This window comes from Proteus hauseri ATCC 700826, from assembly GCF_001654965.1.
Taxonomy (GTDB): Bacteria; Pseudomonadota; Gammaproteobacteria; order Enterobacterales; family Enterobacteriaceae; genus Proteus; species Proteus hauseri.
In genome coordinates, this window is sequence record NZ_LXEV01000014.1 from 1 (window position 1) to 57,671 (window position 57,671).

62 protein-coding genes are annotated in these 57,671 nt (G+C 38.9%); 35 read left to right on the plus strand and 27 right to left on the minus strand.

Features of this window, described 5'->3' with window-relative positions; all coding sequences use genetic code 11:
- Positions 1-22: 22 nt before the first annotated feature.
- Both panM and M997_RS03975 read right to left on the minus strand, forming a co-directional pair.
- Complete coding sequence (panM, locus tag M997_RS03970; RefSeq protein WP_064718821.1) at positions 23-451, minus strand: aspartate 1-decarboxylase autocleavage activator PanM; 429 nt, start codon at positions 449-451, stop codon at positions 23-25.
- An 11-nt stretch (positions 452-462) separates the two neighbouring features.
- Positions 463-1,650, minus strand: a complete 1,188-nt coding sequence (locus tag M997_RS03975) for an MFS transporter (protein ID WP_064718822.1) — start codon at positions 1,648-1,650, stop codon at positions 463-465.
- 114 nt (positions 1,651-1,764) lie between these two features.
- Between M997_RS03975 and M997_RS03980 the strand changes: the two genes are divergently transcribed.
- Positions 1,765-2,229, plus strand: a complete 465-nt coding sequence (locus M997_RS03980) for a MarR family transcriptional regulator (RefSeq protein WP_064718823.1) — start codon at positions 1,765-1,767, stop codon at positions 2,227-2,229.
- 49 nt (positions 2,230-2,278) lie between these two features.
- On the opposite strand, the gene loiP is transcribed toward M997_RS03980, so the two are convergent.
- From loiP to ugpB, 5 genes are all read right to left on the minus strand, one after another.
- Positions 2,279-3,031 (minus strand): metalloprotease LoiP, encoded by a 753-nt coding sequence (gene loiP, locus M997_RS03985; RefSeq protein ID WP_064718824.1) that lies wholly within the window; start codon positions 3,029-3,031, stop codon positions 2,279-2,281.
- 485 nt (positions 3,032-3,516) lie between these two features.
- Positions 3,517-4,617 carry a sn-glycerol-3-phosphate ABC transporter ATP-binding protein UgpC gene (ugpC, locus tag M997_RS03990; RefSeq protein ID WP_064718825.1) on the minus strand — a complete coding sequence of 367 codons (1,101 nt, stop codon included), beginning with the start codon at positions 4,615-4,617 and terminating at the stop codon, positions 3,517-3,519.
- 1 nt (position 4,618) lies between these two features.
- Positions 4,619-5,467, minus strand: a complete 849-nt coding sequence (ugpE, locus tag M997_RS03995) for a sn-glycerol-3-phosphate ABC transporter permease UgpE (protein WP_064718826.1) — start codon at positions 5,465-5,467, stop codon at positions 4,619-4,621.
- A complete protein-coding gene (ugpA, locus tag M997_RS04000) occupies positions 5,467-6,351 on the minus strand; it encodes a sn-glycerol-3-phosphate ABC transporter permease UgpA (RefSeq protein ID WP_064718827.1) in 885 nt (294 codons plus the stop codon). The genes ugpE and ugpA overlap by 1 nt, the downstream gene beginning before the upstream one ends.
- A gap of 61 nt (positions 6,352-6,412) precedes the next feature.
- Positions 6,413-7,717 (minus strand): sn-glycerol-3-phosphate ABC transporter substrate-binding protein UgpB, encoded by a 1,305-nt coding sequence (ugpB, locus tag M997_RS04005; RefSeq protein WP_064718828.1) that lies wholly within the window; start codon positions 7,715-7,717, stop codon positions 6,413-6,415.
- Between the two features lie 177 nt (positions 7,718-7,894).
- On the opposite strand from ugpB, the gene M997_RS04010 reads away from it, so the two are divergent.
- Both M997_RS04010 and M997_RS04015 read left to right on the plus strand, forming a co-directional pair.
- Positions 7,895-8,620 (plus strand): glycerophosphodiester phosphodiesterase family protein, encoded by a 726-nt coding sequence (locus M997_RS04010; protein WP_064718829.1) that lies wholly within the window; start codon positions 7,895-7,897, stop codon positions 8,618-8,620.
- A gap of 444 nt (positions 8,621-9,064) precedes the next feature.
- Entirely contained in the window at positions 9,065-10,012 is a 948-nt protein-coding gene (locus M997_RS04015) for a carbamate kinase family protein (RefSeq protein ID WP_064718830.1), read from the plus strand.
- Between the two features lie 97 nt (positions 10,013-10,109).
- On the opposite strand, the gene M997_RS04020 is transcribed toward M997_RS04015, so the two are convergent.
- The 3 genes from M997_RS04020 to M997_RS04030 form a co-directional block, all read right to left on the minus strand.
- A complete protein-coding gene (locus M997_RS04020) occupies positions 10,110-11,309 on the minus strand; it encodes a cyanate transporter (RefSeq protein ID WP_064718831.1) in 1,200 nt (399 codons plus the stop codon).
- An 86-nt stretch (positions 11,310-11,395) separates the two neighbouring features.
- Complete coding sequence (locus M997_RS04025; protein ID WP_064718832.1) at positions 11,396-12,133, minus strand: hypothetical protein; 738 nt, start codon at positions 12,131-12,133, stop codon at positions 11,396-11,398.
- Positions 12,134-12,268: 135 nt separating this feature from the next.
- A complete protein-coding gene (locus M997_RS04030; protein ID WP_064718833.1) occupies positions 12,269-12,805 on the minus strand; it encodes an SMI1/KNR4 family protein in 537 nt (178 codons plus the stop codon).
- A 412-nt stretch (positions 12,806-13,217) separates the two neighbouring features.
- Between M997_RS04030 and M997_RS04035 the strand changes: the two genes are divergently transcribed.
- The 4 genes from M997_RS04035 to M997_RS04050 all read left to right on the plus strand — a co-directional run bounded on the left by M997_RS04035 (position 13,218) and on the right by M997_RS04050 (position 16,683).
- The gene (locus tag M997_RS04035) at positions 13,218-14,447 is read left to right on the plus strand and encodes a tyrosine-type recombinase/integrase (protein ID WP_064718834.1); all 1,230 of its coding nucleotides are present in this window, start codon (positions 13,218-13,220) and stop codon (positions 14,445-14,447) included.
- A complete protein-coding gene (locus M997_RS04040) occupies positions 14,444-15,100 on the plus strand; it encodes a hypothetical protein (protein WP_064718835.1) in 657 nt (218 codons plus the stop codon). Before M997_RS04035 ends, M997_RS04040 begins: the two co-directional genes overlap by 4 nt.
- 578 nt (positions 15,101-15,678) lie before the next feature.
- A complete protein-coding gene (locus M997_RS04045; protein WP_064718836.1) occupies positions 15,679-15,960 on the plus strand; it encodes a helix-turn-helix transcriptional regulator in 282 nt (93 codons plus the stop codon).
- 126 nt (positions 15,961-16,086) lie between these two features.
- Entirely contained in the window at positions 16,087-16,683 is a 597-nt protein-coding gene (locus M997_RS04050) for a BRO-N domain-containing protein (RefSeq protein WP_064718837.1), read from the plus strand.
- 280 nt (positions 16,684-16,963) lie between these two features.
- Here the strand turns inward: M997_RS04050 and M997_RS17420 are convergent, their stop codons facing one another.
- Entirely contained in the window at positions 16,964-17,140 is a 177-nt protein-coding gene (locus M997_RS17420) for a YlcI/YnfO family protein (RefSeq protein WP_420874841.1), read from the minus strand.
- Positions 17,141-17,333: 193 nt separating this feature from the next.
- Between M997_RS17420 and M997_RS04055 the strand changes: the two genes are divergently transcribed.
- From M997_RS04055 to M997_RS04125, 15 genes are all read left to right on the plus strand, one after another.
- Positions 17,334-17,510, plus strand: a complete 177-nt coding sequence (locus M997_RS04055; RefSeq protein ID WP_109406124.1) for a host cell division inhibitor Icd-like protein — start codon at positions 17,334-17,336, stop codon at positions 17,508-17,510.
- Positions 17,503-17,691 carry a hypothetical protein gene (locus M997_RS04060; RefSeq protein ID WP_064718838.1) on the plus strand — a complete coding sequence of 63 codons (189 nt, stop codon included), beginning with the start codon at positions 17,503-17,505 and terminating at the stop codon, positions 17,689-17,691. The genes M997_RS04055 and M997_RS04060 overlap by 8 nt, the downstream gene beginning before the upstream one ends.
- Positions 17,688-17,882 (plus strand): hypothetical protein, encoded by a 195-nt coding sequence (locus M997_RS04065; protein WP_064718839.1) that lies wholly within the window; start codon positions 17,688-17,690, stop codon positions 17,880-17,882. The genes M997_RS04060 and M997_RS04065 overlap by 4 nt, the downstream gene beginning before the upstream one ends.
- A gap of 37 nt (positions 17,883-17,919) precedes the next feature.
- Complete coding sequence (locus tag M997_RS04070) at positions 17,920-18,195, plus strand: hypothetical protein (RefSeq protein WP_156510805.1); 276 nt, start codon at positions 17,920-17,922, stop codon at positions 18,193-18,195.
- Positions 18,188-20,515 (plus strand): primase-like DNA-binding domain-containing protein, encoded by a 2,328-nt coding sequence (locus M997_RS04075; protein WP_064718841.1) that lies wholly within the window; start codon positions 18,188-18,190, stop codon positions 20,513-20,515. The genes M997_RS04070 and M997_RS04075 overlap by 8 nt, the downstream gene beginning before the upstream one ends.
- A 230-nt stretch (positions 20,516-20,745) precedes the next feature.
- Positions 20,746-21,006: a hypothetical protein gene (locus tag M997_RS04080; RefSeq protein WP_064718842.1), complete on the plus strand. Its 261-nt coding sequence runs from the start codon at positions 20,746-20,748 to the stop codon at positions 21,004-21,006.
- 20 nt (positions 21,007-21,026) lie between these two features.
- The gene (locus M997_RS04085; protein WP_064718843.1) at positions 21,027-21,656 is read left to right on the plus strand and encodes a hypothetical protein; all 630 of its coding nucleotides are present in this window, start codon (positions 21,027-21,029) and stop codon (positions 21,654-21,656) included.
- Positions 21,657-21,907: 251 nt separating this feature from the next.
- Positions 21,908-23,062: a phage major capsid protein gene (locus tag M997_RS04090; protein WP_064718844.1), complete on the plus strand. Its 1,155-nt coding sequence runs from the start codon at positions 21,908-21,910 to the stop codon at positions 23,060-23,062.
- Between the two features lie 54 nt (positions 23,063-23,116).
- The gene (locus tag M997_RS04095; protein WP_064718845.1) at positions 23,117-23,671 is read left to right on the plus strand and encodes an HK97 family phage prohead protease; all 555 of its coding nucleotides are present in this window, start codon (positions 23,117-23,119) and stop codon (positions 23,669-23,671) included.
- Complete coding sequence (locus M997_RS04100; RefSeq protein ID WP_064718846.1) at positions 23,671-24,891, plus strand: phage portal protein; 1,221 nt, start codon at positions 23,671-23,673, stop codon at positions 24,889-24,891. The genes M997_RS04095 and M997_RS04100 overlap by 1 nt, the downstream gene beginning before the upstream one ends.
- Positions 24,888-25,223 (plus strand): phage head closure protein, encoded by a 336-nt coding sequence (locus M997_RS04105; RefSeq protein ID WP_064718847.1) that lies wholly within the window; start codon positions 24,888-24,890, stop codon positions 25,221-25,223. The genes M997_RS04100 and M997_RS04105 overlap by 4 nt, the downstream gene beginning before the upstream one ends.
- Entirely contained in the window at positions 25,216-25,512 is a 297-nt protein-coding gene (locus tag M997_RS04110; RefSeq protein WP_004245347.1) for a head-tail connector protein, read from the plus strand. Before M997_RS04105 ends, M997_RS04110 begins: the two co-directional genes overlap by 8 nt.
- Positions 25,513-25,959: an HNH endonuclease gene (locus tag M997_RS04115; protein ID WP_004245346.1), complete on the plus strand. Its 447-nt coding sequence runs from the start codon at positions 25,513-25,515 to the stop codon at positions 25,957-25,959.
- 273 nt (positions 25,960-26,232) lie between these two features.
- Positions 26,233-26,586 carry a phage terminase small subunit P27 family gene (locus M997_RS04120; protein WP_004245345.1) on the plus strand — a complete coding sequence of 118 codons (354 nt, stop codon included), beginning with the start codon at positions 26,233-26,235 and terminating at the stop codon, positions 26,584-26,586.
- Positions 26,583-28,244: a terminase large subunit gene (locus M997_RS04125; protein WP_064718848.1), complete on the plus strand. Its 1,662-nt coding sequence runs from the start codon at positions 26,583-26,585 to the stop codon at positions 28,242-28,244. The genes M997_RS04120 and M997_RS04125 overlap by 4 nt, the downstream gene beginning before the upstream one ends.
- Positions 28,245-28,974: 730 nt before the next feature.
- Here M997_RS04125 and fis read toward each other — a convergent pair.
- The 7 genes from fis to M997_RS04160 all read right to left on the minus strand — a co-directional run bounded on the left by fis (position 28,975) and on the right by M997_RS04160 (position 36,117).
- A complete protein-coding gene (gene fis / locus M997_RS04130; RefSeq protein WP_004245342.1) occupies positions 28,975-29,271 on the minus strand; it encodes a DNA-binding transcriptional regulator Fis in 297 nt (98 codons plus the stop codon).
- Between the two features lie 20 nt (positions 29,272-29,291).
- Positions 29,292-30,263 (minus strand): tRNA dihydrouridine synthase DusB, encoded by a 972-nt coding sequence (gene dusB, locus M997_RS04135; protein WP_064718849.1) that lies wholly within the window; start codon positions 30,261-30,263, stop codon positions 29,292-29,294.
- A 321-nt stretch (positions 30,264-30,584) separates the two neighbouring features.
- Positions 30,585-31,466 carry a 50S ribosomal protein L11 methyltransferase gene (gene prmA / locus M997_RS04140; protein WP_064718850.1) on the minus strand — a complete coding sequence of 294 codons (882 nt, stop codon included), beginning with the start codon at positions 31,464-31,466 and terminating at the stop codon, positions 30,585-30,587.
- A gap of 26 nt (positions 31,467-31,492) precedes the next feature.
- Positions 31,493-32,938 carry a sodium/pantothenate symporter gene (panF, locus tag M997_RS04145; protein WP_064718895.1) on the minus strand — a complete coding sequence of 482 codons (1,446 nt, stop codon included), beginning with the start codon at positions 32,936-32,938 and terminating at the stop codon, positions 31,493-31,495.
- A complete protein-coding gene (locus tag M997_RS04150; RefSeq protein ID WP_064718851.1) occupies positions 32,928-33,176 on the minus strand; it encodes a YhdT family protein in 249 nt (82 codons plus the stop codon). Before M997_RS04150 ends, panF begins: the two co-directional genes overlap by 11 nt.
- Before the next feature lie 402 nt (positions 33,177-33,578).
- The gene (locus M997_RS04155) at positions 33,579-34,781 is read right to left on the minus strand and encodes a MalY/PatB family protein (protein WP_064718852.1); all 1,203 of its coding nucleotides are present in this window, start codon (positions 34,779-34,781) and stop codon (positions 33,579-33,581) included.
- Between the two features lie 28 nt (positions 34,782-34,809).
- Positions 34,810-36,117: an SLC5/6 family protein gene (locus M997_RS04160; RefSeq protein WP_064718853.1), complete on the minus strand. Its 1,308-nt coding sequence runs from the start codon at positions 36,115-36,117 to the stop codon at positions 34,810-34,812.
- A gap of 252 nt (positions 36,118-36,369) precedes the next feature.
- Between M997_RS04160 and M997_RS04165 the strand changes: the two genes are divergently transcribed.
- Positions 36,370-36,831 carry an Lrp/AsnC family transcriptional regulator gene (locus tag M997_RS04165; RefSeq protein ID WP_082918384.1) on the plus strand — a complete coding sequence of 154 codons (462 nt, stop codon included), beginning with the start codon at positions 36,370-36,372 and terminating at the stop codon, positions 36,829-36,831.
- A gap of 56 nt (positions 36,832-36,887) precedes the next feature.
- On the opposite strand, the gene accC is transcribed toward M997_RS04165, so the two are convergent.
- The 4 genes from accC to acuI all read right to left on the minus strand — a co-directional run bounded on the left by accC (position 36,888) and on the right by acuI (position 40,605).
- Positions 36,888-38,237, minus strand: coding sequence for an acetyl-CoA carboxylase biotin carboxylase subunit (gene accC, locus M997_RS04170; protein WP_064718854.1), 1,350 nt, complete (start codon positions 38,235-38,237; stop codon positions 36,888-36,890).
- 12 nt (positions 38,238-38,249) lie between these two features.
- Positions 38,250-38,720, minus strand: coding sequence for an acetyl-CoA carboxylase biotin carboxyl carrier protein (gene accB, locus M997_RS04175; protein WP_064718855.1), 471 nt, complete (start codon positions 38,718-38,720; stop codon positions 38,250-38,252).
- 33 nt (positions 38,721-38,753) lie between these two features.
- Positions 38,754-39,197: a type II 3-dehydroquinate dehydratase gene (gene aroQ / locus M997_RS04180; RefSeq protein WP_064718856.1), complete on the minus strand. Its 444-nt coding sequence runs from the start codon at positions 39,195-39,197 to the stop codon at positions 38,754-38,756.
- Positions 39,198-39,627: 430 nt separating this feature from the next.
- Positions 39,628-40,605: an acrylyl-CoA reductase (NADPH) gene (gene acuI, locus M997_RS04185; protein ID WP_064718857.1), complete on the minus strand. Its 978-nt coding sequence runs from the start codon at positions 40,603-40,605 to the stop codon at positions 39,628-39,630.
- Positions 40,606-41,292: 687 nt separating this feature from the next.
- Here acuI and mreB point away from each other — a divergent pair.
- From mreB to M997_RS04235, 11 genes are all read left to right on the plus strand, one after another.
- Complete coding sequence (gene mreB, locus M997_RS04190; protein ID WP_023582893.1) at positions 41,293-42,336, plus strand: rod shape-determining protein MreB; 1,044 nt, start codon at positions 41,293-41,295, stop codon at positions 42,334-42,336.
- A 91-nt stretch (positions 42,337-42,427) separates the two neighbouring features.
- Positions 42,428-43,474 (plus strand): rod shape-determining protein MreC, encoded by a 1,047-nt coding sequence (gene mreC, locus M997_RS04195; RefSeq protein ID WP_064718858.1) that lies wholly within the window; start codon positions 42,428-42,430, stop codon positions 43,472-43,474.
- 5 nt (positions 43,475-43,479) lie between these two features.
- Positions 43,480-43,968: a rod shape-determining protein MreD gene (gene mreD / locus M997_RS04200; RefSeq protein ID WP_064718897.1), complete on the plus strand. Its 489-nt coding sequence runs from the start codon at positions 43,480-43,482 to the stop codon at positions 43,966-43,968.
- A 53-nt stretch (positions 43,969-44,021) separates the two neighbouring features.
- Positions 44,022-44,609, plus strand: a complete 588-nt coding sequence (locus tag M997_RS04205; protein ID WP_064718859.1) for a Maf family protein — start codon at positions 44,022-44,024, stop codon at positions 44,607-44,609.
- Entirely contained in the window at positions 44,606-46,075 is a 1,470-nt protein-coding gene (rng, locus tag M997_RS04210) for a ribonuclease G (protein ID WP_064718860.1), read from the plus strand. Before M997_RS04205 ends, rng begins: the two co-directional genes overlap by 4 nt.
- A gap of 45 nt (positions 46,076-46,120) precedes the next feature.
- Positions 46,121-46,675: a YhdP family protein gene (locus M997_RS17690; RefSeq protein WP_239994683.1), complete on the plus strand. Its 555-nt coding sequence runs from the start codon at positions 46,121-46,123 to the stop codon at positions 46,673-46,675.
- A complete protein-coding gene (yhdP, locus tag M997_RS04215) occupies positions 46,635-49,922 on the plus strand; it encodes an AsmA2 domain-containing protein YhdP (RefSeq protein WP_239994682.1) in 3,288 nt (1,095 codons plus the stop codon). The genes M997_RS17690 and yhdP overlap by 41 nt, the downstream gene beginning before the upstream one ends.
- Positions 49,919-50,779, plus strand: a complete 861-nt coding sequence (gene nit1 / locus M997_RS04220) for a deaminated glutathione amidase (RefSeq protein WP_064718861.1) — start codon at positions 49,919-49,921, stop codon at positions 50,777-50,779. The genes yhdP and nit1 overlap by 4 nt, the downstream gene beginning before the upstream one ends.
- Positions 50,776-52,221 carry a metalloprotease TldD gene (gene tldD / locus M997_RS04225; protein ID WP_064718862.1) on the plus strand — a complete coding sequence of 482 codons (1,446 nt, stop codon included), beginning with the start codon at positions 50,776-50,778 and terminating at the stop codon, positions 52,219-52,221. The genes nit1 and tldD overlap by 4 nt, the downstream gene beginning before the upstream one ends.
- A 93-nt stretch (positions 52,222-52,314) precedes the next feature.
- A complete protein-coding gene (locus M997_RS04230; RefSeq protein ID WP_064718863.1) occupies positions 52,315-52,815 on the plus strand; it encodes a ribonuclease in 501 nt (166 codons plus the stop codon).
- Positions 52,815-53,084: a barstar family protein gene (locus M997_RS04235; RefSeq protein WP_064718864.1), complete on the plus strand. Its 270-nt coding sequence runs from the start codon at positions 52,815-52,817 to the stop codon at positions 53,082-53,084. The genes M997_RS04230 and M997_RS04235 overlap by 1 nt, the downstream gene beginning before the upstream one ends.
- Positions 53,085-53,173: 89 nt before the next feature.
- Here the strand turns inward: M997_RS04235 and yjgA are convergent, their stop codons facing one another.
- Complete coding sequence (gene yjgA / locus M997_RS04240; protein ID WP_064718898.1) at positions 53,174-53,734, minus strand: ribosome biogenesis factor YjgA; 561 nt, start codon at positions 53,732-53,734, stop codon at positions 53,174-53,176.
- A 187-nt stretch (positions 53,735-53,921) separates the two neighbouring features.
- Between yjgA and pmbA the strand changes: the two genes are divergently transcribed.
- Positions 53,922-55,250 carry a metalloprotease PmbA gene (gene pmbA, locus M997_RS04245; RefSeq protein ID WP_064718865.1) on the plus strand — a complete coding sequence of 443 codons (1,329 nt, stop codon included), beginning with the start codon at positions 53,922-53,924 and terminating at the stop codon, positions 55,248-55,250.
- Between the two features lie 118 nt (positions 55,251-55,368).
- On the opposite strand, the gene rnk is transcribed toward pmbA, so the two are convergent.
- The 4 genes from rnk to ptsN all read right to left on the minus strand — a co-directional run bounded on the left by rnk (position 55,369) and on the right by ptsN (position 57,625).
- Positions 55,369-55,779: a nucleoside diphosphate kinase regulator gene (gene rnk, locus M997_RS04250; protein ID WP_064718866.1), complete on the minus strand. Its 411-nt coding sequence runs from the start codon at positions 55,777-55,779 to the stop codon at positions 55,369-55,371.
- Between the two features lie 174 nt (positions 55,780-55,953).
- Complete coding sequence (gene npr, locus M997_RS04255; protein ID WP_064718867.1) at positions 55,954-56,226, minus strand: PTS phosphocarrier protein NPr; 273 nt, start codon at positions 56,224-56,226, stop codon at positions 55,954-55,956.
- Positions 56,223-57,077, minus strand: coding sequence for an RNase adapter RapZ (gene rapZ, locus M997_RS04260; RefSeq protein ID WP_064718868.1), 855 nt, complete (start codon positions 57,075-57,077; stop codon positions 56,223-56,225). Before rapZ ends, npr begins: the two co-directional genes overlap by 4 nt.
- A gap of 80 nt (positions 57,078-57,157) precedes the next feature.
- Entirely contained in the window at positions 57,158-57,625 is a 468-nt protein-coding gene (gene ptsN, locus M997_RS04265; RefSeq protein ID WP_064718869.1) for a PTS IIA-like nitrogen regulatory protein PtsN, read from the minus strand.
- Positions 57,626-57,671: the final 46 nt, after the last annotated feature.

Consider the following 57,671-nt stretch of genomic DNA (forward strand, 5'->3'; position numbering starts at 1 on the left):
ATACTAATGTATGTTCCTCAAATTATTTAGAGTAAGAATATTCTTGATTATTTAGAATATAAATATGATTTTGTGATGATGGCTCAAATTGGTGATGAGATAAAAAAGCATGCGCCACATCATATTCCGTTTCATCTATTGGCAAGCTCAATGCCTGCCAATGATTGATATAAGGATAAGCGCTCAAACATTGCGTTAATAAATAATGCCCAACACCACGACGACGCGTCACCTCTCTTACCATAAAATCGGTTATCAGCGCTTGTTCACCTGATAAATCTATACGACAGGCGGCTAACAGTCGTTCATTAAAACGAGCAACAAATAGCGGTTTTGTATCAGTTATTGGGGTGGTTAGTGCTGTTTGATAACGCGTATCTTGCCAAATTTTAGCTAAATCAATCTGGTCTTGTGCTGAAAGCTGTGGCAGTTTCTCTATCGTTAATTTCATCAATTTTTCCGTCAGTTTGCAGTTTGTCTTTTTTCTATTAATGATGACTTTAAGGTTCTTATAGTGAAAAACAATGCCAAAGTTGTGAATATTACACAAGAATAAAAGACATACTCATAGTTTCCATCTACGACAAACAGTGCAGCAACCATTGGCCCTGCTGCCATTCCACAATAACGAATAAAATTATACATGCCCATTGCGGTTGCTCGGTTTTGGCTAAAAGTGTTAGCTAATAAAGTTGTATGTGTTGGCATCGTTAAACCAAGAGAAAGACCATAAAAAATAGTTAATACCAACATAATAGGTAATGAAAGCTGCCAAAATAGAGCAAATAACCCCAAAGCAACAAGATTTATAATAGAAGTTATAATGACACCTTGTTCAGCATTAAATCGATGACAAACCTTACGATACAAATAACTCCCTAAAATAAGAGCGATAGACATTGGAACATATAATCCACCAATTTCTGTGCTATTTAGCCGATAAAGATAAAATGCAATTAATGGTAAAAAGACTAACAGGCAAAAATAGTTATAAAACACCATAAAGCTAATAACAAAAATAGAACGGCCTGTAGGTGATAAAAAAACCTGCCGCATGGCGATTAGGCTTTTAAATTTTATATTTTGCTGAGGACGAGTTTCGGGTAGAAAAAGTAAATGGATGATAAGTAAAACCACACCCGTTAAAGCGAGAAAAGCAAAAATACCTTGGTAATGATAATGCTGTGCTAAATATCCACCTAATAAAGGGCCACAAGCAGGTGCCAATGCTAATAACATTTGGTAGCTTCCCATTGCTTTAGCACGTTGATTACCTTGATAAAGATCACCTAAAATTGTGACGGCAACGACAGGAATAGCCGCAATACCAATAGCTTGTATCACACGCCAAAAAATCAATAAACCGATTGAATAAGAGTAAAAACAGCCTAAAGCACCAATAATAGAGATGAATAAACCGCATAATAAAACCGGTTTTCTTCCCCATTTATCAATCAACGAGCCATAAAAAAGCTGCATAATTGCCATAGTAAAAGTAAATGCTGAAACTGTCAGATTAATAAGTGGCAATGTTGTATTAAACTGTTGTTGAATCAATGGAATAACAGGTGTGTAAATATTTTGAGCTAGAGAGCCTAATAGGGCACTAAAGCAAATGAGGTAAAATAGATTACGTATCGAGAGTTTCATTTTTTTCGCCTTGTATTTTTGTTTCCATGGAAACAATATAGATAATAGCGATATTTTGATTGTTGTAAATGCTTTTGATAATATTTTAAAAAATATTTTTTCCAAGGAAACAAAATGGCGGGTGATAAAGTAGATACTCAACGTTTGCTTAAGGGGCTAAGTCAATTACTTGAGCTTAAAGATAAACGCTACGATGATGAGCACAAAAAAGTATTAGAAGAGAAAGGGTTAGATAATTATTCGTTGACTGAATTACATGTCATTCACTGTATTGGTGAAGAGAGTATGCGAAATCTCACCACTATTAGTGAATATATGGCGATGACACGCGGTGCTATTTCTAAAATTTGCCATCGGCTACAGAAAAAAGGCGCCATTGAAAAAATGAAAATGGCAGATAATCAAAAAGAGGTCTTTTTTATTCTGACTTCAGAAGGTCAGCGGCTTTTTAAAGCGCATGAGGTGTTACATCAACAGTCACAAACTCAATGGGCGGCTTTATTTGATAAGTATAATGGAGCCGAAAAGCAGGTTATTCAGCGCTTTTTTGACGATGTAATAACGCATTTACGTTGTTAATTACAATAAAAAGAATACCCCCATATCATGGGATACAGGGGCAGAGTGATTATTTTTTATCTTCAGCGATACGATTACGGATATTGTCAGCACGCTCTTTTGATGGTGGGTGAGAATCAAACATACTTGAATCACCACCGCCTAATTTCGCTAGTTTATCAAAACCAGTGACTAAGCCTGCGGGGCTTACACCACGTTTTTTCAGCAGATCATAAGAGAAGTTATCTGCTTCTGATTCTTGGTGTTGCGAGAACTGTGCATTAACCAGTTTTTCTCCCATTTCAGCTAATTGAGAGCTACTTAATTGAGCTGCAACACCACCAGCAGATGAAGCAGCTGTACGTGCTGCAACCGTCGCATGAGCAACTTGGATTGCTTTACGCGTATGACCTAGTGCAACGTGACCCATTTCATGACCTAATACGCCTTCAACTTCGTTGTCGGTCATTAAATCCATTAAACCGCTATAAACACGAACGCAGCCATTTGCCATTGCCCAAGCATTAACATCTTTTGTCATGTAAACTTTATAGTTTACTGGGGTACCATTAACTTCATTACCTAATGCTTTAGAAATATTATTTAAGCGTTTAGTGTAGGTACTGTTTGCTGGAGCAACTTTGTTTTGAGCATCCATCTCTTTACAAGCATCATTAGTCAGCGCTTTTATATCGTCATCGCTTAATGTTGCCGCTTGGAAAAGTTGGGTGCCTGATTTTGTCAGCATAGCCGTATCAAGGTTTTGACAACCAGAGAGTAATGCTGTTGAAACCATCACTATCGCAAGTAATTTTATTTTCATGGTGAGTTAAGTCCTTTTCTGCCTAGCAGTTTAATGTAATTGCAGGTTAAATTCGTGCGAAAGAATAGCAGCGCTTATCTAGGTGTGCAATATATTCATTCTTGGAAAATATAAGTGGTTATTTATATATTTATAAGAATTATTTTATAAATATAATATTATTTACTATTAGGTAATGATAAAGGTACGTTTATAATATTAAGAAAAACAATAGGATTTTCTTAATTTTTAAGATAGCGAGTAATATATTAACCTTATGAATTTACAAGTTTATACTCATTACTAGATTAATTTAGATATAAAGTATTTTTTAGGATTTTCGCTATATAATATAAAAAACATATTATAATAATCATCTATTTAACAATATAAAACTAAATATATTTAAATAGGCGGTATTTATTGCTTAAGCAATAAAAATAACGATGCAAAATACATCGTTATTAAGATTAAACTGAAAATACATTGAATAGATAAAACGTGATTTAAGAAACCATTGATTTATTTATTAAGACAAAAGGACGAGCTATTCGAACGCCTGTTTGTGCATCAAAAAAATGTAAATATTCAGGGTGAATGGTTAAACCAATTTTATTACCGATTTCTACACCATGATCGTTAGGTGCTCGAATAACTATCGGTTGTTTTTGTTTGTCACATGTTGTGGCATAAATTAAAACATCGGCACCTAATGCTTCAATAAATTCTACCTCAGCATGAAAAATAGGGTGCTGATTATCGATAATTAAATGTTCAGGGCGTAAACCTAATTTGATGGTATTGAAATGCCACTGTTGCGTTGATATAGCAATATAACCATCAGCAATTTCAATAACACCATGATTAATGGGTGTTTCTAAAATATTCATTGCAGGTGATCCCATAAAAGTAGCAACAAATACAGAAGCTGGGCTTTGGTAAATATCTAACGGAGTACCCACCTGCTCGATATGGCCCTGATTAAGCACAACTAATTTATCTGCCAATGTCATTGCTTCAACTTGGTCATGAGTAACGTAAATCGATGTTGTGGAGAGTTTTCGCTGTAATTTTTTGATCTCCAGACGCATTTGTACGCGTAATTTTGCATCAAGATTTGATAATGGCTCATCAAATAAAAATACTTTAGGTTTTCGGACGATAGCTCTACCCATTGCAACACGTTGGCGTTGCCCACCTGAAAGTTCTTTTGGTTTTCTCTCTAATAAATGGCTGATTTCTAGCATTTCGGCTGCGCTATTAACCAATTCTTCAATTTTTGCTTTTGGTGTTTTACGATTGCGCAGGCCATAAGCCATATTGTTATAAACCGACATATGGGGATAAAGTGCATAATTTTGAAATACCATAGCGATATCGCGCTCACTGGGTTCATGTTCATTGACACGCAAATTATCAATCAATAAATCACCTTCAGTAATAGTTTCTAACCCTGCGATCATTCGCAATAGTGTCGATTTTCCACAACCACTCGGCCCGACTAAAACGACCATTTCTCCTTGTTCAATAGAAAGACTTAAACTTGAAATGGCATTGTGTCCATTGGGATAACGTTTTGCTAAATGAGTTAGCGTTACGGTAGTCATATTATTTCTCCGTATCAATAAAGCCTTTTACAAAGGCTTTTTGCATCAAAATGACGATCAGTACTGGCGGCAACATAGCAATTAAGGTGGTTGCCATAATTTTATTCCATTCAATAACACCATCCGAAACCGCGACCATCTGTTTAATTCCCATCACAATGGTGTAGTAGTTAGTATCTGTTGTGATAAGCATTGGCCAAAGATATTGGTTCCACCCATAAATAAATGTAATAACAAAAAGGGCAGCAATATTGGTTCGTGATAACGGCAGCAAGATAGTGAAAAAGAATCTAATCGGCCCTGCGCCATCTATTTTGGCAGCCTCAATTAATTCAGGGGTGATGGTGAGAAAAAATTGGCGAAACAAAAATGTTGCTGTTGCACTGGCAATAAGAGGAATGGTTAAACCTGAATAAGCGTTGAGCATGTTAAGGTTCGTGACAACTTCAAATGTTGGCATAATACGAACTTCAACCGGTAGCATCAGGGTAAAAAAGATGGTCCAAAATGCAAGTGTTCGGCAGGGAAAGCGAAAAAAAACCACAGCATATGCCGATAAAATAGAAATAGTTAATTTTCCTATGGTGATGATTAAAGCCATTACCAAAGAGTTAAATAACATACGATTAATGGAAATTGCACTATTTTGCGTGGTACCCGCTTGCGATAAGATCTCTTTAAATACGCTAAATCCTTGTGATCCAAACCAAATCGGAGAGCCTGTAGCAAATTCAGCGTTTGAATGTGTTGTTGCCACTAACGCAATCCACACAGGGAAAGCCACTGAGAGAATGCCCGCAATCAAAATAAAGTGGCAAAATAAGTGAAATAAAGGTCTGCGCTCAACCATTAGTAAGCCACCTTTTTTTCAATATAACGAAATTGAATTACCGTCAGTACAGCGACAATGAGCATCAAAATAACGGATTGTGCTGCCGAAGAACCTAAATCTAATCCGACAAAACCATCGTTATAAACTTTATAAACCAAGGTTGATGTGCTGCTTCCTGGTCCACCTTGCGTCATGGCATGAATAATGGCAAAAGTATCAAAAAAGGCGTAAGCAAAATTCACCACTAACAAGAAGAAAGTGGTGGGCGAAATTAATGGAAAACTAATGGTGATAAAGCGCTTAATCGGACCACTACCATCAATTGCCGCCGCTTCTAATAGCGATTTAGGAACAGATTGCAGCGCTGCAAGGAAAAATAAAAAGTTATAGCTTATTTGCTTCCATGCCGCAGTTAAAATCACCATCCACATTGCATGATGGGTATTAAGAACCGGATCCCAATTAACCCCTACCTTTTTTAATAAATGACTTATTATTCCAATGGTTGGGTCTAGCATAAACAGCCATAAAAAACCGGCAATAACCGGAGCAATGGCGTAAGGTGCAATTAAAACTGTACGATAAAATAATTTTCCACGTAAAATTTGCTCTGCAATACCAGCAAGAATAAGTGCAGAAAGCATGGATAAAAACACCACACAAGTGCTAAAAACTAATGTGGTGATTAAGCTATCAAAGTAATAAGTATTACTAAAAAGACGCTGAAAGTTTTCAAATCCAACAAATTCTCGACTAAGACCAAATGCATCTTCTAATTGAAATGATTGAAAAAGTGCTTGTCCAGCAGGCCAAATAAAAAAGATTAAGGTGATTGCTAGCTGGGGGAAAATAAGCGCAGCAGGTAACCATTTTTGTTTGAAGTGGATAGATTGAGAAGCCATATGTTATCCAATAAATCTTAAAAAATAAGCGAGCCTAAAAGACTCGCTTAAAGATAAATTACTACTGAGTGCGTTCAAAACGGCGTAATTGCTCATTTCCACGTGTCACTGCGTTATCTAATGCAGTTTGTGCGTTCTGTTTTCCCGACCATACTTTTTCTAATTCTTCATCAACAATTTCACGTGTTTGTAGGAAGTTACCAAAACGTAATCCCTTAGAATTTTCAGTTGATTCTGAAACGGTCATTTGCAATATTGCCGTTTCAGTACCCGGATTTTGTTGATAAAAACCTTGCTGCTGAGTTAGCGCATAAGCGGCTTTAGTGACAGGTAAATAACCTGTTGCTTGATGCCAATCAGCTTGTACTTCGGGGCTAGAAAGATAAGTGAAAAACTTGGCTACACCGTTATATTCTGCATCTGGACGGCCAGACATTACCCATAAAGATGCACCACCAATAATGGTATTAGCGGGTTTTTGTACTAACGTGTCGTCATAAGGTAATTGGCTAACGCCGATATCGACACCTTTCATATTCTCTTTAATTCCCGCAAAACCGGCGGATGATTCCATCACCATCGCACACTCTTGAGTATAAAATAGTGGCATTGCATCAGATTGACGGCCACCATATTTGAATATGCCAGATTTAGACCAGTCCGCCATTTGTTGGATATGATTAACAAAAGGGGGGGTATTAAAAAGAAATATTGCATCGGTACCATCAAACCCATTGTTTTTAGTGGCAATAGGTAAGTTATTGCGAGCACCAAAGTTTTCTATTTGCGTCCATGATTGCCATGTGGTGGTAAAGCCGCATTTCACACCCGAATCGAGCAGCTTTTTAGAGATTGCTTCCATCTCTTTCCATGTTGCAGGGGGCTGTTCAATTCCGGCTTTTTTAAAGAGCGCTTTATTGTAATAAAGTACAGGTGTTGAACTATTAAATGGTAGCGACATCATTTTGCCATCACTGGTAGTGTAATAGCCGGTAACGGTAGATAAATAACTATTAGGATCAAAGGGTTCTTTGGTTTTTTCCATCAATTGATAAACCGGGAAAACGGCTTTTTTAGCGCCCATCATACTTGCAGTACCGACTTCAAAAACTTGTACTATTGCGGACTGATTTTTAGCGCGAAATGAAGCAACAGCACTAGTCATTGTCTCCGCATAAGTGCCTTTATACACGGGTTTAATAATATAATCGGATTGGCTAGCATTAAAATCATTGGCGATTTGATTCACCTTCTGACCTAAAGCCCCTCCCATTGCATGCCACCACTCAATTTCTGTTTTTGCATAGGTTGGAGAGGTAAATAGCGCCATCGCAACAGCAAGACCCGTCAGTGATTTGATCGACATGCAGTATTTCCTTTTTAATCGAAAGTTAAAGGTTTAATCTTATTTGTTGGAATTACCCTAAGTGTTATTTATGACAAAATGGTGACAATTAAATGAAGATATATTGATGGTGTAGTTGTCAAATTACTGTCACAAATGGTTGTCATGATGGTGATGTGAATAAAAAAGGAGATAGAAATGAAAATAGCTGCTCACCGAGGTTTTTCTGGAAAAGCACCCGAAAATACATTAGCTGCTTTTAAAATGGCAATCGATTTTGGTTGTGAATGGATTGAAACCGATGTGCAATTAACTGCAGATTATGTGCCAGTGCTTATTCATGACAAAACCGTAAACCGCTGCACTAACGGGCGAGGTGCTGTTCGTTTTCATACGTTAGATGATTTACATCGACTTGATGCAGGTAGTTGGTTTAGTTCGCTTTATCAAGGCGAGAAAATACCGTCATTAAGACAAGGACTGCAATTGATTAAGCGTTCAGGCACTAAGCTTAATATTGAGTTAAAAACATGGCCTGACGATGATATTGAACGTTTGTGTTTAGCCGTATCCGATATGATAAAAAGTGCAGATATTCCTGATAATCAAATTCTTTTTTCATCTTTTGATACCCATGCGTTAGTGGTAATGAAAAGATATTTGCCATCTATTCGCCGAGGCCAATTATGGGATGAAATTCCTGATAAGGCTGATGCATTATCGACATTAAAGTTAATCGATGCGTTTAGTGTGCATTGTAATTATCAATTTTTAACCCAGCAACAAGCACAAATGCTGAAACAATCAGGTTATGAGATCTATTGCTACACGCCGAATGATCCTAAAGAGGTTGCACACTTTGAACAGTGGGGTGTTGATATGCTAATTACTGATATGCCGGATGTTTATCAAGCCGATAAATAAAAAGGTTTTAGACATAAACTTGAGCGCGGTTGTAGGTTGTGTGATTTTAAACGTAGTATAAAGTCTAATGTAAAAGTTTAAGGCGCAAGATATTTTATTATTGTGCCTTTAGTTTTTTGTTTCATCGCCCAATTTTCTATCCTCATATATCTTCTATTTTCTATTTAAAAAACACTTAATAATAGCCAGCTAAAAATGGTTAAAGGTGAGTAATAGATGTTTTCTCAATATTCTCTGTTATTATCCTTGCGCGAAATGAAGGCATAACTCTTATTTGTGTGAATTATTAACTTTAGGTCCATAGCAAATAAAGTTTATTTCGTTAATGTGTAATAACAGGAAAAAAACGGCAAACTGACGCAACTGCCTAATTTACCTAACCTCCGATGGTAGAGATGATAAATCTCTACCTATATAACAAAATGATATTGTTGAGAGCTGAACATGAAAGAACTCGTGGTTGTTGCCATCGGAGGCAACAGTATTATCAAAGACAATGCTAGCCAGTCTATCGCTCATCAAGAACAAGCCGTACAAGAAGTTGCTACGCATATCAGTGATATGATTGCTGATGGCTATAATATTGTTCTAACTCATGGCAATGGCCCTCAAGTTGGGCTGGATTTACGTCGCGCTGAAATTGCTCATGTGCAAGAAGGGTTACCTCTTACCCCATTAGCTAACTGTGTTGCAGATACACAAGGCGGTATTGGTTATTTGGTTCAACAAGCATTAACCAATAAATTACGCCATCAACAAGGTAAGCAAGCCGTTACTATTATTACTCAGGTTGAAGTTGATAAAGCAGACACTCATTTCTTATCTCCAACTAAACCAATAGGTGCTTTTTTTTCACAGCAAGATGCTGAGCAATTAAAACAAGAAAATCCTAGTTGGCATTTTGTTGAGGATTCTGGTCGTGGATATCGCCGTGTTGTGGCTTCTCCTATTCCTCAGCATGTTGTTGAGTCAGGTGCTATTCGCGTATTATCAGATAGTGGATATGTAGTTATTGCGGTAGGTGGTGGTGGTATTCCAGTGATTAAAGATCCAGATGGAAGCTATCACAGTGTCGATGCTGTTATTGATAAAGATCTCTCATCAACATTACTAGCCAAAGAATTGCATGCAGACATTCTTATTATCACCACGGGTGTAGAAAAAGTGTGTATTCATTTTGGTAAGCCAGAGCAGCAAGCATTAGGTGAAACAACCGTTGCTGAAATGACTCATTATATGCACGAAGGACATTTCCCCGCGGGAAGCATGTTACCAAAAATTGAAGCTAGCTTATCGTTTTTAGCAGCTGGTGGAAAACGCGTTATTATCACGACCCCTGAAAAACTAGCAATGGCATTACGTGGCGAAACAGGCACTCATATTATTGCCTAATTACGGTGGCTATTAGTGTGTAATTAACGTAAAAATAAGCATAAAAATTAGCGCTATACTCTATATTGAAATATAAAGTATCGGCGCTAATTTTATATTATTGCTCAGTATTCGTATGATTATCAGGATATGCTTTAGCGTAGTGATTTGGATTTAATCGTGAGAATAATCCCATTGTTAATACAACTAAAACGGCATGAAATGCCCATGCATAGGTAAAGCTTCCATCAGATTGGCGTAGCCAAACGGCAACCAAAGGGCCAAAAGCAGCAATAATAAATCCACCACCTTGCATTAATGCTGATAATGCGCCGGCTTGAGCTGGATGTGGAATATGGTCGAGGGCAACAATCATCATGACAGAAAAACATCCCCCTAAGCCACAGCCTAAGAAAATACTCCATAAATAAGGGGCGCTCATTGGCATGAGCATAATGGCTAAAAAGCCAATGACTTGACTGGCTAATGTTAATAGTAGCCAAAAGCGTCGGTCATGATTTTTTGCGGCTAAAAATGGGATGATAAGTGCCGCAGAAGCTTGAAAAAGTGAAAGGATTGCTACTAATGAGCCGCTTTGTGCGCTGGGCATTCCTAAAGATTGATAAAATGGCGCTAACCAAGTAATAACCGAAGCATAGCCCGCATTCACAAAGCCGAAATCCAAAATAAGTAGTCCTGTTCTTGGGCGCCAAATAAGAGTATTAAGCGGCACCTTATTACTTTGCGACGCACTTTTTTTAATTGAAACCGTTATTGCAATAAATGCAAAACTAGCAGGTAATGCGAACCATGCTAACGCATTCTGCCAATGACCATTTGGCTCAGTAAGGATAGGCGATAATTGTGCACCCAGCGCACCGCCACCCATTAACATGGCAGAATAAAGCCCCATCATAATAGGTGTTCTGTTACCAAACCATGCTTTGATAATACCGGGAAATATTGCTTGAATATAAGCAACACTTAAACCACAAAATAGTGCAGTAAATAGTAGTTGATTACCATCCGAAACATAAGCTCGCGAAAAAGAACCTAATAGCAGCATTAACATCGCGACTTGTAGCCCTTTGCGAGCCTGGATATAAGGCTGCAAGAACGGAACAATAAGTGCACCCACGCCCATCAAAATCATAGGTAATAAGGTAAGTAATGAGACTTGGCTATAACTCATTCCTGTTGAGGCAATAATATCGTCAATCACAGGGCCAGGCCCAGTTAAAAAAGGGCGCAAGTTTATACCGACTAAGACAATTGTAACAACAATCTGCCACGCTTTTTTTCTAGGCAAAACGGCCATGGTAATTCCCTGATAAACCAAAATATTGTTTATTGTATAGACAAAATCTGTATAAACAAATGGCTGATTTATTGATTTCTATTTCTCTATTTAAGCTTCCACTGTTTAATCGGGCTTAGGGGATTAATTAATACAAATTCATATTGTTCAAAATGAGTGAGCACTTTTTTAAATTCGATAGCTGCTTTATCTAGATCCCAAGATTTAGGAAAATAAAAACCATCAAAAGGAATATTTTCAAGTTTAGCGTTAAATTGATGAATATATTCATCAAATCCCGCATAAAAAAGTGCTATTTTCCCATTCCAATCAATGTGATAAGTATTATCGTTCTGGCGTTGAAAACTAATTTGATGAGCTTTGCATTCATCATGGCCTAATAAATAGAGACTAAAAGCAGGAATTTCTTGGATTTCTTCTTCATCATATTCATTAATATTTATTTGAGAGATGTTATCAACATTAAATTGATGAGTGATAAAATTGGTGAAATCAAAAGGTTTTTCTCCATTACTGAGTAAAATACCTTGGTCATTCGACCAATAAGTAGAAGAGAGAGTACAGCAATGGTAATTATCCCAGACAATTTTATCTTGCCAGTGAGCAAGGCTAGTATATTCTTGGCTATCATCTGACGTATCATCTTCTATATCAGAAAGATAATCTTCACCTTCACTTAAATAGTAATCAGCACTTTTAAGGTGAAGATCAAACCAAAGTTGCCCTGTTTTATCTAATCTTCCAGACCAAATGAATTCTTTAATTTCATGAGGCTTAGGGTAAGCGCTATCAATAAAAGTAATGGTAGATTGAGGTGTTTTCATTTTGACACTCTTGTCAGAATTTAAATAATTGGTGCTATAAAAATTAGCATAGAGGGTATCGTGATGATGGCGATAATAGAAGTCAGTTTAGCAAAATCATTAACAACGTGGTTAAAATAAAAATTATTAATTATTTTAACCAAAAATATTGTTATTAAATACGATATTTGATGAGGGGAAATGTTCAGGAAAAGACATACATCGTATTTTTCTAGATAAAATATTATTTATAAAATGAGTGAGATTTCCTTGTTGATATTCAATATCAGGCGATCTAGAAGCAATAATTGCGATATTCCATAAATTACTATTATCTGATGAAATAACCCAAAATAAATAATCACCATTATCTGTAATACCAATAGGGAGTAGACCATTGATATTAGGATATAAAGGAAATAAATAATATTCTGGATCAGATTTATTTAACTCAGAAAGATCAGAAATGATCCATTCTTTTTGTTTAAAAAAATTTAAATCATCATTGTTACTAAATGGGTTAAATAGAGTAAGAAAGTTATCTATTTTACCTGAGCCATATTGAGTTATAAATTCAATATAATCATTGGGAAATGAGTATTTGTTATCGATTAAAGGCCATTCAGTATTTTGACCTGCTTCATATGAAAATATTGGTGGTGGTAGTATTTTATTTAAATTCTCTAGGTTCATAAATTTTATATTTTAATTATAAATAGGTTATTTATGGCTCTTTTTTAAAGAAAACGACCGAATAATTTATTGGATACTGTCCTAATTCTTATCATAGTAGCGAAAGTAATTGTAAAATAAACTATTTTCTTTAATGCGACCCCGCCTTTTTGTTGCTGTTGAGCCTATTGTAAAAAGGCACTATAGCCAATGACTATAGTGCCTTTTAAAACAGACTGTTAACTGACTAGGATCAGTTCATGCCGTATTTTTATTCTTTTAGCTCTCATGCTATCTAGTGTTATTTTAATTTTCAACTAAATCAAATAGATAAGAAAAACATATACTGTATATTGTTCCAGTGTTTATTGACGTTTTCGTATTTGTACATCACACTATGTATAAACATTTGTATAAACAATCTGGACTATCAATGGCAAATGAACTAAATAAATTGAGCGATAAAAAGGTTAAAGCCCTTTATGGCAAGCCTGTATCTAAAATTGAGTTCGTAGCTGATGGGGCAGGGCTTAGCGCTAAGGTATCTGTTGCTGGTGGTGTGAGTTGGGTTTTTACTTATAGACTAGATGGGAAAAAGTTAAATCGCCTAACACTAGGGCGATATCCTGATATGAGTTTAAAAGAAGCCAGAGAACTCCGTGATAAGTGTCGTAACTGGCTGGCATTAGGCAAAGATCCAAAGCTACAACTAAATATAGAAGTTCAATCCTCATTAAAGCCTGTCACTGTGAGAGATGCTTTAGAGTATTGGGTTGAAAATTACGGGAAAGATAACCGAGTTAATATAGTTAGGCATGTGGCTCAATTAGAAAAGCATATTTACCCTTATATTGGTGAAATGGCTTTAAGTGATTGTGAAACCCACTATTGGTTAAATTGCTTTGATAGAGCACGACAAGAATCACCCGTTGCAACTGGCTATGTATTTCAGATGTGCAAACAAGCTTTAAAATTTTGCAGAGTTAGGCGATATGCTGTTAGTAGTGCTCTTGATGATTTAACTATTCCTGATGTTGGTAAGAAACAAAATAAAAAGGATCGGGTACTTACTGATAAAGAACTAGGGGAATTATGGCAATCACTCAATGAGAATAAACATATTCCTTACTATAAGCATTTAATTAAAATTCTTATTATTTTTGGGTGTCGTTCGCATGAAGCTAGATTATCAGAGTGGAAAGAATGGGACTTTGATAATTGGATTTGGACTGTACCGAAAGAGCATACAAAAACAAATGAGAAAATTATTCGCCCAATACCTATTTATATACGGGATTTTGTTAAAGAATTATATTCATCAAATAAAAAGACAGGTTATTTATTAGGTGAATTAAAAAAAACTGAGGCAGTCTCTCAATATGGACGTAATTTATGGGTGAAATTCAATCACTCTGAGCCTTGGACATTACATGATTTAAGGCGGACATTTGCAACAAAGCTAAATGATATGGGCGTATTTCCTCATATTGTAGAGCAATTACTAGGTCATGCTCTACCAGGAGTAATGGCTATTTATAATAGAAGCCAATATTTACCTGAGAAATTAGATACACTTAACAAATGGTGCGAAAGGTTGGATCTACTTATGTCTAATCATGAAAATATAATTATTTTAGAGATAAAAAAGGAATCAGTTGTATGACAAGTTTTAGAAGATTAGGTGTATTTGAAAGAGAGGCCAAGGCACCAACATTAAATGTAAAGCAGCTTGCTTTATTATTATGTGGTTTATATCCAGAGTTAAGAGTCGATGAAATTCCAGAAGAAAGAAAAGAAGATTATGATATTTATTATAGACAAATAAAAAAATGGTTTAATTCATCTGGTTTGTTTAGTGGCTCTGTTGCTGTTGAACAGGATGCGGATTATATGTTCGCTCTTGCATATGAATTGATTGATGATGAAATAACGCCAGAACCAATTAAGGAGAGATGTTTGTTAGCTGTAACCCAAATTGCTTCACAGCAAAAAGGGAAGGATATTTTAAAAAGATTAGGAGGGGCTGATTTAGTATCTACAGGTGTAGAATTAAGTAAAAACAAAAGAGGTTTACATAGAAAAGAAGATGAAGAAGTAAACACATATAAATTGTTAGGTCTTACCATTACCTTACTAGCTAATAAGGTAGGGGGATCATTCTATGATGGAAATAAAATAACAGTCTCATCAATAAGAAATGCAATTATGAAATTATCAGAAGATATAAACTTATCAAAAAAAGGTTTATCTAGAGCTACTCTTGATAAAAAAATACAAGAAGCTTTGGCAATACTAAAATATGAAAAAGATGAATAAAAAATAGAGGTTTAAAGGAGTTAGAAGGGTTTTGTTACTATATTCGAAATATGCCCCAACCACCTTTGGACTATGAAGGTACTTCATTGTGTCTATAACCAGTTATAGGTGGTTGTAAGCATCTATAGCGTTTCAATACATACCAATGAGTGTCAATGAATTTCATTGAGTTTCAATGACTGACCATACATGACAATGAGTGACTGTTTGATGATCTTTCTATTATTTACCTTATTTCATAATTCTACTGTTTGTTCAAACAGTGCTTATTTTGCATAACTTACTGATTTTGCTAAAAATGTTTATTTTTCGCTATTGTCTCCTATTGTCGTCTATTGTCTCCTAACGTCTATTATTAAAATAGTACCTAAAATATCAAATAAAAATTAATTCTTATTAATCAATTAATTAAATTCCACCTTATGTGTATGCGATTTTTTAATTAAAATATATTTTCTTTCTAGAAATGGTTATGTTTTACTAGAAATATGTATGATATTAAAAGATTCTTAACTTACTAGAAAATGTTTTTTTACAGCTCATAATGTGTACATCAACATCTATACAGTAGGTTTAATATGCAAAATCAATTTTCAACACCAACACCAGAATTGCGCCGCTCTATTCTTGCCGAGTATGGTGAACAGTATGATCGCCTTATTCGCGAAAAAGAGCGCCAGCGCATCACATCTATTTCACGCACAACAGCTTATACACTCGAAAAAGAAGGGCGTTTCCCTGCGCGTAAAGCATTAGGGCGTAATTCTTGTGCATGGCTATTAAGTGATTTATTGCTATGGGTTCGCAATCCTCCAGCCGTGGAAAACATTAATAATCCATATAGCCGTAAATCAAATTAGTAGAAATAAGTATTAATTACATTCAAAGATAAATATTCGTTTTGATAGTTTTTGCAACTTATTTCATTCAAGCTAAATATGTTGTCGCGACAACTCTTATTAATTAAATAAAAAGAGTAGAAATATATGAAATTGGAAAAAAACAGCTTAATTGCTGATGGATTCGCTCACCCTAAAATCAGTCAAGAGCATATTTTGAATATTAATTCAGATAATATTTCTGTTATTCGTTTTGAAGGCATTCAGGTGCGGATAGTTAAAATTAATAATGAACCGTGGTTTATTGCTGCGGATATTTGTAAAGCTTTAGAAATTAAAAACGTAACAAATGCGATTAAAACATTAGACGGTGATGAGAATACCCTATGTTCAATAAAGGGTATTAAATCCAGTGCAGGACTTCCCTTGTTTAACCTTGTGGCTGAATCTGGTTTTTATAAGCTAATTACCCGTAGCCGTAAAGCTACTAAAGATGGGACTTTTGCACACCGTTTTGCTAATTGGGTATTTCGTGATGTCATTCCATCTATTCGTAGAACGGGAGCTTATGGCGTTCCTTTTGGCGAATTAAATGACTTAACCAGAAGGCAAAAGCAATACAAAGAAAAATCATCACAACGAGGTCGTGATTTACAGGCTTGTAGGGAAGAAAAAGCAAGTTTACAGCGTGAAGAAAGAGCGTTGTGGAGTAAGCATCAATCTGATTGGGTTGAGGAGTGCTGATGATGAACATTACTCAAACGACAAATCTGTCAAGTTTGCGAGTAACTAATAGTTACGCACAAAAGAAAAAAGACAGCGTGCAGGCTGTCTTAATTCAACTTCATTCAGTAGAGCTAGTTATGAACAATAACTCATTAAGAGTTTTAGTTACGAACTTACCATCTTTAAGAGGGGAAGTTTCAAGGCTACCCAATAGTATTGGGCTACCCGATTGTATCGGGTTGGTTCAATATTTCCTATCCTCCGTTGGTGGGTGGGATTTGAACCTAGTGAATGATGTTCACTCAGTTAATTGCTTGGCTTTACGTTGTCTACGTTTAATTTCACCTTGTAAGGCTGTAACAATGAACTGGGCGGTACTTTCCCCATCTTCCTTTAGCAATTCTACATTGTTTGCTATCTCATGTGGAACTCGCGCACTCATTTTTTGTGATTTATTATTAACGTTATCACTCATTATTACTGCTCCATATTTATTTATATGGGTGCCAGTATACACAAAAATAGTTTTAATAAAAGTATTGAAATGGGCGCCAGTTAATGTTTATACTGGGTGCCAGTTGGATGTTGTAGCGTTCAACAATGACAAAGCCCCGCAGTGTTGTAGCACTAACAGGGCTTCTAACCACAATGTTAATCGAGGTAACACTATGGCTATGTATAAGTCTACCCAAACTCACCCTAAATTTAAATGGCGTTTCTTCTCATGCCAGCAATCTAAATATTTTTCCGTTGAAGCCAGCAACGAGAAAGAAGCTCGTTCTTTACTTCCCGACTCACCTTGTCTCTTTTCTGCTCGTATTCGTCAGGAGGGAGATCATGCTTAATACCATTTGTATTGATACAGCAAAATATAAAGCAGGTTTAGCCAGCTCTCTATATAGCGTCATTCTTGAAAAAGCATCGGATGAATGCTCTCAAGAGTTATTAGACTTGATTTCAAGTGCTTGTGATTTAAACCAACAAATTAGCCAATCATTACGTGATAACAACGGGGTATCAGCATGAAAAACAATGAAATAGCATTATTACTCGATAGCCCGATTATGGATATTTGCAAGTTAGAGACTCTCTTAACGATATGGCTTGAAGCTGAGGACAATCAAGATGTTGCTAACATGATTAGCATCTCACTCGACTATACAAAAAATGTTCGTGATGCTTTAAGTCATGCGGTGGGGAGTGAAAATAATGTCTGATATCTATGACTATCTTGTAAAGGCTGATTTGGACTCCATGAGCACAGAAGAACTACGAAAATTTAGAAGTGTTTCCTCTGACACTTGTGACGGGTTGCTATCGACATTACGTGTCATGGGGGAGTGTGCTTTTGGGGCTTGTGCAAATAAAGATTACCATGAAAGCCAAGCTAAAAATGATTTACGGCGTATCGGTGAGTCATTGATGTATTTACCTCGCTTGATTGATGCGATGCGTTTTAATGAGCATGAAGCGGAATTTAAAATCTATCAACGTGAGGGATTTCCTTATACGGAGGTAGGCAATGACTAATATTGAGCTGATCCGTGAAGTAAAGCGTAATGCAGTAAATCACTGGAGCGGTATCCTGCCTGCCTGTGGTGTTGATGTACCGGAACGGGGAAAACATGGTGCCTGTCCTGTCTGTGGGGGAACTGACCGTTTTCACTTTATTGATGATCACCATAATGGCAATTGGTTTTGTCGCCAATGTGATGAGCCTAATCACGGTGATGGATTAGATTTAATTGCCAAAGTAAAAGGTATCTCTATTTATGAGGCGGCCAAAGAAGTCTCACAAGCTTTGTCATTGCCTTTACCTGAACCTGCCAGAAAGGAGGCTCCAAAATCAGAGTCTCAACCTATTGCAGAAAAGGTACAAAAGCTGGTGGCTCAAACGACGGTAGGTAAATCAGCGTACCTGACTCAAAAGGGGCACGATTGCCCCGTAAAAATACTCGCTGATGGTTCGATGTTATTAATTATTCAGCGCGGTAATGAGGTCACAGGGGCGCAAATTATCAAGCCTAACGGTGAAAAGCGTCTGATATCAGGGACAAAGAAAAAGGGCAGTTTTATGCCCTTATCTGAATTAATAGAAACGACTGAGACAGTATTGATTGCCGAGGGATACGCAACCGCCTTAACAGTGAGTCAACTGCATAGTGGTTTGGTGTTGGCTGCGATTGATGAGGGGAATTTATTACCTGTTGCTGAATGGGCTAGAAAGCATTATCCCGAAGCAAAGATAATTATAGTTGCGGATAATGATATTAAGATCGGTCAGCCGAATGTGGGTAAAATTTCAGCAGAAAAAGCCGCTAAAACGGTTAATGGTTGGGTAACTTTACCGCCCACAGAAGATAAAGCCGATTGGGATGATTACCGTCAGCAATTTGGGATTAAGAAAGCAAAACAGGCATTTAATGAGGGAATGTACCAAATGGATAATTTAGCCACAGTAACAGTTATTCATGCGGATAAAAAAGGGGCGAACACCAATCTCTCACAAATGGCGGCCAGTCAACGAGGCGCATTACTCGCAGAACGTTACGGAAAACTCGCTATTATTCCAGATAGTGAAATGGTTTATCACTATGTCGATGGGGTATGGAATAAAGTATCTGATAGTGATTTACAACGGGCAATGGTAGCGATCTTTGATGAATATGAAACACCTTATAGCCCAACGGGGGTTAAAAATGCGATTGGTGCGTTGAAATTACAAATTCCAGTTTTAGGTGAGCAAAAGCGAGAGTTAATTGGTTTTAGTAATGGCGTGTATGATTTATCGACTCAACAATTTAAGCCTCATGTACCCGAAAACTGGTTACTTAATCATAATGGGATCGTATTCACTGCGCCTGAATCTAATGAGAATTTAAAACAACATGCCCCTAGTTTTTATAAGTGGTTATCTCATTCGGCGGGCAACGATGAAGAAAAGATGAACCGTATCAATGCGGGCTTATTTATGATTTTAGCTAATCGGTATGATTGGCAATTATTTATCGAAGTGACGGGTGAGGGAGGGAGTGGTAAAAGTGTTTTTACCTCTATCGCGACTTTACTTGCAGGGGAACACAATACCGCCAGTGGTAACATGAAAGCCTTAGATGAGGCGAGAGGACGCTATCAATTTGTGGGTAAAAGTCTCATTACCTTACCTGACCAAGTAAAATATGTTGGAGAGGGGGCAGGTATTAAAGCCATTACAGGCGGTGATTTAATCGAGGTTGATGGTAAGTATGAGAAACAATTTTCAACCATTATTAAAGCAGTTGTTTTAGCGACGAATAACGAACCAATGAGCTTTACTGAACGTAACGGAGGGATAGCACGTAGACGGGTTATTTTCTCTTTTAATACCCCCGTTAAAGAGAATGATAAAGATCCCTTGTTACCTGAGAAGATAAGCAAAGAGTTACCCGTTATTATTCGCTATTTATTGAAATTATTTACCTGCCAAGATAAGGCTAAATTATTACTGCAAGAACAGAGAGATTCAGGCGAAGCTTTAGCCGTCAAAAGTAACTCAGATCCATTGTATAGCTTTTGTGCTTATTTGGTTTCATTGGGCGAAGAGTTAGGGATGAAGATGGGGAATAAGAATATTTATCCTCGTGCGCCGAGGATCTATCTCTACCATGCTTATTTATCATTTATGGAAGCCTATGGGTTTGATAGACCGTTAACATTAACCAAGTTTGGGGACTCATTACCTAAGGTGATGCAAGAGTATAAAAAGGATTATCGAAAGTTTAAAACGAAACGGGGTTATTACTATAACGTTGATTTAACTGATGAAGCTAATGAGTGGCTCCCTGCAGTACCTGAATTAAGAAAAAGTTAGCCCCCCCTAGTTATAAAGTTTTATGTTCAACTGTGCACCCTGTTCACCAATCTTTATATTTTATTGATTTATAATGTAAAAATAGGGTGCATAGTTACTTCTCAACTGTGCACCAACTGTTCACCCTGTGCACCTTTTATATTTTTAGTTTAAGTGCTGTTAAAATAGGCAAATAGGTTTTAAAAAGGCTTCTTTTGGCAGGTAATATTGTATTTAAATTAGGAGGCGATATGCCGATTACGCGAGAAGATATACAGGCACATTATGATTATCATAACATTACACAACTCGATGATTTACATACGGCTGATTATCGTGAGTTGGTTAGTGGACATGCTTTTTTCTTTCAAGATACAAGCGGAAATTTAAGACACACATTATCAGAGGAAATCTTAGCAACGAATAAAGAACAATTAGATGTATTAATTGAACAACTGCAAGAGTTTAGAAAAATAATGAATGATGTACCCGAATGGTTGAGTGATAAATAATTAAAAAAAGGATTTAATATATGTGGGGAACTATAGAGAGTGTTTTTAATAACATTATAAATAATTATGGGTTGTTAGGCGTTTTTATAGTATTTATTCTTAGTATTATAGGTTTGTTTTTATATAAAAATGGTTTTATTTATGAATATAAAGAAAAGAATAAGTTAGAGATAAAAACATCTACTTTTTTAAAAAGCATTGCCAGTAATTCTGATTATATTGATGATGATTCAATAGTTTCTTTTTCAAAAAAGGAAGAAAATAGAATTATAAGAAAAAAATTATTAGGCATATCGAATGATAAGATTCAACATCAAGCAATTTTAATTTTAAATAACCATCCTGATGGATATGAATCAATGAGATTTTTTAAGAAATTTGACAAATATTTAATATTGAATGATAAAAAAATAACTTTAGATAAAAATATAGTTAGAAAAGATAAAAATATAGCAATGTTATTACTCTTAGAAAGTATCATTATTTTTTGGGGTTCTGTGTTTACTATATACCGTGAAGAATTCATATCCACAATTCTCTTTCTGATTTTTGCTTTTGCAACTTATTTAATATCTTTGGTAGTTTCGCCACCAACTAAATTAGAAATAAAAAAATTTGAAGATTACGTGACCCAATATTATGAACAGTAGATAATTGTTTTTTATTACAATGTAAAGAAGTGTAAGTTATCTGTTCCCATGTTTTTGTATGCTTGCCTTCTCAATAATAGGGGCTTTTTATTATATTTTTCAGATATATATTAATGAGTGGCACTCAGACGTGAGCCGCCACTTGACCGTTTAATCCTTGCTCATCAGACAAGCATCTCCAGTTAAACGGTCTCCCCTATTTCCGAGCTGGTTTCACGTCTTAACATTTTATTGTTTACGGAAACCACTTCATGAAAAAACTACTCGAATTACGCCAACAAAAGGCAACTCTCACCGAGCAAATGCGCTCATTGCTCACTAAAGCAGAAACAGAAAAACGCTCACTCACCGAAGATGAAGCAAAAAACTTTGATGAATTGCGTAGTCAGTCGGAGTCTCTGAATACTGAAATTGCCCGTTATGAAGCGATTGCAGAGGAAGAACGCACTCAAACAGGGAAACACGTATTAGGTGATAAAGCCGTCAGTAATGATGAATTGCGTCATTATATCCTGACAGGGGAAACCCGTACTTTATCGACAGGGGTTCCGGCTGATGGTGGCTATACCGTTATTCCTGAACTGAATAAGCAGATTATGCAGCAATTAACCGATGATTCGGTGATGCGTAAAATCTGTACCATCAAAACTACGCACAGCAACGAATATAAACAACTGGTTTCTGTGGGTGGGGCAAAGGTCAATCACGGTGAAGAGGGGCAAGCCCGCACCGAAACTGGCACACCGAAGTTAGAAGAAGTCAGTATCAAATTATTCCCTATCTACGCCTACCCCAAAACTACGCAAGAAATTATTGATTTTAGTGATGTGGATATTCTGAGCTGGTTAACCACTGAAATTGGCGACACGTTTGTTGATACCGAAGAAACCGATCTTGTGACGGGTGATGGTACGAAAAAAGCAAAAGGATTCTTAGCTTATCCTCGTGAAGCCAAAGCCGATAAAGCGCGCGCGTTCGGTACATTGGAAAAACTTGACGTTGCCAGCATTGAAGCCGATAGCCTGATTGACCTGAAATTTAAATTGCGTGCGAAATATCGCAAAAATGCCGTTTGGGTGATGAATTCCAATACTGCTGCTAAAGTACAGAAGCTGAAAAATGGCAATGGGGATTATATCTGGCGTGACCGTTTACAGTCTGGCGATCCTGATACCTTATTAGGCTTACCGGTTCATTATCTCGAAAACATGGCTGATGATGTGATTGCATTAGGTGACTTTAAACGCGGTTACTTCATTGTGGATCATGAAACGGGTACACGTACTCGCCCTGACAACATTACTGAACCCGGCTTTATCAAAGTTCACACCGATAAATATTTAGGCGGTGGGCTGGTGGATTCTAACGCCATTAAAGTGTTGGAAGTTAAAGTCGCGGGTAAATAACTCAAGGGGCGTTCCTGTGATCTCAGGAGCGCTCTTTTTTGTCAGGAATAGGCTATGAAAAATACCGAGTTAGAAATCCGTACTGCAACACTTTCTGCCAGTGATAAAAAGCTGGTGGGTTATGTCATTAAATGGGGCTTACGCTCTCATGTGCTTTGGGATGAGTTTGTCGAACAATTTTCCCAAAATGCCTTTAGTAACAGCTTATCAAAAGGGAGTGATGTCAGGGCGTTATACGAACATGATTACACTAACCTATTGGGGCGCACGACTTCTAGCACATTACAACTTACCGAAGATGAAACGGGGTTACGTTTTGAACTCACTCCGCCTGATACGCAACTAGGGCGTGATGTTCTCACCTTGGTTGAACGAGGTGATATTGACGGTATGAGTTTTGGTTTCCGAGCGATTAAAGATCAGTGGGATATTGGTCAAGAGCCGTATGTCAGAACCGTATTAGAAGCCGAACTCCATGAAATCACCATCACCAGTTTACCCGCTTATCCTGATAGCGGCGTAGAAATTGCCAAACGCTCCTTAACACTCAGTAAACCGCAAGCGGTAAAAGATTTTGACCGCTGGTTACAATTGGTTGAGGTGGAATAATGTGGCCATTCAAACGTAAAGCCTCCGAATCCCGCAGTTTAAGTATTGATGAGTTTCTTTCTCTGGCGGGGATATCTAACACAAATTCAGGGGAACACGTTAGCTCGTCAACTGCGGAGGGCTTACCTGCCGTGATGAATGCGGTGACGGTCATTAGTGAAGCTATTGCCTCCATGCCCTGTTTTCTGTATCGGGTACACAATGATAAAGGGCGCGAATCAAGAGAGTGGTTAAGTGATCATCCTGTTGATTATCTTCTCAATGAAAACCCGAATGACTGTCAGACCGCTTTTCAATTTAAGCGCACGTTAATGCGTCATTGTTTGCTCAATGGTAACGCCTATGCGGTGATTGCGTGGGGAAAAGATGGGCAGCCTAAATCAATACACCCTTATCCCCCTAGTGCGGTAGTGATTAATCGACTTGGGGAGCACCGATACAGTTATACCGTGACTGAACCGTATAGCGGTAAGGTGAAAACCTACTTACAAGAAGAAATCTTACATTTACGTTATGCGACCGATGACGGTTTTTTAGGTCGCTCACCCGTCACGATTTGCCGTGAAACATTGGGTCTAGGATTAGCTCAACAACGACACGGCGCGAGTATTATGAAAGACGGCATGATGGCATCTGGCATTATTAAATCGGGTGAATGGCTCGATAGCCTCAAAGGAACTAAGGCATTGGAAGCCCTAGAACGCTACAAAGGGGCACGTAATGCAGGGAAAACCCCCATTCTTGAGGGGGGCATGGAATATGAACAATTAGGCATGAGTAACCAAGATGCGGAGTGGTTAGCCTCAAGGCGTTTTACCATTGAAGATATTGCCCGTATGTTCAACATTAGCCCTATCTTTTTACAAGAGTATTCCAACAGTACTTACAGCAACTTTAGTGAGGCAAGTCGTGCCTTACTGACCATCACTATGCGCCCATGGTTAGCCAACTTTGAGCAACAAATTAAATCAGCGCTGTTATTGACTTCACCTACACCGAATATTCGCTATCAAGTGGAATTTGATACGGCAGATTTACTCCGCGCTAATCCTACGGAGCGTTTCCGCAGTTATGAAACCGCGATTAAGTCGGGAGTCATGTGTCCGAATGAAGCCCGTGAGCGTGAGGGATTGCCTCCTCGTGAAGGTGGTGATGAATTTAGTCAGGCATGGAAACAGACCGTTGAAGTTAAAAAAGAGTCTGACAAGGTGGATGAATGAAAGCGGGGCGCATGAATCAACGGGTAACTATTCAGCGCTCAAAGCTTAAACCGGATGCGCTTAGTGGTAATGAGGTGATGTGGTTCGATATTGCGAAAGTTTGGGCTGAGGTAAAAGGGATCCGAGGGCGCGAGTATTTTAGCAGTCAGCAAACACAGAGTGAAACCACGGTGAGAGTTTGGTTTCGTTATTTTCCTGATATCACCACAGCAGATCGGTTGATGTTTAGCTACGCCGGCACGGACGGTAATCATTGGGATATTAAAAGTATTGTGGCCGATAAAGCCAAGGGCAGTATGGAAATTATTTGTGAGGGTGTAGAGCGTGACTAAACCTAATATCAGCCTTGATGAAGTGAAGTTGCATTGCCGTATTGATGATGATTATGACGATGCCATATTAGCTATCTATATTGATGCCGCATTAGAAGTGTGCCAACAACATATCGGTAAACGATTTGATGATGGATTGTCGTTCACTCCAGCGATCAAGGTGGGCTGTCTAATGTATATCAGTTTGCTTTATGAGAACCGAGAGATGATAGGCAGTGATGGATTAAAAGAAGTTCCGCTGACTATTCATTCTCTGTGGTCAACCTATCGAGATGTGGGAGTGTACTAGATGCCATGGCAACCCCTAAAGCGTTGTAGTTATCAAGGCTGTAATAAGCGGGTGAAGTCTGGACGGTGTGAAGAACATAAACAAGAAGCCAGACGACAACAGGATAGCCAGCGAGGGACACGAACCGAACGAGGTTATAGCAATCAGTGGGGAAAGTACCGTTTACAGTATCTCAAGTTAAATCCGTTATGTGTGCATTGCCTCAATAAAGGGATATATACCCCTGCAACCATTGTTGACCACATTATTCCTATTAACGGTGATAGTGACGTATTGTTTTGGGTGGATTTTAACCATCAAGCGTTATGTCACAGTTGTCATAACACCAAAACCTTTAAGCATGATCCACTCACTAAGCAAAAGCGTAAAAATGGGGAGTATCGAGAGTTAGAGGCAAAAGCAACACGGAATAATGATTGGCGAGATGAGTATAACCGTAATGCGTGAAAATGAAATAAATCAGTTGGTTAAAGGACTCTTAAAGCACAGTGAACCGTATAGACAACGACAATTAAAAACGCCTACAAAGCCCATTACAGGGCGCAATACTCAACGTGATAGGGAGCTAATGGAATGTTTCGGAAATCGTTAGAGAAACATATAGAAAGGGTAGGGGTATCAAAAATGACAAACGGCCTCGTCTCAGGAACCGCCCCCCTCCTCGAATTTTTACGCACGGTAATTTTTTTGAAAATAATTTACTAGGAAACAGAAATAGTTATGGCAAGAGCACCTAAACCCCCCGTTTATCTTAATGAGATAGCAACGAAAGAGTGGAAAACAAAAGCCAAAATATTGGCAGAACGTGACGATCTGACGTTAGCCGATTGGAACAATTTAGAATTGTATTGCGTCAATTATGCGATGTACCGTAAAGCGGTTGAAGACTTAGATAATCGAGGGTTTAGCATTATCAATAGTCAAGGCAGTGAGAGCCGTAATCCCTCATTGAGTGCCAAGGCTGATGCTGAAAAAATCATGATTAAAATGTCTTCCTTACTGGGGTTCGATCCCGTTTCTCGTCGTAAAAATCCAATTGAAACCGAGGAAGAGGACGAATTAGATCGCCTATGAACGCATGGGAGCAGTACGCAAGCGATATTAAAACAGGTAAAATCCCTGCCTGTCAGCGGTTAAAGCAAGCCGTTGAACGTTACTATAATGACTTAAATAATCCGCTTTATACCTTTGATAATGAGGTCGTAGAGCGTTTTATCGGGTTCTCCCGTGTTTGCCCGCATGTTAAAGGGCACTTGCGAGGTAAGCCGATAGAGCTTGAACCGTGGCAACAATTTGCCTTTGCGAATCTCCTTGGTTTCAAGATGATCTCAACGGGGCGAAGAAAATACCGCAGTGCTTATATTCAGGTTCCCCGCAAAAATGCAAAATCCACCGTTGCAGCAATACTGGCTAATTGGTTCTTGGTGATGGAAAACGGGCAGCAAGATATTTATACCGCTGCAGTGAGCCGAGATCAGGCGCGTATTGTCTTTGATGATGCCCGTCAAATGTGTGTGCTGTCTAAACCGCTTAAAAAACGGGTAGCCATACAACAACATAAAGTGATTAATCCGAAACGTAATAGCTTATTGAAACCTCTTGCCGCTAAAGCCGCCACGATTGAGGGAACCAATCCCAGTTTAGCCATTGTTGATGAATATCACTTACACCCTGATAATGCGGTTTATTCTGCTCTTGAGTTAGGGATGGGGGCGCGTCCTGAAGGGATTTTATTTGCGATCACAACGTCAGGGAGCAATGTCATTTCAGCCTGTAAACAACATTATGATTATTGTTGTCAAATCCTCGCCGGTGAAGAACAAAATGAATCGTTATTTGCTTTGATTTATGAACTTGATGACGAAAAAGAAATTGACGATGAAAGGCTGTGGATAAAGGCAAATCCCAATCTTAATGTGTCGGTTGATGGTGATGCTTTGTATGACACGATACAAAAGGCGCGAGGTATTCCCTCACAATGGACAGAAATGTTAACCAAACGCTTTAATATCTGGTGTCAGGGGGAAACGCCTTGGATGGGTGAGGGCGCATGGTTAGCGTGTAAAATGGACTATACCGAAATAGACCTTAAAGGCTTAGCGTGTTATGCGGGAATGGATTTATCTTCTACGGGGGATATTACCAGTGTCTGCTATACCTTTCCTGTTGATAATGAATTGTTGTTATTGACTCGCCACTATATTCCCGAAGCGCAGTTACAGAACCCCGCCAATAAGAACAGGGCTATTTACCGTCAATGGGTTAAGTCAGGTTGGCTTCGTACCACTCCTGGTGATTGTATTGATTATGATCGCATTCGTGATGATGTGCTTAGAGACAGCCAACAATTTAATATCAAATTGACAGGTTTTGATACATGGAACGCTACCCACTTAAGAACTCAGCTACAAGGTGCGGGGTTAGATGTTGAGCCATTCCCTCAAACTTACATGAAGTTTAGCCCTGTGGCGAAATCAGCCGAGGTATTTGTTAATCGTAAAATCATTCGTCACAATGGCGATCCGGTGCTTGCGTGGGCGATGGCTAATGTCGTCATGGAAACGGACGCAAACGCGAATATCAAGCCCAATAAAAAGAAATCAGCCAACAAGATTGACCCTGCTATTGCTTTCCTTATGAGCTTTGGTACATGGCAAATTGAGCATGAAGACTTTGCTTTCAACTTAACGGGGGAGCAAAAAGAACGTTTAGCCTCATTTGATGGGGTGTAGCTGACTTATTGTTAGTTGCAAATTTTCGTTATCAACCATGGTGGAAATCACCACAGTATAGGTATGGTGGAAATCGCAATACCTTTACAGTCACACCACAGCTTAAATCTGAGCCAAAGCATTTATTAGTGCTTTGGTCTTCCAGAGGACAAAATTGTCCCCGAGTTATTGAGAAAAACATATTTGTGAAATTATCAATAGGTTAGAACGTTAAACACACTCACCTCGAATAGGACGCCTTAATATCAAGGAGTCGCCCACCTAGTGTAAATCGCCAAATGAGTAAATTATCAGCAAAAAGGTGCACAGTATGAACAGTTGGTGCACACCGTGTTCACCCTAATTTATTATTTAATATCAATGGATTAAGTTAATGGTGCATAGGGTGCACAGTTGAGGGCTTCAAAAAGATTTATAGGGGGGTAGTGAATAAATTACAGGATAATAGAGTTTTGCTGTATATAATTTAAGCTACTAAAATTTTGTAGTTTACCTATCTTTCCCTCTTCACATTAAGTAATCAGTTTGGCGAAACAGGTATCACCATTTTGATCATGCCTTTGGCATAACATAGTAGAAAGCTAACAATCACCGTGTTTGTATCTACCTTATCGCTTGTTTATATAACTGTTCAGATATCTATGTATAAATATATGTATAAACAATAACAAAAAAGCCCTTAACAAATAATGAAAAGGGCTTTTTAATTCAATGTGTTATACGACTTCTATTAATTCATGCCGTATTTTTTCAGTTTCTTACGCAGTGTGCCGCGGTTAATGCCCATCATTTGCGCTGCACGTGTTTGGTTGCCACGGGTGTACTGCATTACCATGTCCAACAAAGGCTGTTCAACTTCAGCCAATACTAGCTCATAAAGGTCATTAACATCTTGACCGTTTAATTGAGCAAAATAGTTTTTCAGTGCTTGCTTAACGGAGTCACGTAAAGGTTTTTGGGTCACCTGATCTTGTGAATTTACGGTGGCAACGGTTAGTACGTCTGAATTTACGCGTTGTTCGAACATAGTTCTGTCAGCTCTTTTATTTATTTACGCAAAAAATTTTCGAAATATGCTTCCAACGCCTCCAGCTGTTCGCTGGCATCCTCTATGGCGTTGAAGGAGCGCCGAAACTGATCATCAGGGGCATGTTCCTTGAGATACCAAGAGACATGCTTGCGAGCAATGCGAGTTCCTTTGCCTTGACCGTAAAAGTCGTGCAACTCACGCACGTGCATTTGCATTATTTGCTGTACCTCTGCAATCGGCATTGGTGGCAGCAGTTCACCTGTGTCCAGATAGTGCTGGATTTCCCGAAAGATCCAGGGTCTTCCCTGAGCAGCGCGACCGATCATTAAAGCATCGGCTCCAGTGTAGTCGAGCACTGCTCTGGCTTTTAGCGGGTCAGTTATGTCTCCATTCGCAATAATGGGAATAGAAACACTCTGCTTAACTGTCCGAATACTGTCATATTCGGCTTCTCCTTTGAACAAACACTCGCGTGTACGTCCATGAATAGTGAGAGCCTGAATACCACAACGTTCAGCCAATCTGGCAATCTCTACACAGTTACGTTCATCAGGTGACCAGCCAGTACGGATCTTCAGAGTAACAGGTACATCAACCGCGTTAACCACAGCAGAGAGGATCTCTGCGACAAGGTCGGGATAACGAAGCAATGCTGAACCCGCCAGCTTTTTATTCACCTTTTTTGCCGGACAACCCATATTTATGTCGATAATCTGAGCGCCACTTTCTGCGTTTATTTTCGCAGCAGCAGCCATATCGGCAGGGTCACTTCCAGCAATCTGTACGGAGCGGATCCCCAATTCATCGCTATGTACCATTCGCAACCGAGACTTGTCTGTCTTCCAAACCTGAGGATTAGAAGAAAGCATTTCAGAAACTGTCATACCCGCACCCATGTCATAGCAAAGTGACCGAAAAGGTCGGTCTGTAACGCCAGCCATTGGAGCTGCGATAAGGCAATTTTTTAACTGATACTGTCCGATTCGCATAGATGAAAAGAGGGCCAAACTGTGACTGCAAGGGCGCGTATATTACGCATTTTTTATCAGATATGAAAGGACAAAGTTTAACCAAATCGTGAAAAAAAGTTACTTTTTTACACTTGATTTTTTTTGATTATATTATTTAGTCAATAAAAACATGTGGTTATAAATATTTTTTATTTTGAAAATTGATAGTACAGAATTGATAAACACTCTTAACAAAGTGAAGTTTATCAGACAAAAATGAGATTAATGTCTGATAAACAATAATTAAGTGAAATTTTAACCTAATGAGATTATCTCGATTTGGTTAATATTTGCACAGTGTTATTTTTTCACGCCGGTAATACGACACCATTCTTCTTTTTCAGCAACAGGATCTAGAGTAAATAATCCTTCATAAGCAGCACTCACTCCTTCTGCTTGGGTTGCTAATACGCCAGAAAGACCAAGATGGCCACCTTGACGAGGAAGAGTGCTAATCACAGGCGCAAGTTCACGTAGTGGGCCGGCTAGAATATTAGCGACAACAACATCAGCAGAAAGATTTTCTGGTTGATCTTTGGCAAGATATAACGTCAGAGCATCAGAAACACCGTTACGCTGAGCATTATCTCGGCTAGCTTGAATAGCTTGCGGGTCGATATCAATGCCTATCGCTTTTGCTGCACCCAGTTTAAGTGCCGCAATAGCTAAGATACCGGAGCCACAACCAAAGTCGATAACCGTTTTGCCTGCTAAATCTAAACCATCAAGCCATTGTAAACATAAAGAGGTTGTTGGGTGGGTTCCTGTACCAAAAGCAAGACCGGGGTCTAGCATAACGTTGACGGCGTTAGGATCGGGCACTTCACGCCAGCTAGGGCAAATCCATAAGCGCTCGCCAAAACGCATCGGGTGGAAATTATCCATCCATTCGCGTTCCCAATCTTTATCTTCGATCTGTTCGATTTTATGAATAAAATGCTGACCAAATAGCGGGTTGTTCTCCAGCATGGCAACGATAATCTTCATATCGGTTTCAGCATCATATAAACCAACAACATCGGTATCACCCCAAAGACGAGTTTCACCCGGCAGAGGTTCAAAAATAGGCGTGTCGTGGCTATCTTGAAAAGTGACTGATACAGCACCACTTTCGACAAGTTCATCACCAATCGCTTCTGCATTCGCCGCAGTTGCATTAAGTCTTAATTGTATCCAAGGCATATTAATCTATCTCTTTAAAAACGGGTTCACTGTAATGGAACGGATTGCGCTAAAGTATGCTCTCCGAACCGATTAGCCACAAGAAATGCCGCTAAACTCAGTAATAGTGAAGGAACAATAGGGTGAAAATCAGCAATTTGAATATTGAATGTCGCCAAGGTTGCATAAAGCGTTGCCCCGGTGATCATCGCAGCTATCGCACCATAGCGATTGGCTTTATTCCAGTAAAGGCCGAGCACTAATGGCCATAAGAAAACCGCTTGTAATCCGCCAAATGCCAGCAAGTTCAGCCAAATGATCATTGACGGTGGGTTCCACGCTGCAAAGAGCAAAAGTACACCTAAAATCAAGGTTGAAAGGCTCGATAAGCGTGAAATGCGTTTCTCATTAGTTATGGCGTGAGGCGCAAAATTTAAATAGAGATCTTTGACCAACGTCGCTGATGATTGTAACAATTGCGCGTTAATGGTCGACATTATCGCCGCCATTGGTGCGGCTAAGAAAATACCTGCGGCAAAAGGCGGTAATACATCAACCATTAGTGTGGGTATTACTTGGTCAGGTACCGTTAAATCAGGAATGATGGCACGACCTAATGCGCCAGCAAAGTGCATACCAAACATCAGTAATGACATCACAATAGTGCCAATAATAATGCCTTTGTGCATTGCTTTGCTGTCTTTATACGAGATACAACGTACTGCCGTATGGGGTAATCCAATCACCCCAAAACAGACTAACACCCAAAATGATGCCATGAATGGCCCACTTAAAATGCCATCAGCGCCCTGTGGCGATGTTAATGCGGGGTCGATAGCATTGAGTTTTTGTATTGCGATATCTAAGCCACCAATTTTATAAATGATAGCAAACAGTAAAATAAAGGTACCTAGCAGCATTACAAGACCTTGTAATGCATCATTTAATACACTCGCGCGAAATCCACCTATTGCCGTATACAGCGCGATAGAGATACCAAATATTAATAAGCCAAACTCATAGGGAATGCCTGCGGCGGTTTCTAATAGTCGAGCACCACCAATAAACTGCACAGTCATGGCACCAATAAAAGCGACTAATAAACTTAAACTGGCAAACCAAACTAAAAAACGGCTCTGATAGCGTGCATATAGCATATCGTTAAGTGTTACCGCATTATAACGACGCGCTAAGATGGCGAATTTTTTCCCTAATACGCCCAAAGAAAGCCAAATTGCAGGTAGCTGGATCATAGAAAGCAGCACCCAACCAATGCCGTATTTATAAGCAGCGCCAGGGCCACCAATAAAGGAGCTTGCACTGACATAAGTTGCAGTGATAGTCATGGCTAAAACAAAGCCGCCCATCGAACGATTACCAAGGAAGTATTCGTTAAGAAATTCTCCTTTCTCACGTTTACGGTAGGCGTAAGCCGACAACAGAAAGACCAATAGTAGATAACCAATCAGCGGTACAATAACTTCAGTTTGCATCGTCATGCTCATCTCCTAGCGGCATATCTTTGAAGAAATAACGAACCATTAGATAGCACAACAGAAAAAACAAAATAGGTAAAAATAAGCATGAAAGCTCGAACCAAAGCGGTAAACCAATAATGCCTAGTGTGTTATCAGGTAAATAGGCGGTCATTAACCAACCCAATAAATACATAAAAGTTAAAATTAGGGCCAAAAGGGCTTCTTTGTGGGCCTGAACAAAACGCTTGTCCATCTGTTCTCCCAATCTTAATAGGGTTAAAACGAATGGGAGGATTGTACGGGAAAGTGAATAGTGATTCAGTGAAAATTAGTCATAAACTAAGCGGTTAGATTAAAGTATTTATTATCTAATTGTTTTTTAACAGTTATATAGAGTTGCTTTGAAGCAGATATCGCGTTCATTATCAATGATTATTAGATTAAAGATGTTTTTTTAATCAAAATAATAAAGAAATATTTTTCTATGATTTTATGAGTAATAAAAAACAAAAAGAGTACGATTTCAATAGATTAATTATCATCGTACTCTTTTTAATATAACTCATCTCTATAAAATGAAAGTATTCCCTTTATCCCTTTATCCCTTTATCCCTTTATCCCTTTATCCCTTTAAAACAAAGGTAACTTTAAAAAACTAAAGGGCGTTTTTAATTCTTTCTAATCCCTGCTTAATTATGGCGCGAGGACATGCAAGATTGATGCGAATATAGTTATCGCCATTGCTAACAAACATATTTCCACCTTCTAGCAGGATGCCTGTTTTGTTAGCAAAATAGAGTGAAAGCTGTTGATTATCGATATTCTCTGGCAAGTATTCTTTAAGATTGATCCATGCTAAATAGGTTGAATCGGGCACTTTAAAGTTTGCTTTTGGAAAATGAGTGTGAACAAATTCTTCAACTAATTTGAAATTATCATCAAGATAGTTTTTAAGTTGTTTTAACCATTCATCGCACTCAGAATAAGCTGCTTTTGTTGCTACTAAACTTAATGGTGAAATAAAGTCATCATATAAACGAAGCCACTCATTTTTCACTTCTTCATTTTTAATAAAGATATGAGACATTAAGTTGCCCGCGAGATTAAATGTTTTACTTGGAGCCATGCAGGTAATGATTTTGTCATATTCAGGAAAAAGCTTGGCAATAGGAGTATGGTTGACACCATTACGTAATAAGTCGCAGTGAATCTCATCTGATATTATCCAAATATCATTTTCGATGCACAATTTTCCCATTTTTATTAAATCTTCTTGTGTCCACACTTTTCCTGTTGGGTTTTGTGGGTTACATAGAATAAATAATTTAATATTCAATGAGCTATCTTTAATTTTTCGTTCCATATCAGCAAAATCAAGTGCATATTCACCTTGTTCTTCTAATAAATCAGAATAGATAACTTGGCGTGAATTATAATCACCTGCTTGTTTAAATGGCGTATAAGAAGGCGTCTGAATTAAAATGCTTTCATCTTGTTTAATTAATAAAGGAACTAAGCGATTTAATGCAGGAATAATGCCTGGAGATAAAACAATCTCACGAGTATCAATATTCCAATTATAGTGTCTTTGGCACCAATCTTTAAAAATGTGATAATACTCATCGTCATAGATTTTGGTATAACCTAATATTTTCCTGTCTAGTCTGGCCTTAATTGCGTCAAGTATTTCTGGTGGCGTAGAAAAATCCATATCAGCTACCCACATTCTAATGAATTCATCATCTGCAAAGGCAAATTTTGCATCTTTATCTGCCTTGAAAATATATTGACGCCAGCCATCATAATTTAGCGCATCGGTATTTTTTCTATCTATAATTTCATCAAAGTTATATTTCATGATTTAGCCTTTAATACATTTCATTTTATTAAATAAATTTCAAGAATGGAGAGATACAAAGTAGGATGCCCGTAAAAATAATTAAGTAGAGTGATAATCCTTTATAACGGTGCAACGAAGGTACTTTGTAAACTAAATAAGCAGGAATAAGACAACCGACAATACCGAATATTGGGCTGCAAATAGAGGTGAACATTAATACGGGTAGATTAAGAACAATGGCTCCCCATGCAATAACCACAGTAAAGATAACAATGCTTAAATTAAGTATTTTCTTGTTAATTTTTTCTGCTGGAATAACACGAGTAAGCGCATTCATTACTAATCCTTGAACGGCTTCTTTAAATCCAAGGTATACACCAAAGAAAGCGGTCATTAGTGCAAAAACATTCAGAGCAACACCAACAGGTGTGACAAATTTAGCGGCGTCTCCTTCAATAAATTGCGCTGCAATTGCTAGCGCGGAGATATTTTGTTCATACGCTTTTACTGCTTCATCGTGGCCTATGGCGAAAGTGAAAGAAACGGCATAGAAAAAAACGACACAAAACAGCGTGCCAAATGAGATATTCATTGCTCTTAGTGCTTTATAGCGAGCAACTTCAATTGACTGGTTTTTGGCTCGATAGGAAATAACCATCGGGCTAAGTGATTGAATAAATAAAATTGAGGTGAGAGTAAAAGGTAACGTAATAATGGCATTTTTAATAAGCAGACGAAAAGGAGGGAATGAATCGATATTTTTTGATAAATCCCACATGCTTATCATCATTAAACCAAGAACGAGCACAACCAGTAATTTTGATAACACCATAAAACTGGAAATTTTAAATAGTAGTTCTTCACTTCGTGATGTAATGAGTACTAAAAATGAAATAAGAATTAAGCCATAGAATGGATTGTCAGAAAGAAGTCCATCGGTAACACCAAAAGTATGTAGGTAAGATGCAGTGTCATTAGTTAATGCAGTAGGGTAAGCAAATATCCAAATAACAAGCATTAAAAAATAAAGTAAGCCAAGAAACATTCCCCAGTTTTTACCCAGGTAACCTTCGATAACGCCAGGGTAGTCTTTACACTCTTTAGAATCGGCAAGAGTGTTGATAAATAGACGTTGAAAAAGGTACATGGCAGGATAGCCAATAATAGAAGAAAGCAAAAAGACCCATAGCCCAATTAAGCCAACTTGAACCGGTAAAAAAACAATACCCGCGCCAATTGCCATACCAATACTGATGATGATCCAACCCGCGTCTGTATTATCAAAACGGGTTAATTTTTTCCATTCTTCTTTTGATAGTGAGGCCCTATCGATTTTTTTTTCTAATAAGGTCATATGTGTAATCCCATGTGTAAGTAATTTATAGTATTTGTTTTATTAACTCGTTTTAGAACACGATTTTTAATGATTTTGTATTAGCTGAATAACGAGACTTCACGAGTCATTCTAGCAATTAGGCTGGTTAATTATTTTTTCATATTGGAATCTGTACGCGCTTATTTATTAATAAAATTAGTTAAAATGAATCTATAAGCGAATAATATTTGATAAAAACGTTATTTTGATTAACGTCACAAGGTCTCGAATATGATGAGTCTTGACAAAACGGATATGGGTATCCTTAAGCTGTTACAAGAAGATGGACGATTAAATAATGCAGAAATAGCTAAGCGTGTATTTTTGTCTCCCCCAGCTTGTTGGAAAAGACTTAAGGCGCTAGAGAAGGGTGTAATAAAAAATTATCGTGCAAATATTGATCCTAAACACTTGGGATTTAATTTTTATGCCTTTATGAATATTACGCTAGATTTACACTCTGAAGATAATATGGCGCATTTTGAACAAGAGATAATGAAAATTGAAAACGTTATTTCTTGTCATAATATCTCTGGCCGTTATGACTATATTTTGCAGTTAGTCGTAAAGGATATGGACGATTTTCATAATGTATCGATGGTAAAAGTACGTGCAATAGGTAATATCAAAGAGATGAATACCAGCTTTAGTATTCGTGAAATAAAGCCTTTTAAAGGTTTTCCAATTAAATAAAGCAAAAAAAAAGCATAGTTAATTTAACTATGCTTTTTTGTATCGATAAGAAAATATTATTTCTCAGCTAATCCTAAACGCTTTTCAAGGTAGTGAATATTTGTGCCACCTTGTTGGAATTTCTCATCATTCATAATGAACTGATGCAGCTCAATATTGGTTTTAATGCCATCGATGATAAGTTCTGTCAAAGCATTTTTCATACGAGAGATCGCGATTTCGCGAGTTTCACCATAAGTGATCAATTTACCGATCATTGAATCATAATGAGGTGGAACAGTATAACCTGCGTAAATATGCGATTCCCAACGTACACCAAACCCACCCGGTGAGTGGAAGCGAGTAATCGTTCCCGGACTTGGTAAGAAGGTTTTCGGATCTTCTGCGTTAATACGACACTCAACAGCGTGACCGTGAACATTTATCTGATCTTGAGTTACCGATAACGGCAAGCCAGATGCAATACGTAATTGTTCTTTGATTAGGTCGATGCCTGTGATCATTTCTGTTACTGGATGCTCAACCTGAATACGGGTGTTCATCTCAATAAAGTAGAATTCACCATTTTCATATAGGAATTCAAAAGTACCTGCACCACGATAGCCGATTTCGATACAAGCGTTCGCACAGCGTTCGCCGATATTTTTACGGATTTCTGGAGTAATACCTGGTGCTGGCGCTTCTTCTACAACTTTTTGGTGACGGCGTTGCATAGAGCAATCACGTTCAGCCAAATAAATTGCATTACCTTGACCATCAGCCATGACCTGAATTTCAATATGGCGTGGATTTTCAAGGTATTTTTCCATATAGACCATATCGTTACTAAATGCCGCTTTGGCTTCAGCACGAGTCATTATGATGGATTGTTCTAAATCTTTTTCAGCACGGACAACACGCATTCCGCGTCCGCCGCCGCCGCCAGATGCTTTAATAATGACTGGATAGCCAATACATTTAGCAATCTCGATATTTTTTGCAGTGTCGTTACCTAAAGGACCATCAGATCCTGGAACACAAGGAACACCTGCTTTTTTCATCGCTTCAATAGCAGAAACTTTATCGCCCATTAGGCGGATGGTTTCAGCTTTTGGGCCGATAAAAATAAAGCCAGAGCGTTCAACTTGCTCTGCAAAATCAGCATTTTCAGACAGGAAACCATATCCTGGGTGAATAGCTTGTGCACCGCTGATCTCAGCCGCTGCAATAATTGCAGGAATATTTAGATAACTTTTTGCTGAAGCAGCGGGACCAATACAGATAGTCTCGTCTGCCAGCAGAACGTGTTTTAAATCACGGTCTGCCGTGGAGTGAACGGCAACTGCTTTGATCCCAAGTTCTTTACAAGCTCTTAGAATACGCAGTGCAATCTCACCACGGTTGGCAATGAGGATTTTTTCTAGCATGGACCTGCCTCGTTATTCGATGACAAAGAGTGGATCGTCAAACTCAATGGTGTCGCCATCTTGACAAAGGATAGATTTAACAACGCCTGCTTTATCGGATTCTATCTGGTTCATCATTTTCATTGCTTCAACGATACACAGAGTGTCACCAACATTCACTTGCTGACCGACTTCAACAAATTTTTTGGCTTCTGGGCTTGGTGAACGATAGAACGTTCCTACCATTGGTGAGCGAACAACATGACCGCTGATCTCTTGGGCTACAACTGCTGGCGTTTCAGGCGCTACTGGTGCAACGGCAGTTGCCAATGCAGGTTGAGGCGCTGCTGTTGGTGCCGCAAAATATTGCTGAGGAGCCATTTGACCCTGAAAACCAGAGTTACGACTAATACGTACTGACTCTTCACCTTCAGAAATTTCCAGTTCAGAAATGCCAGACTCTTCGACCAGCTCGATCAGTTTTTTAATTTTACGAATATCCATGAGTTGATTCCGTACTCTTTTTGATGTTTTTTATTAAGACAAACGGTTAACCGCTGCCTGTAAAGCAAATCGATAACCTTCTGCACCTAATCCACAGATGACGCCAGTTGCGATATCAGAGAGATAAGAATGGTGACGGAAAGGCTCCCGACTGTAGACATTGGAAAGGTGAATTTCAATAAATGGAATATTCACCCCTAATAATGCATCACGCAGTGCAACACTGGTATGCGTGAAAGCCGCGGGATTGATTAATATATAATCGATATTACCGCGCGCTGCATGAATTTTATTTATTAGCTCAAATTCAGCATTCGACTGAAAATGACTAAGCTTCACATTTAATGCTTGAGCATCTGCTGACAAACTGTGAACGATATCGTCCAGAGTTAAGTGTCCGTAGGTTTCCGGCTCTCTCGTTCCAAGCAGGTTCAGGTTCGGACCATTCAGGAGCAAAATATGAAAATTTTCCGACATTATGCTTCTATCTCCGTCAATACGTCAACGAAATGACAAAATAACCTGTGCTTTTCATTTTGTCATCTTTTATTGTATTCAATGTCACGATGCATATCACAAAGTCCGACATTATAGACATTTCACAGAAGATAGCAGCAAAATACTGGTCTAATCAGGGAAGGCGAGCTTTATTTCGGTAAAATAGAGAACGTTTTTGCGCTATTATTATGCTCATAAAGCAAAATAAACGTATGTTTAAAAAATAATCATAACATCACGTTATTTATTGATGTCACTGGAAATATGACCTTATTTGAGGGTGATCGTTAATATATATTTAAAATGTGATCTAGATCACATTTACTTGGCAGTTTGAAATGAAAATAATCGCAATCTGGCATTAAAAGAAGTGTTTTAATGCCAGAAAATTGTTCGATAGGACGTAAATTTAACTAATTTTTACCAGTGTGCGACCCGTTACCTGGTTATCCATGATCATTTGAGCATAACGTGGTACTTCATCAAGTGTAATTTCGGTCATGGCTTGCTGGTAGAAAGTTTCCGGTAATAGTTGTAACAAACGTTGCCAAACTTGAGCGCGTTTTTCTGCTGGGAAATAAACAGAATCGACACCTTGCAGACGAATATTGCGTAAAATAAATGGCATAACGGTAGTTGGTAATGAGAAACCACTTGCTAATCCACAAGCAGCCACGGTTCCGTTATAGTTTGTTTGCGCTAAAATATTAGCTAAAATTTGTCCGCCAACAGTGTCTAGTGCACCAGCCCAACGTTGTTTATCTAGCGCTCTGCCCGGCTGTTCAAATTCTTCACGGGTAATAATGTTTGTTGCACCTAATTTTTTTAGGTATTCATGGTTGCTACTTCTGCCACTTAACGCAGTAACTTGATATCCCAACGTACTTAATAAGCTAATTGCAGTGCTTCCGACGCCACCACTTGCACCAGTCACTAAGATCTCACCGCTTTGAGGGGTAATACCACCTTGTTCTAATGCGATAACACACAACATGGCAGTGAAACCCGCAGTACCAATAATCATGGCATTTTTTAAGGATAAGCCTTCAGGAACAGCAGTAAGCCAATCGCCTTTAACGCCCGCTTTTTGTGATAACCCACCCCAGTGATTTTCGCCTACACCCCAGCCTGTTAATAGAACGTGTTGACCAATATGAAAACGAGGATCTTCACTGTGATGAACAACGCCAGAAAAATCGATACCAGGGATCATTGGAAATTGTCGAATAATTTTTCCTTTACCTGTTATCGCTAATCCATCTTTATAGTTAAGAGTGGAATAGTGAATATCAACGATAACGTCATGAGAGGGTAGTTTGGCTTCATCGACGTTTTGAACGCTTGCTAATATTTTATCGCCTTGTTCTTCAAGTAATAATGCTTTCATGATGACCCCTTATCGATTTTTTATTGCTAACATGATAGGCGATTTTTTAGGTGGCGTCGTGATTGTGCACAATATCTATTGTAATAATGAGACAAATTAACCTTTTTTAGTGTATAAACTCAGGGTTCTGCGTTAATTGGAGTAGAGATTATTCTGGGGTTTATATCTTGATTAATGGATGATGCCTTTGATGTTTTACGATAGGATGAAAATTAAGCACTTATATTGTGGGTCAATAGAAGAATGCTTTGTTTTTGATATGCCTTTGGTGAGTATTCTTATTGGTTAATCAATAAAAATAACAAGGTGAAATATCATCAAATTTCGATATAGCTAATGTGAATAATCAAATGAATAAATTTTATTTGAACTTGTAGCAAGGCTTTTGAGTCACATAGTGGCTACTAAGAAAGTTTTTTTCTTTATTGATGCAATCGTTGTTTGTATTGTAGCTAAGTCAAATATCTACAACGTAGGATCGAATTTATACGTTAATCGTTTTAATTAGCCCATTTTTATGCAGTTTTTTTCTGCTCCAATTGGGAAAAGTAACGTAGAATATTGTGCCTTTAAGATTATTCACGTGTCCACTTTTAACTAAGTAGCAAATCGCGCCTTGTCGCTGCTTATTGTGGTTGGTAGAGTAGACGGATTTTTCCGTCCCGGCTTGCAGGATTATCCTTTCGTATGTTTAAAAAATTTCGTGGCATGTTTTCCAACGATTTGTCTATTGACTTGGGTACCGCCAATACCCTTATTTATGTCAAAGGGCAGGGTATTGTTCTCGATGAACCTTCCGTTGTCGCTATTCGTCAAGATCGCGCAGGAACCTCAAAAAGTGTTGCAGCCGTAGGGCATGAAGCCAAACAGATGTTGGGGCGTACTCCTGGTAATATCGCAGCTATCCGTCCAATGAAAGATGGTGTGATTGCTGATTTTTATGTAACCGAAAAAATGCTTCAACACTTCATAAAACAGGTTCATAACAACAGCTTTATGCGTCCAAGCCCTCGGGTATTGGTTTGTGTACCTGTTGGTGCAACGCAAGTTGAGCGCAGAGCAATTCGTGAATCTGCATTAAGTGCTGGTGCTCGCGAAGTGTTCTTGATTGAAGAACCTATGTCGGCAGCTATTGGTGCTGGCTTACCGGTTTCAGAAGCAACTGGCTCTATGGTGGTTGATATCGGTGGCGGTACCACTGAAGTTGCCGTTATTTCTTTAAATGGTGTTGTTTATTCTTCTTCTGTTCGTATTGGTGGTGATCGCTTTGATGAAGCTATCATTAACTATGTCCGTCGTAACTATGGTTCACTAATCGGTGAAGCAACCGCAGAACGTATCAAGCATGATATTGGTTCAGCGTATCCTTCAGATGAAGTTAATGAAATCGAAGTTCGTGGCCGTAACCTTGCAGAAGGTGTGCCTCGTAGCTTTACATTGAACTCTAATGAAATTCTTGAAGCATTACAGGAACCATTAACAGGTATCGTCAGCGCAGTTATGGTTGCATTAGAACAATGTCCGCCAGAATTGGCTTCTGATATTTCAGAGCGCGGTATGGTATTAACTGGTGGTGGTGCTCTGTTACGTAACCTTGACCGTCTATTGATGGAAGAAACGGGCATCCCTGTGATTGTGGCTGAAGATCCACTGACCTGTGTGGCTCGTGGCGGTGGTAAAGCATTAGAAATGATCGATATGCACGGTGGCGATCTGTTTAGCGAAGATTAAGATTGATTCTAAACAAGGGAGAACGGATTCCCCCTTGGTGTGAATATCGACACCCGTTCTTTTACTTCCCGTGTGAGTGATCTCTGAGTTTATGAAGCCAATTTTTAGTCGGGGACCATCCCTGCAACTAAGATTAATAATCGCCGTGATTATCGCTATTACATTACTAATTGCTGATAATCGTTTGGGGGCGTTTTCTAAAGTCCGTCAATATTTGGATACGGCTGTTAGCCCTTTCTATTTTCTTGCCAATGGCCCGCGTCGTTTTCTTGACCAAATCTCTGAAACTTTTGCCACACGAGAACGCCTTCAGTTTGAAAATCAAGCCCTGAGAAAAGAGTTGCTTGTTCGTAGTGGTGAAAGCCAATTACTTGAACAATTTAAGCAAGAAAATGCTCGTTTACGAGAGTTACTTGGTTCACCTTTACGCCAAAATGAACAGATGACAGTAGCTCAAGTGCTGTCAGGCAACAGTACACCTTATCGAGATCAAGTTGTAATTGATAAAGGTACTAATGATGGTGTGTATGAAGGACAACCCGTTATCAGTGATAAAGGCGTTGTTGGACAAGTAATTGCCGTAAGTGAGTTAACCAGCCGAGTGCTGTTAATTTGTGATACGAGCCATGCTTTGCCTGTGCAAGTATTGCGAAATGATATTCGCGTTATTGCATCTGGTGGTGGATGTGCTGACGATCTGTTATTAGAAGCATTGCCTGCTAATATTGATATTCGTGTTGGGGATGTATTAGTGACATCGGGATTAGGTGGCCGTTTCCCTGAAGGTTACCCGGTTGGGGTTGTCTCTTCGGTTAAAGTGGATAATCAACGTGCCTATTCTGTTATTGATGTAAGACCTTCTGCGGAATTACAGCGTTTACGTTATCTACTTTTATTGTGGGGTGCTTCGGATAAAAAAGGTGAACCGCCTTTACCTTCAGAAGTTTATCATGCAGCAAATGAACGTTTAATGCAGCTGATGCCACAAGTGTTGCCTAACTATGAGCAAGCAGGCCCACCATTACCTCGTTCTATGTCTCAGGAGCCGTTAGAAAATACAGCTGACTCCCAAACTCCGGCTGTCACACCTCCTACAACAAGTACGGGTGCGCAACCTAGCACAAGCCGAGGTCAATAGTGGCGATGAATCCTTATCAAAGCCGCGGGCGCTGGATTATTTGGCTCTCTTTTCTAATCGCCTTAGTATTGCAAATTATGCCGTGGCCTGAGCAATTAGAGATGTATCGCCCTATTTGGCCAGTACTATTTCTTATCTATTGGATAACAGCTATTCCACATCGTGTTAGTGTGGGAACGGCATTTGTGCTGGGCATGAGTATGGATTTAGTCCAAGGTACAACCTTAGGTGTGAATGCCCTTGCTTATACTTTAGTGAGTTATGTCGTGGCATTTAAATATCAACTTTTTTGTAATCTTGCATTATGGCAGCAATCTTTGGTTGTTATGGTTACGGTTGTGGTGGTTGATCTTGCTGTATTTTGGGCAGAATTTTTGCTTTCCCCCGTTACTTTTCACCCCCAAGTATTCTGGAATAGTCCAGTCAGTGGTATTCTTTGGCCCTGGCTCTATTTTTTACTTCGCAAAGTCCGTCATCAGTTTTCTGTACACTAACAGCTTACTGAACATGGCGGTATTTTTGTATTACCGTCATGAGGACACTAACTGTGACAACGCTTTACCTTGCTTCCAGTTCACCAAGACGACGCGAGTTACTCGCATTATTGGATGTTGAATTTAGTATTATTACGCCAGCTATTGATGAAATTTGGCAACAAGGTGAAACGCCAGAACAGTATGTTACTCGTTTAGCGACAGAAAAATCGCTAGAAGGGGTGCGACAAGCACCTTGTGATTATCCGGTTTTAGGTTCTGATACAATAGTTGTTTGCGAAGGTCAAATTCTTGAAAAACCTCGTGATAAAGCTCATGCCGCACAAATGTTACGCGCGCTAGCGGGATCAACCCATCAAGTGATCACCGCGATTGCAATTTCTGATAGAAATCATACAGTAAATCAATTGGTCGTCACATTAGTTACATTTAGAGAGATGACAGATCAGGAAATTAACGCGTATATTGAAACTGGAGAGCCGATGGATAAAGCAGGCGCTTACGGTATTCAAGGAAAAGGAGGCCGTTTTGTTCAGCGGATTGAGGGAAGTTATCACGCTGTTGTCGGATTACCTCTTGTTGAAACCGAGGCGTTGATAGCTCAATTTTTGTCTCTAGCTAATGAGAAGGAGATTTCATGACTGCAGAGCTATTAGTGAATGTCACTCCATCTGAAACCCGTGTTGCCTATATCAGCGGAGGCATACTTCAAGAAATTCATGTTGAAAGAGAAGCCAAACGTGGCATAGTCGGAAACATCTACAAAGGTCGGGTGAGTCGAGTTTTACCCGGGATGCAAGCTGCATTTATTGACATCGGGCTGGATAAAGCCGCTTTTTTACATGCTTCTGATATTATGCCTCACACCGAATGTATTGCTGGTGAAGAGCAAAAAAAATTCAATGTCCGTGATATTGCTCAGTTGGTTCATCAAGGGCAGGATTTAATTGTACAAGTTGTTAAAGATCCTCTTGGCACGAAAGGTGCACGTTTAACCACAGATATTACACTCCCTTCACGTTATTTAGTTTTTATGCCGGGCGCTTCTCATGTTGGTGTTTCTCAGCGTATTGAAAGTGAAGAAGAGCGAGAGCGTTTAAAGCTGTTAGTTGAAGAATATTGCGATGAAAACGGTGGTTTTATTATTCGAACCGCGGCTGAAGGGGTGGGTGAGCACGAAATAAAACAGGATGCGGCTTTTCTTAAACGTTTATGGAATAAAATTATTGAACGTAAGAAAAGAAATAAAACACGCATTCAAATTTATGGCGAATTGGCATTAGCACAACGTATTTTGCGTGATTTTGCGAGTTCTGAACTTGATAGTATTCGTGTTGATTCAAAACTTACCTATAATCAATTACAGGAATTTATTGGTGAATATATTCCTGAGTTAACGGCCAAGCTTGAATTGCACCAAGGTAATCAACCTATTTTTGATCTTTATGGTGTTGAAAATGAAATTCAACGCGCATTAGAGCGTAAGGTTGAGCTGAAATCAGGTGGTTATCTTATCATCGATCAAACAGAAGCAATGACCACAATAGATATCAATACTGGCGCATTTGTGGGGCATCGTAATTTAGAAGAAACTATTTTTAATACTAATATTGAAGCAAGCCAAGCAATAGCCCGCCAATTAAGATTACGTAATTTAGGCGGCATCATTATTATTGATTTTATTGATATGAATAATGATGAGCATAAACGCAGAGTATTAGCTTCTCTTGAACAAGCATTAAGTAAAGACCGAGTAAAAACCACGATTAATGGGTTTTCTCAGTTAGGGTTAGTTGAAATGACCCGTAAAAGAACTCGCGAAAGCCTTGAGCATGTATTGTGTGACGATTGTCCAGCTTGCCAAGGTCGAGGAACGGTAAAATCAGTAGAAACAGTCTGCTATGAAATTTTACGTGAAATTGTGCGTGTCCATAAAACGATAGATGCAGATCGCTTTCTTGTTTATGCCTCATCCGCCGTATCAGAAGCACTACGAAGTGAAGAATCTCACGCTTTGGCAGAAGTTGAAATTTTTGTTGGTAAGCAGGTTAAAGTACAAACAGAGCTACTTTATAGTCAGGAACAATTTGATGTGGTGATGATGTAATGGATACTCTTTTGTCATGATAATGACGGTAGAAAGGAGACATAAATGAAGCGGCTGCCAAAATACCTGTTATTACTAACGGTTTTTTGTCTCATTGTTTTTGCTTTAATTTTAAGCGGTTTTCGCTACTTTCTGCCAAGGCTTGATAATTATCGTCCTGAAATTGAAGCTTATCTAACAAAACAACTCAATAGCCCTGTTAGTATGGTTAAAATTAAAGGGGAATGGCAAAATTTTGGTCCTGATATTCAAGTCGATTCACTTGTTATTAATAACAAAGATGTGGATGTTAGGGCTCAACAAATTACGTTTTCTTTTGATATCTGGCGTTCTCTTTTTGCTTTTCGTCCTTACTTTCGTGAACTCACCTTTGAACAGTTATACGTTAATTATCATCGCCCTATTTTTACAGGGCAAAGTGGTGATATTACTTTAACTAAGCCTGATGATATCTCTTCTCTATTTTTTGAACAGTTCGACCGTTTTAAGTTGGTTAATAGCCGCTTTACTTTTCTTACCCCTTCGGGGGATACCAGCAGCTTAAACATCCCCCGAGTTAATGTGGTTAAACCAAAAAGATCGTCATCGGGCTCAGGGTGAGGTAACTCTTGATACATTGCTTAATCATTATGGTGGAATGAAGGTTCGTCTTGATCTCTACACCAATGATAAAGGGTTGATAGATAATGGTAAAATTTTCGTTACTGCGGATGATGTTGATATATCACCGTGGTTAAGCCAATGGGTAAAAAGTAATAGTGGTCTTGATGAGGCGAAAGCCAGCTTATCTAATTGGATTGAAATAACACAAGGGCGTATTACTGGCAGCCAGTTGCAAATCCACCAAGGTGAAATGGATTGGCAAAGTGAAGGGGTTTCACACGTATTAAATGTAGAAGATCTTATTTTGCGAATGAGACGGCAAGAAAATGGCTGGCTTGCAGATATTCCTTATACACGAAAAATTACGATGGATGGTAAAGAGTGGCCCGATGGTTATTTAGCGGTGCTCTATCAGCCAAAAGAGAAAGAGCGTGATGAAGCTTGGCGGATCCGAGCTAAAAATATAGAACTAGATAGTTTATATGCTGTATTGCCTCTATTTTCATTTTTAACGCCAGACTTTGTGCGCCAATGGCAATATCGTCAATTTTCGGGTTTAGTAAGTGATTTTGCTTTAGACCTTACGCCGGCTAATTTTGAACAAAGTGCCATTGATATGCGTTGGCAAGATGTTAGTTGGAAACGTTGGCAGGAGATCCCATCAGTCGAGCATTTTGATGGTCGCCTAAAAGGTAACTTACAAGGTGGTGAGCTAGATTTTTCTTTAACCAATAGTCAGGTTGATACAGGCGAGTTATTTAAAGCCCCGCTTGAGATTGAGAAAGGAAATGGAACAATTTATTGGCAATATAAAGAGGATGATTTATCTCTTTGGAGCCAAAAATTAGATATTCAAGCAACGTCAGCATGGGTGACGGGTGATTTTCGCTATGAGAAAAAAGGCGACGATCAATTATTGTCTATTTTGTCTGGTATCAGAGTTAGCAATGCTGGTGATACATGGCGTTATTTACCTGAGCAGTATGTGGGTAAAAGTTTAACGCAGTATCTTTCTGATGCGATTATTACAGGTAATATTGAGAATGCGACTTTTATTTTTCATGGTGATCCGGTGGATTTCCCTTTTGAAAAACATAATGGTTGGTTCCAAGTTTATGCTCCTGTAAAGCAGGCAACATTTAAATTTGATAATGAATGGCCTGCGTTGTTTAATCTTGATATTAATTTAGATTTTCGCAATCAAGGGCTGTGGATGTCGGCAGATAAAGCCAAAGTAGGTAATGCTTCTGCATCGAATTTAACGGCTGTTATCAGTGATTATGCACAAGAAAAAATAGTGATTGATGCCGATATTGTTGCAACAGGTGATGAATTAAAAGATTATTTTCTCGATTCTCAAATGGCGAGTATTGGCCATACTCTTGAAGAACTGAAAGTTGCTGGCAATATTAATGGCACGCTGAAGCTTGATATTCCTTTTAATGGTGAAGATGTGGTTGCAAGTGGTGATATCAATCTAAAAAATAATGATGTCACACTCGCGTTTATGGATACCACGTTAAAGGGCGTAACAGGTCAATTTCGTTATAACAATGATAAACTTGAAAGCGATATATTAACGGGAAATTGGTTTGGACAGCCGCTCTCTTTTTCATTTACAAGCCACAATAATAGCGATGTTTATCAAGTAGATGTTGGGTTAAAAGGCCTGTGGGATATGCAAAAAATTCAAGGTCTGCCATCAGATATTCAACGTCAAATAAGCGGTGTGCTACCTTGGAATGGGAAGGTGAAAGTTCATTTACCTGAGACCGGTGATGTTAATTATCAAGTTGATTTAACTGGAAATGTGAATGGATTAACCAGTAAATTGTCTGCACCTGAAACACAAGATTTTAAAGCATCACCACCAATAATTATTTCTGCTAAAGGTAATAGCGAAAAATTAAATATTGATGTGAACGCGGATAATTTGTGGGCACTAAATAGCGAATGGTTGCTTGGAAAACAGTTACGTTTATTACGTGGTAATCTTGCTTCAGCATCAATTAAATTACCAAAGCTTACTGAACAAGAAAGATTAACAATTGAACTTATAGGATTAAATGGCGATAAATGGCTGCCTACTTTAGTCGCTTTTTCTGCATTAACACCTTCTGAAAATGAAATCAGTTTCCCTGATAATATTCATATCAGCTTACCAGAGCTTAATTTTGCAGGACAAAAATGGCGTGATCAGCAATCTGAAATTATGAGAGTTAACGATGGTATAAAATTCTCTTTTTCAGGTAGTGAATTACGCGGTGATATGTTTATACCTACGACAACAGCACCTTGGCAAGTTAATGTTAATTATCTCTATTTTAATGGAGAGCAGTCTTCTGAAGAAGAAAAAACATTGAAAATAGCAATGGATCCTACAAGTAAACCTGCTGCATTCTCAGTGAAAAATATACCTTCTGTCGAGTTTGAATGTAAAGAGTGTTGGGTTAACGGATTGCTGTTAGGCAACATTAAAGCGTCTATGCAACAGAGCAATGGTACGTTATTTCTGACAAACGGTAAATTGGTCAATAGCAGCGGGGAATTATCCGTCACGGGTGTGTGGTCTGAAAATGCAGCTGGACAAAATAACACTAAACTCAGTGGGAAACTGAAAGCAGAAGAAATTGATGAAATGGCGGCCTATTTTGGTTATATCGTGCCAATTATTCAATCCCCACTTTCGGCTGATTTTTCATTACAGTGGCACAATACACCGTGGAATTTTGATTTAGCGACGTTGAATGGAGAAGTTAAATCGTTATTAGGTAAGGGACGTATAGAACGAGTCAATGTAGGACAAGCAGGGAAACTATTGCGCCTTGTGAGTTTTGATGCGTTATTGCGTAAATTACAATTCGATTTCAGAGATACTTTTAGTGATAATTTTGAATATGATTCTATTAAGAGCGAAATCATCATTAAGCAAGGTGTGATGAACGCCGACAGTGTTCGTATCGATGGGGTAATTGCCGATATTGTTATTACAGGGCAAGTTGATTTAATTGAGCGTAAAATGGATCTACAAGTTGTGGTAACCCCAGAGATTTCAGCTACAGTAGGAGTAGCTACTGCTTTTGCTATTAATCCAATTGCAGGTGCTGCGGTATTCGCGGCATCAAAAGTTCTTGGCCCACTTTGGAGTAAGATTTCAGTAATACGTTATCATGTGACCGGAACTATGGAACAACCTAAAATCGACGAAGTACTGCGTCAGCTCAAGGAGAATCAGGCGTTATGAAAAAAGTTAATGTCGCACTTTTGCAGCTTTGTAGCGGAAAAAATATAAAAAATAATCTGGCGCAAATAGAGCAACAGATTAAGCAATTACCCGATTCAGTTGAACTTGTGTTAACCCCTGAAAATGCGTTACTTTTTTCGAGTGCTAAAGATTATCATAAACATGCTGAAATTCAGGGTGAAGGGCCTTTACAAGATGCTATTGCTAAAATGGCACAGCGTTATAAAGTGTGGATCCTTGTGGGTTCTATGCCTTTAATTAGTCGTGATGACCCAAGCCAAATTACCAGTAGTAGTTTAGTATTTGATAACGAAGGTGTTATTCGTGCTCGTTATGACAAAATTCATATGTTTGATGTGAGTATTGATGATGAGCAGGGCGAATATAATGAATCTGCTATTTATCAACGCGGTGAACGTTTAACTGTTGTTGATACTCCTGTTGGTAAGTTAGGCCTAACTATTTGTTATGATTTACGTTTCCCTGGTATTTTCCAAGCATTAAGAGAAAAAGGTGCTGAAATTATTTCTGTACCTGCCGCATTTACTCGTTTAACAGGAAAAGCGCACTGGGAACCACTGCTACGTGCTCGTGCAATAGAAAACCAATGTATTATCTTGGCTCCTGCACAAGTTGGTACTCATGATACGCGTCGCACTTGGGGCCATACGATGGCAGTTGACGGTTGGGGGAAGGTCTTGAAAAAGAATCCTGATGCCGTAAGTGCACTAACGCTGAATATTCGCGTTGATAGTTTAGATGGTATGCGTGAACAGATACGGGTTGTGAAACATAATCGCTTTCGCCCGAAACTGACTCACTTAATAAAAAAAGTTAAGGATAAAAAAGAATTATGAGTTTAGCTGTTGTCAGCGAAAGTCTGTTGGAAGCGAACCAACTCAGTCTGGATGATTTAGCATCTACACTTGAACAGCTTGCACAGCGTCAAATTGATTATGGTGATCTTTATTTTCAGTCTAGCTACCACGAAGCGTGGATCTTAGACGATCAAATTATTAAAGATGGCTCTTACAATATTGATCAAGGGGTAGGTGTTAGAGCCATTTACGGTGAAAAAACCGGTTTTGCTTATGCTGACCAGTTAACACTTAATGCACTTAATCAAAGCGCTGCAGCTGCACGAAGCATTGTTCAAGCTCAGGGAAATGGTCGTATTCATACCTTGGGTGCTATTCAACATTCTCCGTTGTATAGCTTAAGTGATCCGCTGCAAAGTCTTTCTCGCGAAGAAAAAATTGCTTTATTACATGAAGTCGATAAAGCTGCTCGCGCTGAAGACAAGCGCGTAAAACAGGTTAATGCTTCTTTAACCGGCGTTTATGAACATATTTTAGTTGCAGCAACAGACGGTACATTAGCCGCTGATGTGCGTCCTCTCGTTCGCCTTTCCGTTAGTGTGTTGGTTGAAGAAGATGGCAAACGCGAGCGTGGCGCAAGCGGGGGTGGTGGTCGTTTTGGTTATGATTATTTCTTAACGAAAATTGACGGTGAAAGCCACGCTGTAACTTATGCCCGTGAAGCCGTGCGTATGGCATTAGTTAATTTATCTGCAATAGCTGCACCTGCTGGTACAATGCCTGTTGTACTTGGCGCAGGATGGCCGGGTGTTTTACTTCATGAAGCAGTGGGGCATGGTTTAGAAGGCGATTTTAATCGTCGAGAAACCTCCGTATTTTCTGGTCGTCTTGGTGAAAAAGTGACTTCTGAGCTTTGTACTATTGTTGATGATGGTACGATAGAAGGTCGTCGTGGCTCAGTAGCGATAGATGATGAAGGTGTACCCGGTCAATATAACGTGTTGATCGAAAACGGCATCTTAAAAGGCTATATGCAAGATAAGATGAATGCGCGCTTAATGGGTGTTGCCCCTACAGGTAATGGTCGCCGTGAATCTTATGCACACCTTCCTATGCCGCGTATGACAAACACTTATATGTTAGCTGGTAGCTCTTCACCTGAAGAAATTATTGCTAGCGTTGAGCGTGGAATTTACGCGCCAAACTTTGGTGGTGGGCAAGTGGATATCACTTCAGGTAAATTCGTTTTCTCAACCTCGGAAGCGTATTTAATTGAGAATGGCAAAATTACTAAACCTATTAAAGGCGCAACATTAATTGGTTCTGGTATTGAAGCGATGCAGCAAGTTTCTATGGTTGGTAACGATTTAGCCTTAGATAAAGGTGTTGGTGTTTGTGGTAAAGAAGGTCAAAGCTTGCCTGTTGGTGTGGGTCAACCCACACTGAAGCTTGATAAAATTACTGTCGGCGGAACCGCTTAATTGTTGCTATAGTTATCTATACGTATTTTTAAAACTCCATCAAATGATGGAGTTTTTTATCAGAATCATAGTTATAGTTAAAGGAGCTAACGAATGGGGAAACGTTTATTACCGGTATTTATTGTTGTCGCAGTGCTATTTGGTGTTTTTTATAAAGGTTTATTGTCTGAAACCCAAGCACCTGTCTCAACGTCATCAACGTCTATTTCTACATTACCAAGCAGTAACACGAATAAACCCGCACAGATCCCTTTACCAATTGATGAAAAAACACAAGCTAATAAAGTTGCTGATTATTTACAGCGCCATCAGCAGTTGCCAGATTTTTATCTAACGAAAAAAGAAGCTAGAGCAAATGGCTGGGATGCAAAAGCCGGTAATTTATGCGAAGTATTACCCGGCAGAGCAATTGGGGGTGATCGTTTTATGAATCGCGAAAAGCAGCTTCCTGAAAAAAGTGGTCGTCAATGGTTTGAGGCAGATGTGAATTATCACTGTGGACATCGTGGCAGTGATAGATTGCTGTATTCTAATGATGGGTTGATTTATTTAACGACAGATCATTATCGCACTATGACAAAAGTTGCTCCCTAATGCAGAAAATAATTTTTGATTTTGCAAGGCTTCCCAATATGGAAGCGTTTTATCTTAGCTTTGCTAAGCAGTTCGATCTACCTAATTACTTTGGTAATAATTTAGATGCATTATGGGATGTATTAACTGGGGAAATCGCATTACCTGTGCAGGTGGTTTTTAAGCATTTTCCTCAACACTCGCCGGTTTTCCAGCCGTTGATCGTGCTGATGCAAGAAACCCAAATTGAATTAGGTGATGCACTTTTTCAATTCATATGTGAAGAGTAACAAATAACATCCTTAGTCCCGAAAACAGCAGTGATAGTCTCATTTTCACTACACTGCGTTTTCAGGGGCATAAGGGTAAAGCGTAGGCTTTACGCTGATTCAGAAAGATCTTTCAAATACTGAAACAATAAACGAAATGATTTTGGTGGTTTATTGCCTTCTTTTTCTTTCTTGGCATTTCGGATAAGTGTACGTAATTGTTGACGATCTGCCATTGGATAAAGTTCGACAACGTCTTCAATCACTTCATTGCCACCTTCAATAAGGCGAATGCGCAGATCTTCTAATTTATGTAACACTAGAATCTGTTGGTTATGACGATTTTTAAGTTTGTCTAACGCCTGGCGAATAGGATCTTCATCAACGTTACGCAGTAATTTACCTATATATTGGATTTGGCGACGGCGTGCTTCACGCTGTACTTTTTGCGCTAATTGAATGGATGCGAGTAATTTCTCATCGAGTGGGATCCGCTCTAACTCTTGAGCACTTAATTCAACCAGTTCGGTGCCTAATTTTTTCAGTACTTCAGCATCACGTTTGATTTCACTTTTGCTGACCCAGATGATTTCTTCATCTTCTTCTTCTTCTGATGATGTGTTGTCAAATTCAGGGTCAAGGTAATGCCACTCTTCTGGCTGCTTTGCCATAATAAAAATTCCTGTTGCAGAGTAAGCCGGGAGTGCGATTTGGTGAATGACCAAAAGCCCGACGGGTGATAACATTCATATATCTTCTATTGTAACTGGGAAAATCGCTTGTTGACCACCTGTCAATTGATTTACTTTACTAAAAATAAGTAAAAAGTGATGTTCTCCTTAGGAAAAATGGTTCTCAATGAATAATTCAGATCAGGTAAAACAGCTGGAAGACGCTGTTTCGCTCGCTTTAGAGCTAGCAGCAAAGCAGTGTGACAGTGCTGAAGTGGCAATTAATAAATCAACAGGCATTAGCGTGAGTACGCGTTATGGTGAAGTTGAGAATGTTGAATTTAATAGCGATGGTGCTTTAGGCATCACGGTTTATCAACAACAACGTAAAGGTAGTGCCTCTTCCACAGATTTAAGTCCTGATGCGATTAGACGTGCTGTACAAGCTGCTGTTGATATTGCACGTTATACGTCAGTTGACCCTTACGCAGGTCCTGCTGATAAAGAACTACTGGCATTTGATGCGCCTTTTTTGGATCTTTATCATCCTGCTGAAGTGACGGCCGATAAAGCGATAGAACTGGCTTCTCGTGCAGAAAAAGCGGCTTTAGACTGCGACAAACGTATTATTAATACTGAAGGTGGTAGTTTTAATAGCCACAGTGGTACGCGTGTATTTGGTAATAGTCTTGGGTTACTAAAAAGTTATTCTTCCTCTCGTTATTCAATGTCTAGCTGTGTAATAGCAAAAGAAGGCGAAGATATGGAGCGTGACTATGCTTATACCATTAGTCGTCGTTTTGATGGCTTAGAGACGCCTGAGTGGGTAGGTAAAGAGTGCGCGCGCCGTACACTGTCGCGTCTTTCTCCTCGTAAGCTTTCTACCATGAAAGCGCCAGTTATTTTCTCTTCTGAAGTTGCAACGGGTATTTTCGGTCATTTGGTTGCCGCAATCAGTGGCAGCATGATTTATCGTGAATCTTCTTGCTTGTTAGATAGCTTAGGCAAACAGATTTTTCCCCAATGGCTGAATATTCAAGAGCGTCCACATTTAATGGGGGGGCTTGCTTCAACTCCATTTGATAGTGAGGGCGTTCGTACTATGGATGCTGACATTATTAAAAACGGTGTATTGCAAGAATGGTTACTGACAACTTATTCAGCAAGAAAATTAGGTTTAAAAAGTAATGGCCATGCTGGTGGTATTCATAATTGGTATATTCCAGGGCAAGGTCTGTCATTTGATGCGCTATTAAAAGAGATGGGCACTGGACTGGTTGTGACTGAACTGATGGGGCAAGGGGTAAGTACTGTAACCGGTGATTATTCTCGTGGCGCAAGTGGTTTTTGGGTTGAAAACGGCGAAATTCAGTATCCGGTTAGCGAAGTGACTATCGCTGGGAATTTAAAAGATATGTGGGCGAATATTGCCACTATTGGTGATGATATTGAAACCCGTAGTAATATTCAGTGTGGTTCGCTGTTATTGCCAGAAATGAGTATTGCGGGTGAATAAGACCTAAAGGGTATTTATAGCCATTAATCTCAGCCCATTGATGGGCTGAGATATCGCGTTTATTGATGTAGTTTAACAGTAATTAAAACAAAAATAAGACACGAACCTTCAGCGCTGCTTAACGGTGATATTCACCAGCGGCTTCCGGTTGATAAAGAATTTCTAACACTTTCACCTTGGTTTCAAGGCCGTTTGGCAACTTCCAGCTGATCTCATCATTAATGGTTAAACCCAGTAATGCTGCTCCCATAGGTGCCATTACAGATAGCTCTGTAGTACTGTCTTTTAATGATGCAGGGTAAACTAAAGTACGTGTACGCTCTTCATTATTTTTTAAGTCCATAAAACGGACTTTGCTGTTCATGGTAACGATATTCGCTGGGATGTCAGCGGGTGCTACAATGTCAGCACGGTCTAACTCTTCATTTAGCGCTTCTGCAATTGGGCTATCTGCAAATGCAGGTTGCTCTAGTAATGAATCTAAACGTTCTGCATCAAGTTCGTTGATGATAATTGTTGGCTTTGTCATACCACACTCCAATTTATTCCAATGCAAAACAACACCCCCACGGGTTAGGTGGGGGTGTTGTTAAACTCATATAGAGATAATAGGCGGTTCTGTATAAAAAAGAAAGAGACGGTGATCACGATCTCTTTCAAGTACTTTTGTTAAGAAATGCTAATCTATTGTTTTCTATTATGATTATTCTTCATCAAACCCTGATTCAAATAATGCAATAATAGCATCAATAGCTTCTTTTTCATCACTTCCCGTGACTTCGATGTTAATATGACTCCCTTGTTCCGAGTCAAGCATCAACATCGCAATCACACTATCTGCTTGTGCTTCAACCCCTTCATGATTGCGTAAAATCACCGTTGATTGAAATGTTTTTACTAAATCAAACAATTTCATTGCTGGCCTAGCGTGTATACCAAGCCGATTTTTTATCGCAACTTGTCGGTGTTGGGTCATTTACGTTTTTCTAACGTTCTATGGCGCGACTGTACGTTTTTACCACGAGAGCGGAAATAATCAGCCAATTGCTCAGCAACGTATACAGAACGGTGCTTACCACCAGTACAACCTATCGCAACCGTTAAATAACTACGGTTATTGGTTTCTAACATAGGTAACCAAAGTTCGAGATAGCTTCTGGTTTGATAAATAAAATTGTGTACTTCTGTGTGACGATCTAAAAATGCAGCAACAGGGCGATCAAGACCCGTCATTGGGCGAAGTTTAGGATCCCAATGTGGATTTGGTAAGAAACGAACATCAAAAACATAGTCTGCATCGATAGGGATACCATGTTTGAAGCCAAAAGATTCAAACACCATAGTCAGTTCACGTTCACGTTTACCTAATAAGCGGGTACGTAGCATTTCTGCTAACTCATGAACAGACATTTCAGAGGTATCGATGATAAGATCAGCACGTGATCGTAGTGGCTCTAACAGATCACTTTCCGTATCTATCGCCACTTCCAAAGAAAGGTTCTTGGTCGAAAGAGGGTGAAGACGTCGTGTATCACTATAACGACGGATCAAGGTGTTTCTGTCAGCATCTAAAAATAACAGCTGTGGAGAATATTCAGCGGGTAAACTTTCCAGCGCTTTTTCAAAGATCTCCGGCGATTCAGGCATATTACGAACATCAATACTGACTGCGGCAGCAGAAGCATCACGTTCCGCCAGCGTTTTCGCAAGCTCAGGTAACAGATCAACGGGTAAGTTATCTACGCAATAAAATCCCATATCTTCAAGCGCACGCAAAGCGACTGACTTACCTGAACCAGAGCGTCCGCTGACTATCATCAGCACCATGAGGTAGCTCCCCTTAAAATTTCCCAGTGATGAATATCATCCCACTGTATGCTTTTCGCTTCCTAATAAACCTTGTGGGTCTATTCTGTGACAATCTGATAAAGCTCTTCATCACTTTGTGCGGAGCGTAGTTGGCGACATAAATTTTTATCCGCTAACTGTTTGGCAATTAAAGACAGTGTGTGTAAATGTTCCTTGCACTGTGTTGCAGGAACGAGTAATGCGAACAACAAATCAACAGGTTGATTATCAATAGCGTCAAAAGCAATAGGTTCGTTTAGGTGAAGAAACACACCAACGACACGGTCTGCTCGATCACTTTCAATTCGTCCATGAGGGATAGCTAAGCCACCACCGATCCCTGTTGTACCCACTTTTTCGCGAGTCAGTAAGGCTTCAAATATCAGCGTTTCTGGTAAATTAAGCTCAGTAGCAGCTAATTCACTGATAATTTCCAAAGCGCGTTTTTTACTCGTGCAATGTACATCGTTATGGGTACATGTCAGAGAAAGAACGTCACTAATTTTCATTTTTGTATCGTTGTTCATTGTCTTATTCACTTAGACCAGCAAACCAGATGCCACAAAGTGACAT

Bases quoted from the DNA above. Each gene is read 5' to 3' on its own strand.
- M997_RS04165 (WP_082918384.1), top strand. From the start codon at position 36,370: ATGATGAGTCTTGACAAAACGGATATGGGTATCCTTAAGCTGTTACAA.
- aroQ (WP_064718856.1), bottom strand. From the start codon at position 39,197: ATGTCGGAAAATTTTCATATTTTGCTCCTGAATGGTCCGAACCTGAAC.
- M997_RS04160 (WP_064718853.1), bottom strand. From the start codon at position 36,117: ATGACCTTATTAGAAAAAAAAATCGATAGGGCCTCACTATCAAAAGAA.
- mreB (WP_023582893.1), top strand. From the start codon at position 41,293: ATGTTTAAAAAATTTCGTGGCATGTTTTCCAACGATTTGTCTATTGAC.
- M997_RS17690 (WP_239994683.1), top strand. From the start codon at position 46,121: ATGAAGCGGCTGCCAAAATACCTGTTATTACTAACGGTTTTTTGTCTC.
- M997_RS04040 (WP_064718835.1), top strand. From the start codon at position 14,444: ATGACAAGTTTTAGAAGATTAGGTGTATTTGAAAGAGAGGCCAAGGCA.
- M997_RS04075 (WP_064718841.1), top strand. From the start codon at position 18,188: ATGACTAATATTGAGCTGATCCGTGAAGTAAAGCGTAATGCAGTAAAT.
- M997_RS04080 (WP_064718842.1), top strand. From the start codon at position 20,746: ATGCCGATTACGCGAGAAGATATACAGGCACATTATGATTATCATAAC.
- M997_RS04025 (WP_064718832.1), bottom strand. From the start codon at position 12,133: ATGAAAACACCTCAATCTACCATTACTTTTATTGATAGCGCTTACCCT.
- M997_RS04230 (WP_064718863.1), top strand. From the start codon at position 52,315: ATGGGGAAACGTTTATTACCGGTATTTATTGTTGTCGCAGTGCTATTT.
- M997_RS04020 (WP_064718831.1), bottom strand. From the start codon at position 11,309: ATGGCCGTTTTGCCTAGAAAAAAAGCGTGGCAGATTGTTGTTACAATT.
- M997_RS04035 (WP_064718834.1), top strand. From the start codon at position 13,218: ATGGCAAATGAACTAAATAAATTGAGCGATAAAAAGGTTAAAGCCCTT.
- panF (WP_064718895.1), bottom strand. From the start codon at position 32,938: ATGCAAACTGAAGTTATTGTACCGCTGATTGGTTATCTACTATTGGTC.
- nit1 (WP_064718861.1), top strand. From the start codon at position 49,919: ATGAAAAAAGTTAATGTCGCACTTTTGCAGCTTTGTAGCGGAAAAAAT.
- ugpA (WP_064718827.1), bottom strand. From the start codon at position 6,351: ATGGCTTCTCAATCTATCCACTTCAAACAAAAATGGTTACCTGCTGCG.
- M997_RS04060 (WP_064718838.1), top strand. From the start codon at position 17,503: ATGCTTAATACCATTTGTATTGATACAGCAAAATATAAAGCAGGTTTA.
- M997_RS04125 (WP_064718848.1), top strand. From the start codon at position 26,583: ATGAACGCATGGGAGCAGTACGCAAGCGATATTAAAACAGGTAAAATC.
- rnk (WP_064718866.1), bottom strand. From the start codon at position 55,779: ATGACAAAGCCAACAATTATCATCAACGAACTTGATGCAGAACGTTTA.
- fis (WP_004245342.1), bottom strand. From the start codon at position 29,271: ATGTTCGAACAACGCGTAAATTCAGACGTACTAACCGTTGCCACCGTA.
- yhdP (WP_239994682.1), top strand. From the start codon at position 46,635: ATGTGGTTAAACCAAAAAGATCGTCATCGGGCTCAGGGTGAGGTAACT.
- npr (WP_064718867.1), bottom strand. From the start codon at position 56,226: ATGACCCAACACCGACAAGTTGCGATAAAAAATCGGCTTGGTATACAC.
- loiP (WP_064718824.1), bottom strand. From the start codon at position 3,031: ATGAAAATAAAATTACTTGCGATAGTGATGGTTTCAACAGCATTACTC.
- M997_RS04095 (WP_064718845.1), top strand. From the start codon at position 23,117: ATGAAAAATACCGAGTTAGAAATCCGTACTGCAACACTTTCTGCCAGT.
- tldD (WP_064718862.1), top strand. From the start codon at position 50,776: ATGAGTTTAGCTGTTGTCAGCGAAAGTCTGTTGGAAGCGAACCAACTC.
- M997_RS04115 (WP_004245346.1), top strand. From the start codon at position 25,513: ATGCCATGGCAACCCCTAAAGCGTTGTAGTTATCAAGGCTGTAATAAG.
- M997_RS04065 (WP_064718839.1), top strand. From the start codon at position 17,688: ATGAAAAACAATGAAATAGCATTATTACTCGATAGCCCGATTATGGAT.
- M997_RS04105 (WP_064718847.1), top strand. From the start codon at position 24,888: ATGAAAGCGGGGCGCATGAATCAACGGGTAACTATTCAGCGCTCAAAG.
- pmbA (WP_064718865.1), top strand. From the start codon at position 53,922: ATGAATAATTCAGATCAGGTAAAACAGCTGGAAGACGCTGTTTCGCTC.
- M997_RS04155 (WP_064718852.1), bottom strand. From the start codon at position 34,781: ATGAAATATAACTTTGATGAAATTATAGATAGAAAAAATACCGATGCG.
- yjgA (WP_064718898.1), bottom strand. From the start codon at position 53,734: ATGGCAAAGCAGCCAGAAGAGTGGCATTACCTTGACCCTGAATTTGAC.
- rng (WP_064718860.1), top strand. From the start codon at position 44,606: ATGACTGCAGAGCTATTAGTGAATGTCACTCCATCTGAAACCCGTGTT.
- ugpE (WP_064718826.1), bottom strand. From the start codon at position 5,467: ATGGTTGAGCGCAGACCTTTATTTCACTTATTTTGCCACTTTATTTTG.
- M997_RS04030 (WP_064718833.1), bottom strand. From the start codon at position 12,805: ATGAACCTAGAGAATTTAAATAAAATACTACCACCACCAATATTTTCA.
- accB (WP_064718855.1), bottom strand. From the start codon at position 38,720: ATGGATATTCGTAAAATTAAAAAACTGATCGAGCTGGTCGAAGAGTCT.
- M997_RS04235 (WP_064718864.1), top strand. From the start codon at position 52,815: ATGCAGAAAATAATTTTTGATTTTGCAAGGCTTCCCAATATGGAAGCG.
- M997_RS04090 (WP_064718844.1), top strand. From the start codon at position 21,908: ATGAAAAAACTACTCGAATTACGCCAACAAAAGGCAACTCTCACCGAG.
- M997_RS04085 (WP_064718843.1), top strand. From the start codon at position 21,027: ATGTGGGGAACTATAGAGAGTGTTTTTAATAACATTATAAATAATTAT.
- prmA (WP_064718850.1), bottom strand. From the start codon at position 31,466: ATGCCTTGGATACAATTAAGACTTAATGCAACTGCGGCGAATGCAGAA.
- acuI (WP_064718857.1), bottom strand. From the start codon at position 40,605: ATGAAAGCATTATTACTTGAAGAACAAGGCGATAAAATATTAGCAAGC.
- panM (WP_064718821.1), bottom strand. From the start codon at position 451: ATGAAATTAACGATAGAGAAACTGCCACAGCTTTCAGCACAAGACCAG.
- M997_RS04050 (WP_064718837.1), top strand. From the start codon at position 16,087: ATGAAATTGGAAAAAAACAGCTTAATTGCTGATGGATTCGCTCACCCT.
- M997_RS04045 (WP_064718836.1), top strand. From the start codon at position 15,679: ATGCAAAATCAATTTTCAACACCAACACCAGAATTGCGCCGCTCTATT.
- M997_RS03980 (WP_064718823.1), top strand. From the start codon at position 1,765: ATGGCGGGTGATAAAGTAGATACTCAACGTTTGCTTAAGGGGCTAAGT.
- ptsN (WP_064718869.1), bottom strand. From the start codon at position 57,625: ATGAACAACGATACAAAAATGAAAATTAGTGACGTTCTTTCTCTGACA.
- ugpB (WP_064718828.1), bottom strand. From the start codon at position 7,717: ATGTCGATCAAATCACTGACGGGTCTTGCTGTTGCGATGGCGCTATTT.
- M997_RS17420 (WP_420874841.1), bottom strand. From the start codon at position 17,140: ATGAGTGATAACGTTAATAATAAATCACAAAAAATGAGTGCGCGAGTT.
- M997_RS04120 (WP_004245345.1), top strand. From the start codon at position 26,233: ATGGCAAGAGCACCTAAACCCCCCGTTTATCTTAATGAGATAGCAACG.
- mreC (WP_064718858.1), top strand. From the start codon at position 42,428: ATGAAGCCAATTTTTAGTCGGGGACCATCCCTGCAACTAAGATTAATA.
- M997_RS04015 (WP_064718830.1), top strand. From the start codon at position 9,065: ATGAAAGAACTCGTGGTTGTTGCCATCGGAGGCAACAGTATTATCAAA.
- M997_RS04150 (WP_064718851.1), bottom strand. From the start codon at position 33,176: ATGGACAAGCGTTTTGTTCAGGCCCACAAAGAAGCCCTTTTGGCCCTA.
- M997_RS04010 (WP_064718829.1), top strand. From the start codon at position 7,895: ATGAAAATAGCTGCTCACCGAGGTTTTTCTGGAAAAGCACCCGAAAAT.
- M997_RS04070 (WP_156510805.1), top strand. From the start codon at position 17,920: ATGAGCACAGAAGAACTACGAAAATTTAGAAGTGTTTCCTCTGACACT.
- dusB (WP_064718849.1), bottom strand. From the start codon at position 30,263: ATGCGAATCGGACAGTATCAGTTAAAAAATTGCCTTATCGCAGCTCCA.
- ugpC (WP_064718825.1), bottom strand. From the start codon at position 4,617: ATGACTACCGTAACGCTAACTCATTTAGCAAAACGTTATCCCAATGGA.
- M997_RS03975 (WP_064718822.1), bottom strand. From the start codon at position 1,650: ATGAAACTCTCGATACGTAATCTATTTTACCTCATTTGCTTTAGTGCC.
- M997_RS04100 (WP_064718846.1), top strand. From the start codon at position 23,671: ATGTGGCCATTCAAACGTAAAGCCTCCGAATCCCGCAGTTTAAGTATT.
- M997_RS04055 (WP_109406124.1), top strand. From the start codon at position 17,334: ATGGCTATGTATAAGTCTACCCAAACTCACCCTAAATTTAAATGGCGT.
- rapZ (WP_064718868.1), bottom strand. From the start codon at position 57,077: ATGGTGCTGATGATAGTCAGCGGACGCTCTGGTTCAGGTAAGTCAGTC.
- accC (WP_064718854.1), bottom strand. From the start codon at position 38,237: ATGCTAGAAAAAATCCTCATTGCCAACCGTGGTGAGATTGCACTGCGT.
- mreD (WP_064718897.1), top strand. From the start codon at position 43,480: ATGAATCCTTATCAAAGCCGCGGGCGCTGGATTATTTGGCTCTCTTTT.